40 protein-coding genes and 2 pseudogenes (1 of these 42 running past the window's edge) are annotated in these 50,487 nt (G+C 66.0%); 10 read left to right on the top strand and 32 right to left on the bottom strand.

Annotated elements, in window-relative coordinates:
- Positions 1–114: 114 nt before the first annotated feature.
- From LL964_RS12145 to rlmD, 11 genes and pseudogenes are all read right to left on the bottom strand, one after another.
- A pseudogene (locus LL964_RS12145) lies at positions 115–432 on the bottom strand (SymE family type I addiction module toxin).
- Between the two features lie 76 nt (positions 433–508).
- Entirely contained in the window at positions 509–1,777 is a 1,269-nt protein-coding gene (locus tag LL964_RS12140; protein ID WP_104584159.1) for an FAD-dependent oxidoreductase, read from the bottom strand.
- Positions 1,778–1,873: 96 nt separating this feature from the next.
- Positions 1,874–2,080 carry a cold-shock protein gene (locus LL964_RS12135; RefSeq protein WP_104584161.1) on the bottom strand — a complete coding sequence of 69 codons (207 nt, stop codon included), beginning with the start codon at positions 2,078–2,080 and terminating at the stop codon, positions 1,874–1,876.
- An 88-nt stretch (positions 2,081–2,168) separates the two neighbouring features.
- Positions 2,169–2,921: an S-methyl-5'-thioinosine phosphorylase gene (locus LL964_RS12130; RefSeq protein ID WP_104584162.1), complete on the bottom strand. Its 753-nt coding sequence runs from the start codon at positions 2,919–2,921 to the stop codon at positions 2,169–2,171.
- 231 nt (positions 2,922–3,152) lie between these two features.
- Positions 3,153–3,707, bottom strand: a complete 555-nt coding sequence (locus LL964_RS12125) for a hypoxanthine-guanine phosphoribosyltransferase (protein ID WP_104584164.1) — start codon at positions 3,705–3,707, stop codon at positions 3,153–3,155.
- On the bottom strand, positions 3,707–4,711 hold the full coding sequence (gene nagZ / locus LL964_RS12120; protein ID WP_104584166.1) for a beta-N-acetylhexosaminidase: 1,005 nt from the start codon (positions 4,709–4,711) through the stop codon (positions 3,707–3,709). The genes LL964_RS12125 and nagZ overlap by 1 nt, the downstream gene beginning before the upstream one ends.
- 355 nt (positions 4,712–5,066) lie before the next feature.
- Positions 5,067–6,611, bottom strand: a complete 1,545-nt coding sequence (locus LL964_RS12115) for a cryptochrome/photolyase family protein (protein ID WP_104584168.1) — start codon at positions 6,609–6,611, stop codon at positions 5,067–5,069.
- Between the two features lie 181 nt (positions 6,612–6,792).
- Complete coding sequence (locus LL964_RS12110; RefSeq protein WP_104584170.1) at positions 6,793–7,830, bottom strand: NAD(P)/FAD-dependent oxidoreductase; 1,038 nt, start codon at positions 7,828–7,830, stop codon at positions 6,793–6,795.
- A 15-nt stretch (positions 7,831–7,845) separates the two neighbouring features.
- A complete protein-coding gene (locus tag LL964_RS12105; RefSeq protein WP_104584172.1) occupies positions 7,846–8,529 on the bottom strand; it encodes a DsbA family oxidoreductase in 684 nt (227 codons plus the stop codon).
- Between the two features lie 125 nt (positions 8,530–8,654).
- Entirely contained in the window at positions 8,655–9,164 is a 510-nt protein-coding gene (locus LL964_RS12100) for a CYTH domain-containing protein (protein ID WP_104584174.1), read from the bottom strand.
- 104 nt (positions 9,165–9,268) lie between these two features.
- On the bottom strand, positions 9,269–10,603 hold the full coding sequence (gene rlmD, locus LL964_RS12095; RefSeq protein WP_104584175.1) for a 23S rRNA (uracil(1939)-C(5))-methyltransferase RlmD: 1,335 nt from the start codon (positions 10,601–10,603) through the stop codon (positions 9,269–9,271).
- A 158-nt stretch (positions 10,604–10,761) separates the two neighbouring features.
- Between rlmD and LL964_RS12090 the strand changes: the two genes are divergently transcribed.
- Positions 10,762–11,484 (top strand): Hpt domain-containing response regulator, encoded by a 723-nt coding sequence (locus LL964_RS12090; RefSeq protein ID WP_104584177.1) that lies wholly within the window; start codon positions 10,762–10,764, stop codon positions 11,482–11,484.
- Between the two features lie 104 nt (positions 11,485–11,588).
- Here LL964_RS12090 and recO read toward each other — a convergent pair whose 3' ends face one another.
- The 9 genes from recO to rpoE form a co-directional block, all read right to left on the bottom strand.
- Entirely contained in the window at positions 11,589–12,311 is a 723-nt protein-coding gene (gene recO / locus LL964_RS12085) for a DNA repair protein RecO (RefSeq protein ID WP_104584179.1), read from the bottom strand.
- Between the two features lie 232 nt (positions 12,312–12,543).
- The gene (gene era, locus LL964_RS12080) at positions 12,544–13,440 is read right to left on the bottom strand and encodes a GTPase Era (protein WP_104584181.1); all 897 of its coding nucleotides are present in this window, start codon (positions 13,438–13,440) and stop codon (positions 12,544–12,546) included.
- Positions 13,437–14,117 carry a ribonuclease III gene (gene rnc, locus LL964_RS12075; RefSeq protein ID WP_104585496.1) on the bottom strand — a complete coding sequence of 227 codons (681 nt, stop codon included), beginning with the start codon at positions 14,115–14,117 and terminating at the stop codon, positions 13,437–13,439. The genes era and rnc overlap by 4 nt, the downstream gene beginning before the upstream one ends.
- A complete protein-coding gene (locus tag LL964_RS12070; RefSeq protein WP_104584183.1) occupies positions 14,107–14,514 on the bottom strand; it encodes a DUF4845 domain-containing protein in 408 nt (135 codons plus the stop codon). Before LL964_RS12070 ends, rnc begins: the two co-directional genes overlap by 11 nt.
- Positions 14,515–15,315 (bottom strand): signal peptidase I, encoded by an 801-nt coding sequence (gene lepB / locus LL964_RS12065; RefSeq protein ID WP_104584185.1) that lies wholly within the window; start codon positions 15,313–15,315, stop codon positions 14,515–14,517. It lies immediately after the preceding gene.
- 105 nt (positions 15,316–15,420) lie between these two features.
- A complete protein-coding gene (gene lepA, locus LL964_RS12060; protein WP_167395157.1) occupies positions 15,421–17,211 on the bottom strand; it encodes a translation elongation factor 4 in 1,791 nt (596 codons plus the stop codon).
- A 190-nt stretch (positions 17,212–17,401) separates the two neighbouring features.
- Positions 17,402–18,985, bottom strand: a complete 1,584-nt coding sequence (locus LL964_RS12055) for a DegQ family serine endoprotease (RefSeq protein WP_104584189.1) — start codon at positions 18,983–18,985, stop codon at positions 17,402–17,404.
- 109 nt (positions 18,986–19,094) lie between these two features.
- Positions 19,095–19,970: a sigma-E factor negative regulatory protein gene (locus LL964_RS12050; RefSeq protein ID WP_104584191.1), complete on the bottom strand. Its 876-nt coding sequence runs from the start codon at positions 19,968–19,970 to the stop codon at positions 19,095–19,097.
- Complete coding sequence (gene rpoE / locus LL964_RS12045; protein ID WP_104584193.1) at positions 19,967–20,587, bottom strand: RNA polymerase sigma factor RpoE; 621 nt, start codon at positions 20,585–20,587, stop codon at positions 19,967–19,969. Before rpoE ends, LL964_RS12050 begins: the two co-directional genes overlap by 4 nt.
- Before the next feature lie 236 nt (positions 20,588–20,823).
- Between rpoE and LL964_RS12040 the strand changes: the two genes are divergently transcribed.
- The gene (locus LL964_RS12040; RefSeq protein WP_104584195.1) at positions 20,824–22,905 is read left to right on the top strand and encodes a 3-hydroxyacyl-CoA dehydrogenase NAD-binding domain-containing protein; all 2,082 of its coding nucleotides are present in this window, start codon (positions 20,824–20,826) and stop codon (positions 22,903–22,905) included.
- 327 nt (positions 22,906–23,232) lie between these two features.
- Here LL964_RS12040 and LL964_RS12035 read toward each other — a convergent pair whose 3' ends face one another.
- From LL964_RS12035 to LL964_RS12010, 6 genes are all read right to left on the bottom strand, one after another.
- A complete protein-coding gene (locus tag LL964_RS12035; RefSeq protein WP_104584197.1) occupies positions 23,233–24,198 on the bottom strand; it encodes a cation diffusion facilitator family transporter in 966 nt (321 codons plus the stop codon).
- Between the two features lie 303 nt (positions 24,199–24,501).
- Entirely contained in the window at positions 24,502–25,404 is a 903-nt protein-coding gene (gene mmsB, locus LL964_RS12030; protein ID WP_208621382.1) for a 3-hydroxyisobutyrate dehydrogenase, read from the bottom strand.
- A gap of 114 nt (positions 25,405–25,518) precedes the next feature.
- Positions 25,519–26,712 carry an enoyl-CoA hydratase/isomerase family protein gene (locus tag LL964_RS12025; protein ID WP_208621370.1) on the bottom strand — a complete coding sequence of 398 codons (1,194 nt, stop codon included), beginning with the start codon at positions 26,710–26,712 and terminating at the stop codon, positions 25,519–25,521.
- Positions 26,697–27,494 carry an enoyl-CoA hydratase gene (locus tag LL964_RS12020; RefSeq protein WP_104584201.1) on the bottom strand — a complete coding sequence of 266 codons (798 nt, stop codon included), beginning with the start codon at positions 27,492–27,494 and terminating at the stop codon, positions 26,697–26,699. Before LL964_RS12020 ends, LL964_RS12025 begins: the two co-directional genes overlap by 16 nt.
- The gene (locus tag LL964_RS12015; protein ID WP_104584203.1) at positions 27,491–28,672 is read right to left on the bottom strand and encodes an acyl-CoA dehydrogenase family protein; all 1,182 of its coding nucleotides are present in this window, start codon (positions 28,670–28,672) and stop codon (positions 27,491–27,493) included. Before LL964_RS12015 ends, LL964_RS12020 begins: the two co-directional genes overlap by 4 nt.
- 10 nt (positions 28,673–28,682) lie before the next feature.
- The gene (locus tag LL964_RS12010) at positions 28,683–30,188 is read right to left on the bottom strand and encodes a CoA-acylating methylmalonate-semialdehyde dehydrogenase (RefSeq protein WP_104584205.1); all 1,506 of its coding nucleotides are present in this window, start codon (positions 30,186–30,188) and stop codon (positions 28,683–28,685) included.
- 135 nt (positions 30,189–30,323) lie between these two features.
- Here LL964_RS12010 and LL964_RS12005 point away from each other — a divergent pair, with 135 nt between their 5' ends.
- The 4 genes from LL964_RS12005 to galA all read left to right on the top strand — a co-directional run bounded on the left by LL964_RS12005 (position 30,324) and on the right by galA (position 38,825).
- Positions 30,324–31,709, top strand: coding sequence for a helix-turn-helix domain-containing protein (locus LL964_RS12005; protein WP_104584207.1), 1,386 nt, complete (start codon positions 30,324–30,326; stop codon positions 31,707–31,709).
- A 497-nt stretch (positions 31,710–32,206) separates the two neighbouring features.
- Positions 32,207–34,900 (top strand): TonB-dependent receptor, encoded by a 2,694-nt coding sequence (locus LL964_RS12000; protein WP_104584209.1) that lies wholly within the window; start codon positions 32,207–32,209, stop codon positions 34,898–34,900.
- A gap of 158 nt (positions 34,901–35,058) precedes the next feature.
- The gene (locus tag LL964_RS11995; RefSeq protein ID WP_104584211.1) at positions 35,059–36,261 is read left to right on the top strand and encodes a glycoside hydrolase family 53 protein; all 1,203 of its coding nucleotides are present in this window, start codon (positions 35,059–35,061) and stop codon (positions 36,259–36,261) included.
- Complete coding sequence (gene galA, locus LL964_RS11990) at positions 36,258–38,825, top strand: beta-galactosidase GalA (RefSeq protein ID WP_104584213.1); 2,568 nt, start codon at positions 36,258–36,260, stop codon at positions 38,823–38,825. The genes LL964_RS11995 and galA overlap by 4 nt, the downstream gene beginning before the upstream one ends.
- A 581-nt stretch (positions 38,826–39,406) precedes the next feature.
- Here galA and LL964_RS11985 read toward each other — a convergent pair.
- Positions 39,407–39,577, bottom strand: coding sequence for a hypothetical protein (locus LL964_RS11985; protein WP_167395158.1), 171 nt, complete (start codon positions 39,575–39,577; stop codon positions 39,407–39,409).
- Positions 39,578–40,040: 463 nt separating this feature from the next.
- On the opposite strand from LL964_RS11985, the gene LL964_RS11980 reads away from it, so the two are divergent.
- From LL964_RS11980 to LL964_RS11970, 3 genes and pseudogenes are all read left to right on the top strand, one after another.
- Positions 40,041–41,063 carry a hypothetical protein gene (locus LL964_RS11980; RefSeq protein WP_228329444.1) on the top strand — a complete coding sequence of 341 codons (1,023 nt, stop codon included), beginning with the start codon at positions 40,041–40,043 and terminating at the stop codon, positions 41,061–41,063.
- Positions 41,064–41,359: 296 nt separating this feature from the next.
- A complete protein-coding gene (locus LL964_RS11975) occupies positions 41,360–41,962 on the top strand; it encodes a hypothetical protein (protein WP_146092287.1) in 603 nt (200 codons plus the stop codon).
- Between the two features lie 252 nt (positions 41,963–42,214).
- Positions 42,215–43,162 (top strand): annotated as a pseudogene (locus LL964_RS11970) (IS1595 family transposase).
- 147 nt (positions 43,163–43,309) lie between these two features.
- Here the strand turns inward: LL964_RS11970 and LL964_RS11965 are convergent.
- Both LL964_RS11965 and LL964_RS11960 read right to left on the bottom strand, forming a co-directional pair.
- On the bottom strand, positions 43,310–45,238 hold the full coding sequence (locus LL964_RS11965; RefSeq protein ID WP_104584215.1) for an alpha-L-fucosidase: 1,929 nt from the start codon (positions 45,236–45,238) through the stop codon (positions 43,310–43,312).
- 212 nt (positions 45,239–45,450) lie between these two features.
- Positions 45,451–45,744, bottom strand: a complete 294-nt coding sequence (locus LL964_RS11960) for a hypothetical protein (protein WP_104584217.1) — start codon at positions 45,742–45,744, stop codon at positions 45,451–45,453.
- 299 nt (positions 45,745–46,043) lie between these two features.
- Here LL964_RS11960 and LL964_RS11955 point away from each other — a divergent pair, with 299 nt between their 5' ends.
- Positions 46,044–48,308 carry a methyl-accepting chemotaxis protein gene (locus LL964_RS11955; RefSeq protein WP_104584219.1) on the top strand — a complete coding sequence of 755 codons (2,265 nt, stop codon included), beginning with the start codon at positions 46,044–46,046 and terminating at the stop codon, positions 48,306–48,308.
- 108 nt (positions 48,309–48,416) lie between these two features.
- Here the strand turns inward: LL964_RS11955 and LL964_RS11950 are convergent, their stop codons facing one another.
- The 3 genes in view from LL964_RS11950 to LL964_RS11940 are tightly spaced (at most 11 nt apart) and all read right to left on the bottom strand, a layout consistent with a single transcriptional unit that may run on beyond the window.
- Positions 48,417–49,541: an aminotransferase class I/II-fold pyridoxal phosphate-dependent enzyme gene (locus LL964_RS11950; RefSeq protein ID WP_104584221.1), complete on the bottom strand. Its 1,125-nt coding sequence runs from the start codon at positions 49,539–49,541 to the stop codon at positions 48,417–48,419.
- A gap of 11 nt (positions 49,542–49,552) precedes the next feature.
- Entirely contained in the window at positions 49,553–50,344 is a 792-nt protein-coding gene (locus LL964_RS11945) for an SDR family oxidoreductase (RefSeq protein WP_104584223.1), read from the bottom strand.
- On the bottom strand, positions 50,341–50,487 hold the final stretch of the coding sequence (locus tag LL964_RS11940) for an aminotransferase class V-fold PLP-dependent enzyme (RefSeq protein WP_228329443.1). Its footprint extends 1,017 nt past the window's final position; only the last 147 of its 1,164 coding nucleotides appear in the window; its start codon lies beyond the right edge, outside the window; its stop codon occupies positions 50,341–50,343. The genes LL964_RS11945 and LL964_RS11940 overlap by 4 nt, the downstream gene beginning before the upstream one ends.

Below are 50,487 nucleotides of genomic sequence, written 5' to 3'. Positions count from 1 at the left end.
ATGCCAGCCTCGGACACCAACCTCCCATCTCCAGGATCCACATCACACTGAACAACGTGGTGGGTTTACACAGCTAGCGGCAAACAACATTCATCTGAATGCGGCGGGCGGCGCTCATCGATGCGCCCCAAGTTGTTTTGCAGGCATCTCCGCCAGCGGCAACACCTTCACCAGCAACTGGCCCGCGCTGGCGGTGATGCGCTGATGCCGATGGCAAAGCCCAGTTGTTCCAGCCCTAGGCCGCTGAGGCGAACGTGCGGCACGTGCTGGTCGCCGGTGGTCGTGGGCGCCGGGGTAATGGGTGTAGCTGACGGTGCACTGGCGCGGCGGGGTGCACGTAGCGCGCCGGGGCCTTACGGAGGAGGCGTCCGGGTCGGGCGGCAGCATCGGTGGCAGCTCGGTGCGGTCGGGTTGCACAACGACCCACTGCACCCGCTTGTGCGGCGCGTGGCGCGTACGCGCGCGAGTGGGCCGTGCGCTGGCAGATGCAATGGGTGGGCGTACACAGCTAGCGCACCGCTGCCTCGACGCCTTGGCCGATCGGCTGCGCGCAGGGCTGCGACAGCGCCTCCACGAACTCCGGCGCCAACGCCAATTTGCCGAACCAGCCATGCTGGGTACCGCTGAGCACGCGCAGCATATGCCCGCGCCCGCCCGGCACCCGGCCCAGCGGTCGTAGCAACAGATCGCGGCCATGCGCCCACAGATCGCGCTCGGACTGGAACAACGGCGTCAGCCATCGGCTCCAGCGGTGATAGATCGCCACATGCGCCTGGCGCTCGTGCTGGTAGCGCAGCAGGGCGTCGTCCAGGTCGGCGCCCGCGCGCAACGCATCGCGCAGCGCCAGCGCATCCAGCAGCGCCATGTTCACCCCCTGACCCAGCTGCGGACTCATGGAGTGCGCAGCATCGCCGGCCAGCACCAGGCGGCCACGGTGCCAGCGCGTCATCACCGCATCGCGGTAGCTGGCGCGGGCCAGCGCGGTGTGCAATTGCACCGTCTCCAGGCGGGCGATGGCATCGGGCCACATCTGCGCCACTTCCTCGCGCCAGGCCGCGATACCGCGTTGTTCCCATGCAGCGAAATCGCTGCACGGCAGACTCCAGAAGAAACTCAGGCGCGGTGTGTCGTCGCCCGGCCGCGTGCCGACCGGCAACAGCCCGATCATCTTGCGTGCGCCGATGTAGCGCTGACGCAGCTCGTCCACGAACGGCCAGTCATCGCGTGGCAGCAGGCACCACAATGCGCCCCACGGATACACCCGATCCAGCCGCGTGCCCTGCACCTGCGCGCGCAACGCCGAGGCCGAGCCATCGGCGGCAACGATTAGATCGTAGGGGCCGTGCCACTGCCCACGCTGGTCCTGCACCCGCCTGCCGTCATGGTCGATCGCGGTGATGCGGGTATCGGTCTGCAGCTGCGTACCGTCGGGCCACGCATCGCGCAGCAACGCAAACAAGGCTCCACGCTGCATGCCCACACCCATCAGGCACGGATCCAGATCGCGGTAACGCATGTCCATCACCGCGCGCCCGCAGGGCGTTTCGCCGTACAGGCGTCGCACCGGCGCGCCGTGCGCCAGGGCCTGAGACAACAAGCCCATCTTCCACAGCACCTGCAGGCCGCTAGGCTGCAGCAGAAACCCGGCGCCCACCGGTCCCGGTGCTGCCGCGCGTTCGAAGACATCCAGCTGGTGCCCATCGGCGCCCAGCAGGACCGCCAGGGCCTGACCGGCCGTTCCGTAGCCCACCACCGCAATCCGCAATGCCCGTTGCATCTTCCCCGACCCTGTTCTGCCCTCGCCATGCCCGCAGGGGCCGGCCAAAAAAAACCCCGCCGTAGCGGGGTTCTTCAACCGCACAATCAAGTCAGATTACTCGACCGGCGTAATGTTCGAAGCCTGGGCACCCTTGGGGCCCTGGGTCACGTCATACGTGACGGCCTGGCCTTCCTGCAGGCTGCGGAAGCCCTTGGAGTTGATCGCGGAGAAGTGCGCGAAGACATCGGCGCTGCCGTCCTCCGGTGAGATGAAGCCAAATCCCTTGGCGTCGTTGAACCACTTGACGGTACCGTTCGGCATGGTGATGCGAGACCTTTGCAATAATTAATGGGTGATGTACGGCGATGCGTACGCCGCCGAGTATGCAAAGCTTATGCCTCGATGACAATCACCCGCGCGCAAGTTCGCCGATCAGTTCCGGCAGGCCCGACGAGGCCGCCTCGACGTTGGCCAGGACCTCGGCCATGGTGATCTCCTGCGCATCGCCGCAGCCTGCCGCCCAGTTGGCCACGATCGCCAGACAGGCGTATTCCAGGCCTTTTTCGCGTGCCAGGCCTGCCTCCGGCATGCCGGTCATGCCGACCAGATCGCAGCCGTCTCGGCGCATGCGGGCGATCTCTGCAATCGTTTCCAGGCGCGGCCCCTGGGTTGCGCCATAGCATCCGCCGGCCACCAGCGTGACGCCGGTCACTTTGGCTGCGGCGATCACCTTGCTGCGGAACATCGGCGAATACGGGTGGCCGAAATCCACATGCTGCACCTCGCTGCCCGGCTCTTCGCAGAACGTGGAGATGCGGCCCCAGGTGTAGTCGATCAGCTGGTCCGGGCATGCCAGCACGCGTGGTCCGAACGACTCGGTGATGCCGCCGACGGTATTGAGCGCCAGCACACGCGACGCGCCGATTTGCTGCAGCGCAGCGACGTTTGCGCGGTAATTGACCTTGTGCGGCGGCAGCGAATGCCCCTCGCCATGCCGCGCCAGGAAGGCGACGCGATGGCCGAGCAACATGCCAACACGGATCGGCCCAGAGGGCGCACCGTAGGGCGTCTCGATCTCGTGCGTCTGCACCTCGTCGAGCTGTGCGAGCTTGTAGACACCGGTGCCGCCGATGACGGCCAGGGCGATGGAATGGGAAGACATGGGCAACCTCTGTGACGAACGGATGTGGATGCGCGCAACGCGCGGCGGGTTGCGCGCTGCGCCAGGCCAGCGGCGAATGACACAGACGCGGCTGCCGGCGCCGAGATGCAATGCATTCCTGCAGGGCGCAGGTGCGCGCGGCGCAGGTGCGCGCGGCGCCGGAGCTCACCCGCGCGCTGTCGCGTCCCAAGCGCAGCCGACACGCGCAGCCGCGGCTGCGGCCGGATGGAGTTACTGTTTCATCGCATAGATGGCGGGAATACCGCGCAACTGCTCGTTGACGTCCATACCGAAACCGAACACGTAGCGGTCGTCCACTTCCACGCCCACGTAATCGGCGGTCACGCCGGGCACGCAGCGGTCGTGGCGCTTGACGGTCAATACCGCCACGCGCACATCGGTCGCCCCCTGCTCCAGGCACCACTGGCGCACACCCTGCAGGGTGTACCCCTCGTCGAGGATGTCGTCCACCAGGATCACCCGGCGACCGAACAACGCGGTGGCCGGGCGGTGCTTCCACACCAGCTCGCCGCCGACGGTTTCGCCGCGGTAACGGGTCGCATGCAGGTAATCGAACTGCAGATCCTGACCACGCGTGCCCAGCTCCAGCGCGAGTTGCCCGGAGAACGGCAGCGCGCCGTGCATGATGGTGAGATACACCGGCACTTCGCCGGCATAGTCGCGCGCGATCGCATCGGCGATGGTGGCGACGGCGGCGTCGATGGCCGGACGATCGACCAGCAGATCGGCTTGGGCCAGGGCCTGGGAAATGGTGAGCGTGGACATCAGGCAAGTGTTCCGAAAGGGGCGGAAAGAGGAGAGTTGAAGGAAGCATCGGTGCCGGCCAGGACGCCGTCCCAACCGAGCGCGCCGCGTCCGATCAGACCGATCAGCGCGGCGGTGTTGAGGCTGCGGCCCTGCACGGCCTGCAGCGATTCGGGAACCAGCTCCGGGTGGCAGACCAGCACCACATCGCAGCCGGCATCCAGATGCGCATGCACCCGCGCTGCCACGCCACCGGCACTGAACGAGGCGGCCATGCCGATATCGTCGGAGAACACCACGCCGCGGAACCCCAGTTGCCCGCGCAGGATCTGCTCGATCCAGCGCGGCGAGTAGCCGGCGGGCTCCGGCGCGACCTGCGGGTAGACCACATGCGCCATCATCACCGCATCGGCGCCGGCCTCGATGCCGGCCACGAACGGCACCAGGTCTTCGGCCTGCAGTACCTCCAGCGGACGCGGATCGCTGGCGTGATCCACGTGGGTATCTTCCAGCACCGTGCCGTGGCCGGGGAAATGCTTGAGCGTGGCCGCCATGCCGGCGCCATGCAGGGCCTGCACATAAGTACGGGTGAACGCGGCCACGACCTGCGGATCGTCGCTGAACGCGCGATCGCCGATGGCGCGGTTGCCGCGGCCCAGATCCACCACCGGGGCGAAACTCAGGTCCACGCCGCTGGCGCGGACTTCGCCGGCCATCAACTGCGCATGCGCACGGGCCGCAGCGAGTGCGCCCTGCGGATCCTGCGCGTACTGCGCACCGAAGCTCTGCAACGGCGCCAGCGCGCTGAAGCCGTCGCGAAAGCGCTGCACGCGGCCGCCTTCCTGGTCCACACAGATCAGTACCGGGCGCGGAGCCGCAGCGCGGATGGCGGCGCACAGTTCGGCCACCTGGGTGCGCGAAGCGAAGTTGCGGGTGAACAGCACCACGCCGGCCACGGCGTCGTGCTGCAGCCAGTCGCGTTCCTGTGCGCTGAGGTCGGTACCGGCAACGCCGATCAGAAGCATGTTGGGGAACTCCCGGGCCAGGCGCCACCATGGCGCAGCGCGGCATTGTCGCAGATGCGCGCGGCAGCGTCAGATCGCGCATTCAGGCTGGGCTGGCGTGGGCGAAACGGCGCGCGGCTGGCGAACCCGCGTGCCGCCGGCACGTCGACCCCGGGGTCCGCACGCCCCGGCCCGGGCCGGCGTTGCGCAGACCAGTGTGGTGGCTCCTGTGCGCCGGGCCATCCGGCAATCTGTCCTGGCACATCCACTGCGGTGTTGCCCACCGCGCCACTGCTGGAAGGCGTTGTCCGGCCGCGACGGGAGCGGTGCCTGCGATCGGCCCCTGCCCACCGCAGGCGACCTCCTCCCCGGTGTCTCAAAGCCGCTCCAGATTCGCCCGCCAGTGTGCGGCCTGCACCCGAATCCCTTCCAGCACGTCGGCAGACATTGCGTCGAGCTGCCGATACGGCATTGCCAGGCGTTCGTTGGCGCCCAGCACGGCGCGCTGCCGCTGCAGGAAATCCCAGTACAACGCGTTGTACGGGCAGGCCTGTGCACCGACCCGCGCCTTGTGCTGATAGCGGCACCCACGGCAGTAATCGCTCATGCGATCGATGTAGGCCGCGCCACTGATGTAGGGCTTGCTGCCGAGCAGGCCGCCATCGGCGAACTGGCTCATGCCGACCGTATTGGGCAGCTCCACCCATTCGAAGGCGTCGATGTAGACGCCCAGATACCAGCGGTGCAAGGCCTGCGGATCCAGCCCCGCCAGCAGCGCGAAGTTGCCGATCACCATCAGCCGCTGGATATGGTGGGCGTGCGCATTGGCCAGCGAATTGCCGATCGCATCGGCCAGGCAACGCATGCCGATCTGCCCGTCCCAGAACCAGTGCGGCAGCGGCAGATGCTGATCGAGATGGTTGGACGCGGCGTAACCTGGCATCTGCGACCAGTACACGCCACGCACGTATTCGCGCCAACCCAGGATCTGCCGGATGAAGCCTTCCACCGATGCCAACGGTGCCTGCCCTTGTCGCCATGCCCGCTCGGCACGGCCGATCACTTCGGCCGGGTGCAGCATCTTGAGGTTGAGCGCGAACGACAGCAGCGAATGGAACAACCGCGGGCTGCGCGTGCTCATCGCATCTTCATAGCGGCCGAAGTGCGGCAAGCCGTTCTCGATGAAGGCCTGCAGATGCGCCAGCGCCTCGGCGCGATCCAGCGGCCAGGGCAGCGCATCGGCCATGGGCGCACCGAAGCTGCGCACGCCGGCAGCTTCGATGCTGCGCCACAGCGCACCATGATCGTGCGCGATGCGCCAATCCGCAGGCGCGGCCGGTTCTCCCGGCCACGGCGCGCGATTGTCGTGATCGAAATTCCAGCGCCCCCCTTCCGGCGCGCCGGTGGCATCGAGCAGGACGCGATGGCGTCGGCGCATCTGCCGGTAGAAGACTTCCATGCGCCACTGGCTGCCCGCACCGAAGCATCCCGCCACCTCGTCGCGCGTGGTCAGGAAATGCTCGCTGTCGACCATGCGCACGACAAACGCCTGCCCCGCACCCCACTGCTGCAGGGCCTGGTCCAGCCGCCATTCGTCCGGGGCCTGGTACTGAAGCTGCCGGGCGCGGTAATGCGCCATCAGCGCATCCAGGTTGGCCGGAATCGACTGCCGGTTGCTGGCAGTATCGATCGCCACATAGCGCACGCGGTGGCCGCCTTGTCGCAGCGCTGCCGCGAACGCGCGCATCGCGGCGAAGATCGCCAGGATCTTCTGCGCATGATGAAGCACATAGTCGGTTTCCGCGCGCACCTCCATCAACACGTAGACGACGCCGGGGTCGTGCGTGGCGAACCAGCTGTGCTGCGGATTGAGCTGATCGCCCAGGATCAGCCGCAAGGTATGGGCGGGCGCCTGGGTCATCCTGGCGACCGAAACCGCATCTGCGGCAAGGCACGCTTGCGCCTGTTGGGTGAGCCCATGTGTGCGAGGGTCATGCGTGTGCGAGCGTTGGCGGGCGCCCGCTCCATCGAGCGTCCTGTCGTCACCGCCGAATGCGGCCCGGGGCGCAACGCCGTGTGCGCTCCACCGGCCACGTCCCGCCTCACGACGCAGCGCCCTCCCGCGCAGTGCTGCCGACCGTACGCGCAAGCGCCGTCCCGCTCTGCCAGGCGCCTTCGACCTTGCCGCCTGCCAGCCAGTCGCCGCACAGGCCGAGCCCGAGGCCGGCGTCCCAGACACAACCGATCTGTCGCGGCGGATCGGTGCTGGCCGCCGCCCAGCGCCGTGCATCGCAGGCCTGCGGAAGCGGCAGGCCCAGCACAGCCAGCGCGGGCAGCAGGCTGGCGATCACCTGCGCCGGCGTGGCGTCGGCATGCGCCTGGCTCCAGCTTGCCGTGGCATGCAGCAGCCAGGTCTCGGCTCCCGTGCGCGCGGGCTTGCTGGAGTCGCGCGCCACCCAGCGCAACGGGCCGGCATTGACGAACAGGGCGTCGTAGCCCGGGTCGACAGCGGTTGCGAACCGCAGCACGACGGCCCAGGCTGGATGCATCTGCGCGCTGCGGGCCAGCTGTGCCAGCGCGGGCGCATGATCGGCCAGCAGCGCGGCCGCAACGGGCGCCGGCACCGCCAGCAGCACCGCATCGACCACCTGGGTCGTCGCCGCCGTCGCAGTGCCGATGTTCACCGCCCATCCCGTGCCGCTGCGCTCGAGAGCCTGGACGCCTGCCCGCATGCGGACATCCAGGCTGGCAGCGAGTGCGCGTGCTGGCGCGCTCATCCCGGGCACTCCGACATACCGCGCCAAGGCGCTTTGCGTCGGCCGCAGCGTTGTTCCATCCCAACTGGCCACGCGTGCGGGCCAGCGCGCGGCCAGGCCGGCAGCCATCCAGGCCTCCACCACGGCCGCAAAGTCCGGATTGCGCGCGGTGAAGTACTGCGCCCCATCGTCGCACTGCCAGCCCTGCCCGGCGCAGGTATGCATGCGCCCGCCAACCGCATCGGCACTGTCGTAGACCGTCACCGCCTTGCCCGCCTTCTGCAAGGCATCGGCACAGGCCAACCCGGCCAGGCCGGCGCCGATCACCGCCACCGTCTGCGGGCAATGCGGTTGCGTCACCGGATCAACCCCATGCACCGGCATGCGGCAACCGGCAGCTCACACTGCGCAGCCATCCGGCCCGCAGGCATCGGCGCCGCCCACCGGCACCGAGGCAGCCGCCAGCTGCAACAGCGCCTGAGCGAAACTCTCCGCTGGCTGTGCCCCCTGGATCAGGCTGCGCCCGTCGATCACGAAGCTCGGCACCGCCCCAATGCCCAGTGCGCGGGCCTGCGCCAGCTGCGCCTGCACCTCCACCGTGCCCTCGTCCGAGTCCAGCATCGCCTGCACACGCGCAGCCGCAAGACCACCGGCTTCACCGGCACGCACCAGCGTCTCGGTCGCCGCCACATTGCGGCCTTCGGCGAAGTGGGCATGGAACAGGGCTTCCATGGCCGCACCCACGTCGCCTTCGTGCGTGGCCAGCCACAGCAGCCGATGCGCACGCAGCGTACTGACCTGCACCTGGCCGCGCCCGAAGTCGAACGGCAGGCCTTCTGCACGCGCGGTGGCCTGGGTCTGCGCGAGCATCTGATCCACGCGTGCGGCGTCGCCGAACTTGCGTGCCAGGGCATCGCGCAACGGCACCGGTGCTGCACCGGCATCCGGATCCAGCTCGAAGGCGTGATAGTGAACATCCAGCGCAGGCGCCTTGTCGCCGAGCATGGCGACCGCCTGCTCGAAACGACGCTTGCCGATCCAGCACCAGGGACAGACCACGTCGGACCAGATATCGATGCGCATAAGCGGGATTGGGGATGGGGATGGGGATGGGGATGGGGATTCGCAGAGCATAAGCCCCGACACGCGGATTGGGGATTGGGGATTTGCAACGCATCGCCCAGGGGCGACGCATCACCCTTGCTCTTCTACGAATCCCCAGTCCCGACTCCCTGCCACCGCTTGAACGGATGCGATGCCAGCGCCAGGTTGTAGTAACGCGTGTCGTCGGTGACTTCCGCACCGATCCAGTCGGGCCTGGCAAAGGCCTCCTCCGCGTGGGCGAGCTCGATCTCGGCCACCACCAGGCCGGCATTGTCGCCGAGGAATTCGTCCACTTCCCACACATGCCCCTGGTACTGAACCAGATGCCGGCGCTTGTCGATCAGCCCGCCGACGCACAGGTCCAGCAACGCGCGTGCATCGGTCACGGGAATCGGATAGTCGAATTCCTGCCGGGTATGCCCCACCTCGCGCGACTTCAGATTCAAGAACGCGCTCTCGCCCTGCACGCGCACGCGCACCGACGCGTTCTGCGCCCCGCTGCGCAACGCCGCCTGGTCGTTGATATAGCCCTGTGCCATCGGGATCACCGCATGCGCGGCACTGCGCCACCCGTCGCCGGTGACGAGAAACTTGCGTTCAATTTCTAGGGGCATTGGGATTTTGGGGATTAGAGATTCGGGATTGGTGATTGGTCACAGCGGCTAACTGGCGGGCTTAGGGAATGCGCTCCTGCCAATCCCGAATGCCCAATCCCAAATCACCGCCTCTCGAACACCGCAATGCTTTCCACATGCGCGGTGTGCGGGAACATGTCCATTGCCCCTGCCGATACCAGGGTAAAACCCTGCTCGTTGACCAGATAGCCGGCATCGCGTGCCAGCGAGCCCGGGTGGCAGCTGACATAGACGATGCGCTGGAAGCGCTTCAACGGCAACTGCTGCAGGACTTCCAGCGCGCCGGAGCGCGGCGGGTCCAGCAGCAGCTTGTCGAAGCCCTGCTTCATCCATGGTGCAGTGCGCTGGTCCTGGGTCAGGTCGGCTGCATGGAACTGCGCATTGTCCAGGCCGTTGCGCTGGGCGTTCTCCCTGGCGCGCGCCACCAGCCCGGCATCGCCCTCCACGCCCACCACCTCGCGCACCGTGCGTGCCAGCGGCAGGGTGAAGTTGCCCAGACCGCAGAACAGGTCGAGCACGCGATCCTCGGGGCCGGCGTCGAGCAGCGCCAGCGCATGGGCGATCATCTTCTGGTTGAGCGAGGCATTGACCTGGATGAAGTCCAGCGGCCGGAACGCCAGTTCGACATCCCACTGCGGCAGGCGGAACGCCAGCGGCACCTCGCGCGGCCACAGCGGATGCACGCTGTCCACGCCACCGGGCTGCAGGAAGATCGCAAAGCCGTGCGCTTGCGCGAACTCCACCCAGGCCTGCCGATCGCGCTCGCTGAGCGGCTGCATGTGCCGAATGGTCAGCGCCACCGCCTCGTCGCCGGCAATGAACTCGATCTGCGGGATATCGCGCTTGCCGTCCATGCCTTCGATCAGCGCCGCCAGCAGCGGGATCTTCTCGCCGATCTGCGGGATCACCGTGTAGCAGACCGACAGGTCGGCGACGAAGCGCGGATCCAGTTCGCGAAAACCGACCAGTGTCTTGTCCTTCTTCTCCACCCGCCGCACCGAGAAGCGTCCCTTGCGGCGGTAGCCCCAACTGTCGCCGACCAGCGCCGGCAGGACCGTCTGCGGGGCCACGTGCCCGATACGCTCCAGGTTGTCCATCAGCACACGCTGCTTGGCGACGATCTGCTGCGATTCCTCCAGGTGCTGCAGCACGCAGCCGGCACAGACGCCGAAGTGCGGGCAGCGCGGCGCCACCCGCTGCGGCGAAGCCTCCAGCACTTCCACGGTCCTGGCTTCGTCGAAATGGCGGCTGCGCGCGGTGGGCTCGGCACGCACCAGCTCACCCGGCAAGGCGCCGCTGATGAAGGTGACCTTGCCGCCCTCGCCGTCGCGACGGGCCACGCCGCGGCCGTCGTGGCTGAGGTCGGTGATGGCGGTCTGGAAGGGAGTACGGTCGAGGCGATTGCGGGTTCTGGCCACGTGGCGACAGGCTGCGGGCAAAAAGGGTGCGTATTGTCGCAGATGCGATCGGTGCAGGCCTCCCCGGGAGACGCGCCGATTGTCGCGCCTCGCAAACCCAGGCAAACTTCGCGGGCGCGCGGCGACTCAGGACGCGGCATCGCTGGCAAGGAGGCAGCATGAACATGGCAACCCGTCAGGAACCCCATCCACGCCTGCTGTTGGTGGAAGACGACCCGATCAGTCGAGGCTTCCTGCAGGCTGCGCTCGAAAGCCTTCCGGCCGTGGTGGATTGCGCCGACTCGCTGTCTTCGGCGCTGGACCGTGCCCGCGAACGCCGCCACGACCTATGGCTGATCGATGTGAACCTTCCCGACGGCACCGGCGGCGGCCTGCTGCGCGCGTTGCGCCTGCTGCATCCGGACGTGCCCGCGCTGGCGCATACCGCCGACGGTAACGCGGCCATGCAACATGCCCTGCAGTCCGACGGGTTCCTGGAAATGCTGGTCAAGCCGCTGGGCACCGAGCGCCTGCTGCAGGCGGTGCGCCGCGGGCTGGCACGCGGCCGTTACAGCGTCGCACCGGTCGGCGTATTGGATATCGCCGCCAGCGACTGGGACGAGGCGGCCGCGCTGAGCGCCCTCAATGGGCAGCAGCACCACCTCAAGGCCCTGCGCGAGCTGTTCCTGGCCGAGCTTCCCGGCACCCGCGATGCGGTGGAGTCGGCCTTGAAGATCAGCGACGACCAGGCCTTGCGCGACCAGCTGCACCGGCTGCAGGCCAGCTGCGGTTTCGTCGGTGCCGCACGGCTGGCCGGCGCAGTGCGCCTGCTGCGCGGCGATCCGCAGTCGCGCACCGCACAGACCCAGTTCCATGCAGCGGTGGCCGCGTTACTGCATTGAAGAGGGAGTCGTTGTCGCTTCGCCACGTGCCGATGGCCAGCGAAGGGCCTGTGCACTTCGGGTCACTCATAGGTAGCGCAACACCCTCGCAGCGGCGCTGCCGATCAGCGGTGCCGCGCCAAATCTTCGAGCATTTCCCAGGATTTCAGCGCGCGTCCATTCAAATGATGCAGCAGCACGCGACGCATGCTGCGACGCAGACCGGGCAGATCCTCGGCGCTGGGCATGCGGTCCTCGCCCAACGCGAGCAAGGCCGCGCCGGTGACGGTCTCGCGCCGGTCCTGCGCCATGCGTTCGCTCAATACCCGCATGGCGCCATCCTGCGGATCGAGCCGGTAGCGCGCCGCCGGATCGATCGGTTGCCCATCGCCATCGTGTTGCAGATCGAAACCGAATCCCAGCCCATCCAGGACATCGCGTTCGAAGCGGCGCAGCCCCCAGGCCAGCGGCAGCTCGGAGGCCAGATGCGCGCGCGCCTGCGCATAGCACGCATACAGCTCCGGGACGGCATCGTTGCGTGGCGCCAGGCGCAGCAGCAGCTCGCAGATGTAAAAGCCGGCCAGCATGCGTTCGCCGAACAGGCGCGGCGCAGTGTCCAACGCCTCGGCCTGGCGGAGTTGCGCGAGTTCGCCGCGTTGCACCGCGCTGAACTGGATCAACTGCAGCGGCTGCAGCGCCGCTCGCAAGGCCTGCTTGCGCGGACCTTGCACTCCGCGCGCCAGCACCCCGACCCGCCCATGCTGTTCGGTCAATACCTCCACCAGCAGACTGGTCTCGCGCCAGGCCCGCACGTGCAGGACGAAACCGCGCGCATGTTCGATCAGCATGCGGGGGGGAGCCGGGACCGGGGACCCGGGACCGGGGACCCGGGAAAAGCGCAGGATCGGCCGTCGACCTGCAACGCGGCGCGGCGATCGGGGGCCGAGCCAATGCCGTCAGCGCAGCATGCGAATCTGAAAAATGCGAAAAAACGTCTTCCCGGCAGTATGCCGACCAACTGCCTGACCCAGCTTTTCCCGAGTCCCCGGTCCCGGGTCCCGGGTCCCGGCCCTCCCGGCTTCATTCGTAGCCGAACGCCTTCAGCGCCGCCTCGTCGTCCGACCAGCCCTCGCGTACGCGCACCCAGGTTTCCAGGAACACCTTGGCACCGAACAGCCGCTCCATCTGCAGGCGCGCCTTGCCGCCGATCTCCTTCAGACGGGTGCCGCCCTTGCCGATCACGATCGCCTTCTGGCCTTCGCGCTCGACCCAGATCACCGCACCGATGCGCAGCAGCGCACCGTCCTCGGCAAACCGTTCGATTTCCACCGTGGTCGCATACGGCAGTTCTTCGCCGAGCTGGCGCATCAGCTGCTCGCGCACCAGTTCGCCGGCCAGAAAGCGCTGGCTGCGGTCGGTGATCTCGTCCTCGCCGAACATGGGTTCGGCCTCGGGCATCAGCTTGAGCAGATCGCTCACCAACGCCTCCAGGCCCTTGCGCTTGAGCGCCGAGACCGGATGCACCGCAGCGAACGTGCGTCCCTCGCTGATCTGCGCCAGGAACGGCAACAACGCAGACTTGTCCTTGAGCCGGTCGACCTTGTTGACCACCAGCACCACCGGCACGTCGGCATCGCTGAGCACGCGGAAGGCCAGCGTGTCTTCCTCGTCCCAACGCCCGGCCTCGATCACCAGCACCGCCGCGTCCACGCCTTCGAGCGAGCCGCGCGCCGCACGGTTCATCACCCGGTTCATCGCGCGCTTCTGCTCGCGATGCAGTCCGGGTGTGTCGACCAGCATCAGCTGCCCTTCCGGAAAGGTGGCAATGCCCAGCAACCGGTGGCGTGTGGTCTGCGGCCGGTTGGAGACGATGCTGACCTTGGCGCCCACCAGGGCGTTGGTCAGGGTGGATTTGCCGACGTTCGGCCGGCCGATCACGGCAACGCTGCCGCTACGCTGGGGGGTGGTTTCGCTCACGTATTGACATCCAGTTGTGCGATGACGGTGGCCGCGGCCTGTTGCTCGGCGAGACGGCGCGACGTGCCCTGGCCTTCGGCGCGGGCAAGAGGCTGTTCCAGCATGCAGGCGACATGGAACTGCTTGGCATGTTCGTCGCCGCTTTCGCTGATCAGCGCATAGGTCGGCAGGGGCAGCTGACGCGCCTGCAGCCATTCCTGCAGCCGGGTCTTGGGATCCTTCTCGGCCTTGCCGACCGGCAACGCCGCCAGCGAGGGCTCGAACCACGGCAGCACCACTGCACGACAACGCTCGAAGCCACAGTCGAGATAGATGGCCGCCACGATCGCCTCCACCGCATCGGCCAGGATCGAATCGCGGCGGTGTCCGCCGGATTTGAGTTCGCCCGGACCCAGCGTCAGCCGTTCGCCCAGATTGAGCGTGCGGCCGATCACCGCCAGCGCACCCTCGCGCACCAGTTCGGCGCGCGCGCGGGTGAGCGCGCCCTCGTCGGCCTTGGGCCAGCGCTGGTACAGCGCCTCGGCGATCAACAGGTTGACGATGCCGTCGCCGAGAAACTCCAACCGCTCGTTATGCGGCGTCCCGGCGCTGCGATGGCGCAGCGCCTGGGCGAGCAGACCCGGATCGGCGAACGCATGCCCGATCGGATCGCCACGCTGGAAGGTTCTATTCGACACCACGTCCGATCATGTCCTGCGACGTATCGAACTTGCCGACCACGTCGAGATTGCCGACCAGTTCGCGGCGCACCTCGTAGTTGACCTTCATCCGCCAGCCGCCATCGATGCGCTCGAACTTCACGTCCTCTTTCTTGACGTTTTCCGAGTAGTTGATGTACAGCCGGCGAAAGAACAGATCCTGCAACTTGGACGGATCCATGTTGGCGCTGCCGGCCTCGTTGGCCAGGCCCTTCATCGCCGTGCGGACGGAGTAGTACTCCTGGTACATCGGAAACAGCTTCATCCCGATGTACAGGCCGAACCCCACCACCGCCAGCACCACCACGAACGACGTCAACGTCATACCGCTTTGCTTGCGCTTCATTGTGCTTCCCCCGGCACGCCGTGCGTGCAGTTACTGGATTCCGGTTCCGATCCGCGACGGATCGAAACTCCCCTTGCAGAACCACCCTTCGCAATTGAGCCAGATCAGGAACGCCTTGCCGCGCAGGTTGGCTTCCGGCAGGAAATGCGTCTGGGTCCAGAACCGGCTGTCCTCGCTGTTGTCGCGATTGTCCCCCATCACGAAATAGCTGTCTGCCGGCACCGTCCAGTCGCCCTGGCCGGCCGGCATGTTGCGGTCCACCCACTCCAACACGGTGTGGGTGCGGCCCGGCAGGTCCTCGACCAGCAGCGTGGTGCCGGTCATTTCGGAACCCTTGCCCTTGCCGATGTACTCGCCCTTGACCGTATAGCGCATGGGCTTGTCGTTGATGTACAGCGTATCGCCGTGGAAGCCGATCTTGTCGCCCGGCAGGCCGACCACCCGCTTGATCCAGTTCTGGTCCGGCGCGTGCGGCGGCTTGAACACCACCACGTCGCCGCGCTTGGGCTCGCCGGTGGAAATGAACTTGGTATTGGTGATCGGCAGACGGAAGCCGTAGGCGAACTTGTTGACCAGGATGAAATCGCCGATCAGCAGATTGGGCATCATCGAGCTGGACGGAATCTTGTACGGCTCGGCCACGAAGCTGCGCAGGATCAGCACCACCGCCAGTACCGGGAAGAAGGCGCGCGAGTAGTCGATGATCGCCGGCTCGCTGTCCAGCAGGCCGGCGCGCGCGGCGCGGCGCTTGGCCAGGAACAGCTTGTCCAGCAGCCAGACGAAGCCGGTACCCAGGGTCAGCACAACCAGGACGATTTCAAACCATTTCATTGATGTTCCTTCGGAACGGGATTCGGGATTGGAGATTGGGGATTCGCAATAGCAGGAAGGCGGACGAGCCGTTACCAATCCCGAATGACGAATCCCGAATCCCTGCTACTTATCCATCTGCAGGACCGCCAGGAAGGCTTCCTGCGGAATCTCCACGCGGCCGACCTGCTTCATGCGCTTCTTGCCTTCCTTCTGCTTCTCCAGCAGCTTCTTCTTGCGCGAGACGTCGCCACCATAGCACTTGGCCAGCACGTTCTTGCGCATCGCCTTGACCGTGGAACGCGAGATGATCTGCGATCCGATCGCGGCCTGGATCGCCACATCGAACATCTGCCGCGGGATCAGATCCTTCATCTTTTCGCACAGTTCGCGGCCGCGCCGGTCGGCATGACTGCGGTGCACGATCAGCGACAAGGCATCGACCTTGTCGCCGTTGATCAGCACGTCCACGCGCACGAACGGGCCAGCGTCGAAACGCACGAAGTGGTAATCCAGCGAGGCATAGCCACGGCTGACCGACTTGAGCTTGTCGAAGAAATCCAGCACCACCTCGGCCATCGGCAGCTCGTAGCTGATCTGCACCTGGCTACCCAGGTAGTTGATGCCGATCTGGGTGCCGCGCTTTTCCTCGCACAGCTTGATGATGTTGCCGATGTACTCCTCGGGAGTGAGCACGTTGGCACGGATGATCGGCTCGCGAATCTCGTCCACCAGGTTCAACTGCGGCAGCTTGGCCGGGTTGTCCATGTTGATGACCGAGCCATCGGTCTTGAGCACTTCGTACACCACGGTCGGTGCGGTGCTGATCAGGTCCAGGTTGTACTCGCGCTCCAGGCGCTCCTGCACGATCTCCATGTGCAGCATGCCCAGGAAGCCGCAGCGGAAGCCGAAGCCCATCGCCTCGGAACTTTCCGGCTCGAAGCGCAGCGCCGCATCGTTCAACCGCAGCTTGTCCAGGGCTTCGCGCAGGTCCGGGTAATCCTCGGCATCGACCGGGAACAGGCCGGCGAACACGCGCGGCTGCATCTCCTGGAAGCCGGGCAGCGCATGCGGTGCGGGATCGGCGGCCAGGGTCAGCGTGTCGCCGACCGGCGCACCGTGCACGTCCTTGATCGAGGCGTTGATCCAGCCCACTTCGCCGGCGCCCAGTGCAGCCAGCTCCTTGCGCTTGGGAGTGAACACGCCGACCTTGTCGACTAGGTGGGTGCGCCCGGTGGACATCACCAGGATCTTGCTGCCCGGCTTGATCTCGCCCTGCATCACCCGCACCAGCGAGACCACGCCCAGGTAGTTGTCGAACCAGGAATCGATGATCAGCGCCTGCAGCTTGTCGGTATCGCGCGGGGTCGGTGGCGGGATGCGATGCACGATCGCCTCCAGCACCAGATCGATGTTCAGACCGGTCTTGGCACTGACCGCGACCGCGTCTTCGGCATCGATGCCGATCACCGCTTCGATCTCGGCCTTGGCGCGGTCGACATCGGCGGTGGGCAGGTCGATCTTGTTGAGTACCGGCACCACTTCCAGGCCCTGCTCCACTGCGGTGTAGCAGTTGGCCACCGACTGCGCTTCCACGCCCTGCGCGGCATCGACCACCAGCAACGCGCCTTCGCAGGCGGCCAGCGAGCGGCTGACTTCGTAGGAGAAGTCCACATGCCCGGGGGTGTCGATGAAGTTCAGGTGGTAGGTCTGCCCGTCCTTGGCCGTGTACGGCAGGGACACCGACTGCGCCTTGATGGTGATGCCGCGTTCGCGCTCGATCGGGTTGGAGTCCAGCACCTGGGCCTCCATCTCGCGTGCCTGCAGGCCGCCACACAGCTGGATGATCCGGTCGGCCAGGGTGGATTTACCGTGGTCGACATGGGCGATGATGGAAAAATTGCGGATGTTCCGCATTGAATCAGGGGACATTGAGGTGGGCGCCGGCGCAGCCGTCGTCAGGGTAACGCGGCATTATCGCATGCTTTGGTGCAGGGATTAGGGAGTCGGAATTGGGGATTCGAAACGGCAGAGCAAAGACAGGCACCCGCGAGCGGGAGCCTGCCCTTGCCAATCCCGAATCACCAATGACGAATCCCGGCCTCCCTCACCCGCCGGCCTTCAGGGCCACATAACTGGTGGCCTTGCCGTCGGTGACCAGCAGCATGACCACGTCGCCCTTCTTGTAACTGGACAGCGCGCGGTTGAGTTCGGCGACACTGCCGACCTTGGTCCGGCCGACCCGGGCGATGACCAGGCCCGGCGATAGCGGCGGCTGGGTGCTGCGCGCCGCCGCGCCGGTCACCGCCGCGATGCGCACGCCCTCGCCTGCCTCCAGGCCCAGGCGGCCGCGCTCGGCAGCGGTCAGGTCGGCCACCTGCAGGCCGAGCAAGGCCACGCTGGCCGGGGCCTCCGGCTTGTCGTCGGCGGCGGCACTGCGCGGCGCGGCGCTGTCGCTGCCGTCCTGCAATGGCGCCAGGGTCACGCTGATCTGGCGCGGCTTGCCGTCGCGCAGCACCTCCAGGGCGACCTTGGTCCCCGGCGCCATCAGCCCGATCATCGGCGGCAGATCGCTGGCGACATCGATCGGCTTGCCGTTGACCGAGCGGATCACATCGCCCACCTCGATGCCGGCCTTGGCCGCCGGGCTACCGGCCGGGATATCGTTGACCAGCGCACCGCGGGTGTCCGGCAGGCCCAGGCCCTGCGCCTTGAGCGAATCGATCGGGCCGACCGCCACGCCCAGCATGCCGCGGCTGACCCGGCCGGTGGCCTTGATCTGCTCGGCCGCGCTGAAGGCCAGGTCGATCGGGATCGCAAAACTGATCCCCATGTAGCCACCGGAGGCGGAGAAGATCTGCGAATTGATGCCGACCACCTCGCCACGGGTGTTGAGCAGCGGGCCGCCCGAGTTGCCCTGATTGATCGCCACGTCGGTCTGGATGAAGGGCACGTAGCGCTGATCGGCATACGGGTTGCTGCGGCCGGTGGCGCTGACGATGCCGGCGGTCACCGAGTGATCCAGGCCGAACGGCGAGCCGATCGCCACCACCCATTGGCCCGGTTTGAGCGTATTGGAATCGCCCAGACGCACGGTGGGCAGGCCCTTGGCCTCGATCTTCAGCAGCGCCACGTCGAACTGTTCGTCGCTGCCCACCACCTTGGCCTTGAACTCGCGGCGGTCGGTCAGCTTGACGGTGACCTCGCTGGCGCCATCGACCACGTGATGATTGGTCAGCACATAGCCATCGGCAGAAATGATGAAGCCCGAGCCCATCGACTTGCCGGCGATGCCGCCATCGTCATCGCCGCCGCCCGGCCCCTGACGCGGGCCGCCGGGCATCTGGAAATCCGGGCCAAAGAAGCGCCTGAAGAACTCCGGCATCTGCTCGTCGTCGGGCATCGCACCGCCGCCACGGCCACCCGGGCCACTGCGCTGCTGCCGCGCCATCGCGTCCTTGCGGGTGATGGTGGTTTCGATATTGACCACGCCCGGGCCCACCTGCTCGACCAGATTGGTGAAATCCGGCAAGCCCGCCACCAGCTGCGGCGCCGGGGTGGTGCTGCGGTTGGCGGCGATCGGCGCGCTGGCCTTGGACGCGGGCGCCGGCGCGGTTTGCTGGGCGCAAGCGGCCAGCGGCAGGGTCATGGCGAGCAGGCCGAACATCTGGGTACGGATGCGGTGATTCATCGAGTTGCCTCCGATGGCAGGGCGACAGGAACCGGAACCCGTGCAACCGCACGGGTCCGACAAGGTAACGGGAGGGAGGGCGCCGAGTGGATGAAGATCGGCCGCCGGATCAGCGTTGCGGGCCCTGCGCCGGCGATGGCTGGCTCGGTGCTGGAGCCCGGACCGCCTGCGGCGCTGGTTCGAACGGATAGAACGCCGGGCCCTGACGACTCTGGCTGAAGCTGGCATTGAGCGGGCTGTCGGCAGCGCCGGACAGCGCCGCGCGTGGCCAGGGTCGCGCCTGCAGGGTGGTATCCGGGTGCGTGAACGGGTTGGACGACGCCACCGGGCTGGCCGCCGGCGCCGTCGCGGCGGCGGACGCCACCATCACGGCCGGCGCCTGCTGCTGGCGCGCTGCCGCACTGCGTGCCGCCTGCTGATTGCGGGTCGCGGCGCCGCGGCGCGTGGACGCCAACGCAGCGGCCGGCACCGCAGCGACCAGCGCACCGCCGTCGCCGGGATTGGCGGGAGCGGGCGCTGCAGGCGTCTTCGGCGCGATGGACGGCTGGGCTGCTGCAGGCATCTGTGCAGCGGTGGCGTACACCGGCACCTCGGTCACCGATGGAGCCGGGTCGGGCAGGCGTTCGCGCGCCATGAACATCGCGATCGCCGCGACCGAGGCAGCGATCGCCGCGCCGCCGCCCCAGCGCCAGCGTGCGGCCGCGCGCGGCGCCGGCTGTGGCTGCGGTGCAGGCTCGTCGGCAATCGCGCTGCGTACACGCGCCGCGAAATCCAGCGGCGCCGGCGCACTGGCGGCGCCGCGCAGCACGTCGCCGCACAGTTGCCAGCGCTCCTGGCAGCCGGCCAGTTCCTCGTCGTGGGCCAGCCTGCGCAGCAGGAAGCGCGATTCGTCGGCACTCAATTCGCCGTCGACCAACGCAGACAGCTGCTGGCGATAGTGAAGCTCGAACTTGTCAGTGGTGGACATGTCGGCGTTATGGCTCATACACGGTGTCGCTCACGGGTAGCGCTTTCGGTCTCCAGCAGAGGCCGCAGCTCGTTGTCGATGGCCTCGCGCGCCCGGAAGATGCGCGAACGCACCGTTCCGATCGGGCAATCCATCTTTCGCGCGATGTCCTCGTAGCTCAGGCCGTCCACCTCGCGCAGGGTGATGGCCGCCCGAAGTTCTTCCGGCAGGGCTTGGACCGCACGCATCACCGTTTGTTCCAGCTCCTGTCGCATCAATTCGCGCTCCGGGGTATCGGTATCGCGCAACCGCGTCGCCCCATCGAACTGCTCGGCATCGCCGATCTCGATATCGTCGGTGGGCGGCCGGCGGTTGTGCGCGACCAGATGGTTCTTGGCAGTGTTGACGGCAATGCGGTGCAGCCATGTATAGAACTGGGCGTCGCCGCGGAAACTGTTGATCGCGCGATACGCGCGCACAAAGGTGTCCTGGGCCACGTCCTGGCATTCGCTCCAGTCGGCGATGTAGCGCCCGATCAGGGCGACGATGCGATGCTGGTACTTGCGCACCAGCACATCGAACGCCGCGCTCTCGCCGCGCTGCACGCGCCGGACCAGTTCCAGATCCAGCTCCTGAGGTGTATCGACTTCGGCCATGCTGGGCCGCACTCCTGTCAGCCCACCGAAGTCGGGCAATGAGACCGCCGTTGAAGAGGAAAGTTCATACCGATCCGTACGATCGTCACGCATCAGGGTAGCGATGCCGATGCGCCGCTGGCGACGCCTCGCCGAAGCGCGCGCCGCCCCTGTCGACAGGTATGGGTATTTGACGTGAAGGAAACAACCTCTGGATGATAACGACCTTTCCTTACTATCGCCGGACGGCCAGACGCATGCTTCCAGGTTTCGACGGGCTCCGATTCAGCCACTGGCAGGCCGACCTGCGCGAGGACGGCGTGCTCGTGCTCAGCCTCGATCGCCAGGGTGCCGCAGTCAACGCATTTTCGCAGGACGTGCTGCTCGAGCTGGGCGCGCTGGTCGAGCGCTTGGCGCTGGATCCGCCCAAGGGCGTGGTGCTGCGCTCGGGCAAGGCCAATGGCTTCATCGCCGGCGCGGACCTGAAGGAATTCCAGGAATTCGACCGCAGGGGTACCGTCAACGACGCCATCCACCGCGGCCAGCAGGTGTTCCAGAAGCTGGCAGAACTGCCCTGCCCCACGGTCGCCGCCATCCATGGCTTCTGCATGGGCGGCGGTACCGAGATCGCGCTGGCGTGCCGCTACCGGGTGGCCTCCGACGACGGCAGCACCCGCATCGGCCTGCCAGAGACCAAGCTCGGCATCTTTCCCGGCTGGGGTGGCAGCGCCCGCTTGCCGCGCCTGATCGGCGCACCGGCGGCGATGGACCTGATGCTGACCGGCCGCAGCGTGTCGGCCAAGGCCGCACGTGCGATGGGCCTGGTGGACAGGGTCGCCGCCCCCGCCGTGCTGGTGGACGTGGCCGCCGCGCTGGCGCTGGCCGGGACCGCCCGCCCGCTCAAGCAACGCGCCACCGCCTGGGCCACCAATACCCTGCTCGCGCGCAAGCTGCTGGCACCGCAGATGCGCAAGCAGGTCGCACGCAAGGCGCGCAAGGAGCATTACCCAGCGCCGTATGCCCTGATCAACGTGTGGGAACGCGCGGGAGGCAGTGGTATCCACGCGCGCCTGGCCGCCGAACGCAAGGCGGTGGTCAAGCTCGCCAGCACCCCGGCCGCGCGCAACCTGATCCGCATTTTCTTCCTCACCGAGCGGCTGAAGGCGCTGGGCGGCAAGGACGCTGGCGGCGGCGCGGCGACGCCGATCCGTCATGTGCATGTGATCGGTGCCGGCGTGATGGGCGGCGATATCGCGGCATGGGCCGCCTACAAGGGCTTCGAGGTCACCTTGCAGGATCGCGAGCAGCGCTTCATCGACACCGCACTGACGCGTGGCGGCGAGCTGTTCGCCAAGCGGGTCAAGGACGAGGCCAAGCGCCCGGCGGTGGCCGCTCGCCTGCGCGGTGACCTGGCCGGTGCAGGCGTGGCGCAGGCGGATCTGGTGATCGAGGCGATCATCGAGAACCCGCAGGCCAAGCGCGAGCTGTACCAGTCGATCGAGCCGCAGCTCAAGCCGGACGCCGTACTGACCACCAATACCTCGTCGATCCCGCTGACCGAGCTGCGCGGCCATCTGCTGCGCCCGGCGCAGTTCGCCGGCCTGCACTATTTCAACCCGGTGGCGATGATGCCGTTGGTGGAAATCGTGCAGCACGACGGGCTGGATCCGGCCAACGTGGCGCGCCTGGCGGCCTTCTGCAAGGCGCTGGACAAGTTTCCGGTGCCGGTGGCGGGCACGCCGGGCTTCCTGGTCAACCGCGTGCTGTTTCCGTACCTGCTGGAAGCGGCCACCGCCTACGCCGAAGGCATTCCCGGCCCGGTGCTGGACAGGACCGCGGTCAAGTTCGGCATGCCGATGGGGCCGATGGAACTGATCGACACCGTGGGCCTGGACGTGTCCGCAGGTGTCGGCGCGGAGCTGGCGCCGTTCCTGCACCTGCCGATTCCGGCGGCGCTGGCGACGGTGGAAGCGGGCAAACGTGGCAAGAAGGATGGCCAGGGGCTGTACAAGTGGGAGAACGGGCGTGCGGTCAAGCCCGAGGTTCCCAGCGGCTACGCCGTGCCGGCCGATCTGGAGGACCGCCTGATCCTGCCGCTGCTCAACGAAGCGGTCGCCTGCCTGCACGACGGCGTGGTGGCCGATGCGGACCTGCTCGACGCCGGCGTCATCTTCGGTACCGGCTTTGCGCCGTTCCGCGGCGGCCCGATCCAGTACATCCGCAGTGCCGGCGCCGATGCGCTGCTGGCGCGCCTGCAGGCGCTGCACGCGCGCTACGGCGAGCGCTTCGCGCCGCGCCCGGGCTGGGACTCGGCAGTGCTGCGCGAGCCGGTGGCGTGAATCCGGACCCGATCCTATTTTGTGACTGATCGAATGCAGCGAGGCCGCCGACTGGCGGCCTTGCTGCTTCTGAGCAGCCCGTTCAGAGCGGCCAACAGCACGGAGCGCGTCGTCGCTGGGCGAGTGTGGACGGTGCGGAGGAATCGCAATGTGCGAGCGATGTGTGCCGATTCCGGGCACCGGCCGCGCCCGCCTGACGGTGAGCGCAGTCGTTCTGTCAGCCGCTCTCGGCGGCGCTTGGCACGGGGCGTTGTCGCAGCCGCGGTGGCGTGGATGGATCGACACCCGCCGGGCGGTCGGTGCCGACACCGGAAACGCATCGGTGCATCAATGCCGGTGACGATGCCCCGTGTGCCCATGATCGTGGTGGGCGTGATGCGCGGCCGCCTGCACGGACGCCGGGCTCCCGCAAGGATGCGTACCGCAGTCGCCGCTTTCCACCTGCAGGGTCACGTGGTCGATGTCGAAGCGTTCGTGCAGCAGCGCGGCGAGCGCATCGCGCAGCTGGTCGCGGTCGACGGACTCGCCCACCACCACGTGCGCGGTGAGAGCAGGCGTACTGGACGCCAGTGCCCAGACATGCAGGTCGTGCACGTCGTCGACCCCCGGGTAGCCGGCCAGTGCCTGCCGTACCTGCGCCAGATCGATGCCCTTGGGGACGCCCTCGAGCAGCACATTGATCGCCTCGCGCAGCAGCACCCAGGTACGCGGCAGCACCCATAGGCCGATCAGCACCGCAAGCACCGGGTCGATCCAGTGCCAGCCGGTCCAGCGGATCAGCAGGGCGCCGATGATCACCGCCACCGAGCCGAGCATGTCGCTCCACACTTCCAGGTAGGCGCCCTTGACGTTGAGGCTTTCGCCGCTGCCGGCATGCAACAGCTTCATCGCGATCAGGTTGATCACCAGGCCCAGCCCGGCGATCAGCAGCATGCCGTTGGAGGAGATGTCCTGCGGTGCGCGGAAGCGTTGCGCGGCCTCCCACAGAATGTAAGCGCCGACCGCGAACAGCAAGGCGCCATTGGCCAGCGCGCCCAGCGCTTCCAGCCGCACATAGCCGTAGGTGCGGCGCGCGTCCGCGGGGCGCCGGCTCAGCCGCACCGCGAGCAGCGCGATCATCAACCCGAGCGTATCCGTCGCCATGTGCGCCGCGTCGGACAGCAGCGCCAGGCTGTTGCTGACGAACGCACCGATCACTTCGGCCACCAGGAACGTCGCCGTCAGGCCTAGCGCCCACCATAGCGGTGTTTCGTGGCGAATCTCGCTGGGGGCGTGGTTGTGGTCGTGTCCCATGCTGTGCGGCCTCGTGCAATGCGCGCACCTTAAGCACGCGCGTCTGCGGAGACTATTACACGCAAGCGTAATGAGATCACATCACCCGGCACGTCGAGCGCGCGCCGAACCCTGCGCGGCGGCCACCGTTCGCACACCACGACCACGTGCATGCTTCGACGCGCCGGGTGTACCGCATCCGCGTGCAGCAGGCGGGGCACCGGCAGATTCAAGGCTGCCGCCGCCAGGTCGGCGGTACCCGCACCGATGTTGCAGCGTCGGCCGCAGCGCCTGTCTGCAGACAGACGCGCTTTGTGCCCTGCCCTACACCTTGGCCACGAGCTTGACCACGCTGGAAAAATCCAGCGCACCGTTGCCGGCCTGACTGTTCATCGCATACAGGTTGCGCGCCAGCTCACCCAGCGGAATCGAGACTCCGGCCTGCACTGCCGATTCGGCCACCAAGCCCAGATCCTTGAGCATCAGATCGTTGCCGAAGCCGCCGCTGTAGCCGCGCGAGGCCGGCGCATTGGGCAGTACGCCCGGCCACGGATTGCACACCTCGGTGGCCCAGCTACGGCCGGTGCTGACCGCCATCATCTGCGACAGCACCGCCGGATCCAGACCCTGCGCCACGCCCAGCGCCAATGCTTCGCCGGTGGCGGCCATGATCACGCCCAGCGCCATGTTGTTGCACAGCTTGGCCACCTGGCCGGCACCGTTGGCGCCGACGTGGAAGATGTTTTTGCCCATCGCCTGCAGCACCGGGCGTGCACGCTCCAGCGCGTCGGCCGCGCCACCGACGATGAAGGTCAGCGTACCGGCGGCGGCGCCCGCAGTGCCGCCGGAGACCGGTGCATCCAGCATTGCCAGCCCACGCGCACCTGCGGCCTCGGCCACCCTGCGCGCCGACACTGGCGCGATGGTGCTGCAATCGATGACCAGCGCGCCGGCGGGAATCTGCGCCAGGATGCCGCCATCGCCCAGGTACAGGCCTTCCACATGGCGGCTGGCCGGCAGCATCGAGATGACGATCTCGGCATCGGCCAGGGTGTCGTGCGCCGAGCTGGCGGCATGCGCGCCAGCGGCCGCGGCGGCGTCCAGCGCGGCGGGCACCAGATCGAAGACCCGCAACTGGTGTCCGGCCTTGCCCAGGTTCGCGGCCATCGGGCCACCCATGTTGCCCAGGCCGATAAAGGCGATCTTGCTCATCGTGTCGATCTCCAGGTTGGAGCATTCATCGGAAGAAAAGTGGATCCCGTCGCGGCAAGCAGTGACTACCTGGACACACGCGCGCATCCCGGATCGTGCCGACCCGAGCGGTGCCGTATGTCGCCATGCCTAGCGCGCGCCCAGCTCGGCCAGCGGATGCCGATCCGCAGGCCAGGGAGCCTCGAAGAACCCTGCTGCCCACGCCGCGTCGGCCTCCGCCAGCGATGCCGGCTGCCAGTGCGGCTGACGGTCCTTGTCGATCAGCAAGGCGCGGATGCCTTCGGCGAAATCGCCGTGCGCGGCAGCGTGCAGCGCCACCACGTATTCGGTACGGAACGTCTCGGCCAGCGAGGTCGTGCCGGGATGACGTTGCAGTTCCCAGGCCAGACGTGCCGAGCCTGGCGCACCCGCGGCCAGGGTGGTGCGCGCGGCCTGCAACCAGGCATCTCCGCTTTGCAAGGCATCGATGGCGGCGACGACCTGTTCCACGGTGTCGCCAGCGACCAGTTGCGCGATCAATGCCGCATGCAGCTGCAGCGGACCCGGTTCCAACGGCTGTGCGATCCCCTGCAGGAACATGCTCAGCTGTGCGCGGTCTTCTTGCGCATCGCCGCTCCATGCATGCGCGCTCAATGCGTCCAGCACGGCCGGGTACTGCGCGTGTTCCAGCTGTACATCGGCCAGCCCGGCATGGATGGCATCGCTGGCGTTGAGCGGCGCGCCGGTCAATGCCAGGAACAGCCCGGCGCCGTGCGGCACGCGACGCAGCAGCCAGCTGCCGCCCACGTCCGGGAACAGGCCGACCGTGATCTCGGGCATGGCCAGACGCGAGCGCTCGGTGACCACACGATGGCTGGCGCCGGACATCAGGCCGATGCCGCCGCCCATCACGATGCCGTGGCCCCAGCACAGCACCGGTTTGGGGTAGGTATGGATGCGGTAATCCAGCCGATACTCTTCTTCGAAGAACGCGGCGGCATGCGCATTGTCCTGCGGTCTGGCGCGGCGCTGCGCGGCGTCGGGCACCGCGTCGCGATGCGCACGCATGCTTTGGTAAAGCCCATGCAGATCGCCACCGGCGCACAAGGCCTTTTCGCCGGCGCCGCGCAATACCACGCAGGCCACCTGCGCATCGTCGGCCCATGCCCGCAGCTGTGCGTCCAGCAGCCGCGTCATTTCCAGCGACAATCCGTTGAGAGTTCTGGGTGCATTCAAGGTGGCGATGCCGATGCGGTGCCCATCGGCGCAGTCGCGCAGCTCGAACAGCACCGGCGCAGCATCGTCGGCTGCAGTGGCCGCCCCAACCATCAGCGGCTGCTCCACTGCGGTGCGCGCTTGCCCAGGAAGGCGGCCACGCCTTCGGCCTGGTCGGCCTGCTCGAACAGGTCCACGAACGCCTCGCGCTCGGCAACCAGGGCCGCGGCATGCGTGCCACTGCGGGTGGCCTGCACCAGGCGCTTGCACGCGGCCACACTGATCGGACTCTGCTTGCCGGCACGGTGCGCCCAGGCGATCGCCAGCGCGCGCGCTTCGCCCTGGCCTACCACCTCTTCCACCAATCCGATGCGCTGCGCGGTGGCGGCGTCGATCCGCTCGCCAAGCAGGATCATGCGCTTGGTCCAGCCCTCTCCGACCAGCCGCGGCAGGTTCTGGGTGCCGCCGGCACAGGGCAGCAGTCCGACGCTGGCTTCCGGCAAGGCCAGCTGTGCGTGCTGCTCGGCAATACGCAGATCGCAGGCCAGCGCGCATTCCAGGCCGCCGCCCATTGCGTAGCCGTTGATCGCGGCGATCGACACCCCGCGAAAGGCGCTCAAGGCCTCGAATGCCTCGCCGAAGCGACGCGCGGCCTCGCGTGCATTGGCCTTGTCGCCATCGGCGAACTGTTTGAGGTCGGCGCCGGCACTGAAGAACTTCTCGCCTTCGCCGGTGATCACCAGCGCGTAGACGCTGCGGTCGGCATCCAGTGCGCGCACCAGCTCGCGCAAGGCGGCCAGGCTGTGCACGGTCCAGGTATTAGCGGGTGGATTGCTCAGGGTGACGATGGCCACATGACCATCGCGCTCGACCTGCAGGCCGGTGTGGACGCGTCCTTCCCAATCGCTCATCGCAGTTGCTCCTCACTATTGAGCAGATGGCGCGCCACGATCATGCGCATCACCTCGTTGGTGCCTTCCAGGATGCGATGCACGCGGCTGTCGCGCAGCAATCGCTCGATCGGATACTCGCGGATATAGCCGTAGCCGCCGTGGATCTGCAACGCCTCGTCGCAGATCGCGAAGCCGGCGTCGGTGGCGAAACGCTTGGCCATCGCGCACCACACGGTGGCATCGTGGCTGCCGGCATCGAGCTTGCGCGCGGCGGTGTGCACCATCTGCCGCGCTGCGACCAGCTGCGTGGCCATGTCGGCCAGCTTGAACTGCAGCGCCTGGAAATCGGCCAGCTTCCTGCCGAACTGGCGGCGCTCGCCCATGTAGCGGCGCGCGGCATCCAGCGCGCCCTGCGCCGCGCCCAGCGAGCAGGCGGCGATATTGATACGGCCGCCGTCCAGTGCCTTCATCGCCAGTTTGAAGCCTTCGCCCTCCTTGCCGAGCAGGTTGCCGGCCGGGATGCGCACATCGGCGAAGGTCACGCCGCGCGTGGGCTGGCTGTTCCAGCCCATCTTCTCTTCCTTGCGGCCATAGCTGATGCCCAGCGCATCGGCCGGCACCACGAATGCACTGATGCCGCGTGCGCCGTCCTCGCCGGTACGCGCCATCACCACCAGCACATCGGTGGCGCCCGCACCGGAAATGAAGGCCTTGCTGCCATTGAGCACATAGCTGTCGCCGTCGCGCTGCGCGCGCGTCTTCAGCGACGCTGCGTCCGAGCCGCTGCCCGGTTCGGTCAGGCAGTACGAGCCCAACCTGGCGCCGCTGGTCATCGCCTCGCCCCACTGCGCGCGTACCGCCTCGCTGCCGTAGCTGGCAATCAGCCAGGTGGCCATGTTGTGGATGCTGATGAAGGCCGAGGTGGACGGATCGACCGTAGCGAGTTCTTCGAACACCACTGCCGCATCGAGCCGGCGCATGCCCAGGCCGCCGACGCCTTCGTCGGTGTACATGCCACAGAACCCCAGCTCGGCGGCCTTGGCGATGGCCTCGCGCGGGAAGTGGCCTTCCGCGTCCCATTGCGCCGCATGCGGAGCCAGTTCCTTGTCGGCGAAGTCGCGCGCCGCGGCACGAAACGCTTCCTGCTCGTCGTTCAGATCGGCTGCGTTGGGATGTAACTGGATGGCTGCATTCATGGCGATCGGGTCACTTGAGGGAGATGGTGGTGTTGACGCCATGACTCAGCGTCTGATCGTCGAACCAGCGTGCGGTCACGGTCTTGGTCTGGGTGTAGAACATCACCACCTGCTTGCCGTAGGGGCCGAGGTCGCCGAGCTTGGACGCGCGCGAGCCGGTGAACGAGAACAGCGGCACCGGCACCGGAATCGGCACGTTGATGCCGACCTGTCCCACATCGATGTCTTCCTGGAAGCGCCGCGCGGCCGCACCGGATTGGGTGAACAGCGCGGTGCCGTTGCCATTGGGATTGGCGTTGACCAGCGCGATCGCCTCATCCAGCGTGGCGACGTCGAGTATCACCAGGACCGGCCCGAAGATTTCCTCGTCGTAGATGCGCATGCCGGGTTTGACCCCGGAAAAGATCGTCGGGCCGACGAAATTGCCCTGCTCGAAACCAGGCACCTGTGGGCCGCGCCCGTCCAGTTCCAGGGTGGCGCCCTGCTCCACACCCGAGGCGATCAGCCCTTCCACGCGTTCGCGCGCGGCGCAGGAAATCAACGGGCCGACCTCGGTGCCTGGCGCATTGCCCGCACCGATCTTCAGGCTCCTGGCCTTGGCCACCAGCTCCGGAATCCATTCGCGCGCTTCACCGACCAGTACCAGCGTGGAGGCGGCCATGCAACGCTGGCCGGCCGCACCGAAGGCCGCACCGACCATCGCATTGAGGGTCTGTTCGCGGTTCGCGTCCGGCAGCACCACCGCGTGGTTCTTGGCACCCATCATGCATTGCACCCGCTTGCCGGCCAGCGACGCGCGCCGGTACACATGCGTGCCCACCTTGGTGGAGCCGACGAACGACAGGGCCTTGATGTCCGGGTGATCGCACAGCGCGTTGACCACCTCTTCGCCGCCGTGCACGACGTTGAGTACGCCCTTGGGAATTCCGGCTTGCTGCGCCAGTTCCACCAGCCGCATGGTCACCATCGGGTCCTGCTCGGAGGGCTTGAGCACGAAGGTGTTGCCAGTCGCAATCGCCATCGGGAACATCCACAGCGGAATCATCGCCGGGAAGTTGAACGGGGTGATGCCGGCGCACACGCCCAAGGGCTGCAACAGACTGTAGGTATCCACGCCGGTGGCGACGTTGTTGGCCAGCTCGCCCAGTTGCAGGTTGCCGATCGCCGCAGCGTGCTCCACCACCTCCAGCCCACGGAACACATCGCCTTCCGCATCGGCTAGGGTCTTGCCCTGCTCGGCGCTCAGCAGCGCGGCCAGTTCGGGCAGGTGTTCGCGGATCAACTGTTGATACTTGAGGAAGATGCGGGCACGGGTGCCGATCGGGGTCTTGCGCCAGCTGACGAAGGCACGGCTGGCCGCGGCCACCGCCGCATCGACTTCGGCGCCGGTGGCGAAGGGCACCTGCGCCAGCACCGACTGGTCGGCCGGGTTGACCACGTCCTGCCAGCGGTCGCTGGCCGAGACCATCAGTTCGCCATCGATCAACAGGCAGACGCGGGGAATGGATTCGCTCATCACAGGGTTCGCTCACGGGGGACGTCGGGCCATCGCGGCCCACCGCTTCGCATTGTTCGCACCCAAAACCGGCTTTCCCAGCCCTGGATTGCTTAATCGCGCTAAGCTTCCAGCAGAATTTTGCGAATTTTGCGAATGCCACACTCGCTCCCCTCCCTGCGTCACCAGCTCGGCCTGCGCCTACAGCGGCTGCGCCAGCGCCACGGCCTGACTCAGGCCGAGCTGGCGCGCCGGCTCGGCCTGTCGCCGAGCTATCTCAACCAGATCGAGCGCAACCAGCGTCCGCTGACCCTGGCCATCCAGCAGCGGCTCAAGATCACGCTGGGCGATCTGGACGGGCTACTGGATCCGGACCATCCGGCCGCGCTGGTCGAGCCGCTGGACCAATCGCTGCGCAGCCTGGGCCATACGCTGTCGCCAGCCGAGCTGCGTGCGCTCACCGGCAACCTGCCGCAGGTGGCGCAGGCCCTGCTGGACCTGCATCGCGCGCATCAGCACGTGCTCGAACGCAATGCCGCGCTGCAACTGCAGATCGGCGTGGAGCATGCGGCGATGCCGTCGCTGTCGCCCGGCGAGCAGGTGCGCGACTACTTCAACCGCGCACACAACTACCTGCCCGAACTCGACGAGCGCGCCGAAGCGCTGCACGCCGAACTCGGTGCGACCAGCGACAGCCTGCCGCTGCGGTTGCGCCAACGCCTGGCCGACCGGCACGGCCTGCTGGTGCAGGAGGCCAGCGAACTGCAAGGCGACAAACGCAGCGTGGATGCGCAGGCGCGCGTGCTGTGGCTGCCCGCGCATCTGCGCCCCGGGCAGCAGGCCTTCCAGATGGCGGCGCAACTGGCCCTGCTGGAGTGCGCACCGCTGCTGGACGCGCGCATCGCCGACGCCGGTTTCGCCGATGCCGAGCGCATCGCCTTGTCGCGGATCGGGCTGTCGAACTATTTCGCCGGCGCGCTGGTGATGCCCTACGGCGAGTTCCTGCACAGTGCGCAGGCCTCGCGCTACGACATCGAGTGGCTGGCAGACCGCTTCGGCGTGGGGTTCGAGGCGGTCTGCCATCGCTTGAGCACCCTGCAGCGACGCGGTGCGGCCGGGCTGCCGATCTTCTTCATGCGGGTGGACCGCGCCGGCAATGTGTCCAAACGGCATTCGGCCACCGACTTCCATTTCTCGCACGTGGGCGGCGCCTGCCCGTTATGGATCGTGTACGAGGCCTTCAACCAGCCCGACCGCATCCTGACCCAGATCGCGCGCATGCCCGATGGACGCCGCTATTTCTGGCTGGCGCGCCAGGTCAGCAGCGGCCCTCCCGGCTATGGCCGCCCGCGCAAGACCTTCGCACTGGCGATGGGCTGCGATCTGCGGCATGCGGAGCAACTGGTGTATGCACGCGGCTGGGATCTGGCGGCGGTGGACGATGCGGTGCCGATCGGGCCGGGCTGCCTGACCTGCGAACGCGACGATTGCGTGCAGCGCGCGTTTCCGGCGCTGCCGCGCCTGGGGCCGAACCCGCGCTGACGCGCCCGCTCCGGCGGCTGCTCCAGCGGCCGCCGGCCGCATACGGCCACCGCCGGACTGCTGCCCCCATGGCACCGAACACGTCCGATTCACCCGGATCGCTTCACCCGCAGCGTCCGGACACGGAGCAGGATCGGCGTCGGCCCGCTATCCCAGACCGGATCGCCGACACTCCGCGATGGAGCGCACAGCACCGCCGTGATCAAGCAGACGCTAGCGCTGCACTGCAGCATTCCAAGCCGGGATAGCTCCCGCAAAATGCTTCATTGGAATGGAATGACTCACGCTTCTACCCTGAAGCGGACACGTGCAGGACAGGGGAGGCGTCACGCGATCCAACCGATTGCAAAAACGCCGCACAAACGAATACGCAACGCGAGTAACGCAGTACCACACCAACCACCATGCCTCGCGACAGCGCCCGCCCCACGCCGGCGCCGCGGGACGGCCACCGCCACACCACACTTCGGTCACATCATCCTGGGAGGGATCATCCGATGCCTGTTCACCATACCGGTCGCCCGGACAGCCGGCGCCTGCGCCGCACGCCGGTCCGCGACATCCTCTGCACCACCATCGCCTGCGTGCTGGCCACCGCGTTCGCCGCCCAGGCGCAGCAGGCGCCGGCCCCTGCACCGCCGGCCGCCAGTACCGACACCGCCGCCAGCAGCGGCCAGGCGCCGGTCACCCTGGACAACATCACCGTGATCGGCCAGCGCGCCAGCCTGAATCAGGCGGTGCAGGCCAAACAGATGTCCGATCACGTCGTGGAAGTCATCTCCGCCGACAACATGGGGCAGATGCCGAACGTCACCGTGGCCGAAGCGCTGGTGCGCCTGCCCGGCGTGAACGGTACCCGCGACCGTGGCAACGAGAGCCTGGCCACCGTGCGCGGCCTCGGGCCGCGCATGACCATGGGCACCGTGAACGGCCGCGAGATCGCCTCCTCCGAACCTAACCGGGCGGTGCGCTGGGAAGTGTTCCCCACCGAGGTGGTGTCCACCGTCAAGGTCTACAAGACCCAATCGGCCGACCTGGTGGCGGGCGGCCTTGCCGCCACCGTGGACATCTCCACCATCAGCCCGCTGGACTACAACGGCCCCGGCTTCGTCGGCACCGCCGCCCCGGTGTTCTACGACCATGCCAAGGACGTTCCCGGATACAGCCCCTGGGGGAGCCGCTTCGGCGCCAGCTGGGTGCACAAGATCAACGACAACCTCGCCGTTGCGCTGGGCGCCACCTACCAGAAGCAGAAGAATGCCGGCTCCTCGATCGGCAGCTGGGGCTATACCGATGCCAGCAGCGCGCGCGACATCAACGGCGACGGCACCCCGGATCCCACGCCATGGGGCGCCGCCGACCAGCTCAAGCTGATCGACCAGACCCGCACCGGCGCGATGGGCACCGTGCAATGGCGTTCGGGCAACCTGGATGTGAAGCTGGACGGCCTGTACTCGCGCATCGCGATCGAAGAAGACCAGCTGCAGAACTGGTTCAACGGCCTGGCCTACAGCGTGTTCTCCAGCGGCGCCAATCCGTACACTGCGCCGGGCTCGTCCTACACCATCGTCGGCGGCGACGTGGTGGCCGCCACCCTGGCCAACTCGAACCTGCAGGTCGACCATGTGGTCAGCCACTACAACGAGGTCAAGACGCTCGCTGCCGGCGGCCTGAATGCCAAGTGGAGCGGCGATGTGTGGACGCTGGCCGGCGACCTGTCGTTCTCGCAGGCCAAGCGCGACAACGAGTGGCAGGCGGTGCGCTTCGGCAGCAATCCGGACACGATCTCCTTCGACTTCCGTCGCACCATCAAGCCCACCATCAGCACCAGCTCGGACACGCCCGAGTACGGCATCAACGGCCAGACCAACCCGCAGGGATTGCGCGACAAGATCGCCGCGCTGGCGCTCAACGCCAGCCGCTCGGTCGATGCGGGCCCCTTCACCTCGCTTGAGTTCGGCGCGCGCGCGGCCCAACGGGAAAAGCAGAATCGCGCCTTCGTCAGCAATCAGTCCAATTTCGACCAACCCATCTCGGCGTACCAGGACCTGATCTATCCGGTCACGATGCCGGGCCTGCGCGTGCCCACGCTCACCGGCGGCAACATGCGCGAGATCGCCCGGATCGGCTTCGGCGGCTTCGACCCGAACGCGATCACCGAGCAGATGCTCGATCATTGGGCCGTCAAGGAAGACGTGCGCGAAGCCTTCGCCAAGGCGGTGTTCAGCTCGCAGCTGTTCGGTACCGATGTCACCGGCAATATCGGCGTGCGTCTGGTCAACACCAGGACCGACAGCGACGGCTTCGATTCGGTGGGCAGCACCATCCGGCCCAGCAGCGACAGCAAGGAGTACACCGATGTACTGCCCAGCGCCACGCTCAACTTCCTGATCGACGAGCAGCGCATCCTGCGCTTTGCGGTGGCCAAGGTCATCGCACGCCCGCCGCTGGACGAACTGCGCACCGGCCGCCGCCTGGACGACCCCAACGTCACCGTCGGCCAGCTCACCGGCAGCGGCGGCAATCCGCAACTGGACCCGTTCAAGGCCACCCAGCTCGACGTTTCCTACGAGTGGTACTTCCACAAGGAAGCGCTGGCGGCATTGGCGGTATACCGCAAGGAAGTGGATTCGAGCATCGGTTACCGCACCGATCGCGAAGTGATCAACGGCCTGGATTACCTGGTCAGCGCGCCATTCAATGGTGGCGGCGGCCACATCAACGGCGTGGAGCTCACCTTCCAGACCCCGTTCTTCTTCATTCCGCACCTGGAGAATTTCGGCGTCTACTCGAACTTCTCGCTGGTGGATTCCAACCTCAAGGAATTCTCGCCGCAGGACAACCCGTTGCCGCTGAGCGGGCTGGCGCGCAGGACCGGCACCTTCGACCTGTGGTACAGCAACGGCACCTTCGAAGCGCGCGTGGGCTACAAGTACCACAGCCCCTACACCGTGGTGTACGGGTGGAATGCCGCGCGTCTGGCCAGGCTGCAGAGCGAAGGCACGGTGGATCTGAGCTTGAACTGGCAGTACAGCAAGCAGCTCGGCTTCCGTTTCCAGGCCAGCAACCTCACCGACGAACCGCTGCGCGCGTACACCGACAATCGGCCAGACCGCCTGGCCAACCAGGACGACGGCGGCTACCAGTTGTTCGGCCGCCGCTATCAGCTGGAGGCGACCTACCGGTTCTGATCCATCGTTCACCGCCTGGCGCGTTCGGCGCCGGGCGGGCACGGCCCACGCGCGGCCGCGCACCCGCTCCGGGTGGCGCCCGCCGTGCACCGGCCGCGCAAAGGCGGCCGCACGCTCCGCGCGGCCGGCCGCTCCACTTTGCTTCGTCGAGGAATCGCATGCGCCCTACCCGCCGCTTCTGGACGCCAACGCTGCTGGCATTGGCCCTGTCCGTCTCCGCACACGCCGCCCCGGCCCCTGCCACGCTATATCTGGGCGCGGACCTGTCCTACGTCAACGAGATGGAGGAATGCGGTGTGCAATACCGCGAGAACGGCGCGGTCACCGATCCATTCGAACTGTTCCATGCGCACGGCGCCAATCTGGTGCGGGTGCGACTGTGGAACGATGCACGCTGGACCAAGTACAGCGACCTGTCCGACGTCAAGAAGACCATCGCCCGCGCACGCGCGCAAGGCATGCAGGTGCTGCTGGACCTGCACTACTCCGACGACTGGGCCGACGGCGACAAACAGCTGATCCCCAAGTCCTGGGTCGGCATCACCGATACCGACGAACTGGCCCGCATCCTCTACGGCTTCACCTACGACACCCTCAGCGCGCTCGATCGCGCGGGCTTGATGCCGGAACTGGTGCAGGTCGGCAACGAAAGCAATTCCGACCTGATGGCCAGCCAGCCCTGGGACAAGAAACGCCCGATCGACTGGCAGCGCAATGCCAAACTGTTCAACGCCGGCATCAAGGCGGTGCGCGACATCGGCGCGCGCGCAACCATCAAACCGCGGGTGATGCTGCATATCGCCCAGCCGGAAAATGTGGAGCCATGGTTCGCTGCCGCCGCCAAGGCCGGCGTCACCGACTTCGACCTGATCGGCATCAGCTACTACCGCAAGTGGTCCACCCAATCGATGGCAGAACTGGGCAAGACCATCAAGCGCCTGCGCGGGCGTTACGATGCCGACGTGGTGGTGGTGGAAACCGCCTATCCCTGGACCCTGGAATCCGGGGACACCTCGCCCAACCTGCTCGGCGAAGACTCGCTGATCGCCGGCTATCCCGCCACCCCGCAGGGGCAGGCACGCTACATGATCGACCTCACCCAGTTGGTGATCGACACCGGTGGCGCCGGCGTCGTGTATTGGGAGCCGGCATGGACCAGCAGCGGCTGCAAGACGCGCTGGGGCACCGGCTCGTCGTGGGAGAACGCCAGCTTCTTCGATTTCCGGCATGGCAACGAGGTGCTGCCGGCGATCGACTTCATGCGCCACCCGTACACCGGGGCGCCTGCATCGTACCGGCCGGCACCCGCTGCGCCGCGATCGGACAGGCCGGCCAACCCCAACAAGGAGACCCAGCCATGACCGGCATCAACCGCCGCGAACTCTTGCGCGGCATGCTTGCCAGCGGCGTGAGCGCCGCCCTGCCGGTGGGCGCCGTCGGTGCCATGACGCCGGCCATTGCCGGCGCCGCTGCGGCGAGCGCCGGCAACACCGCCGCGGCCGGCGCGCTGGGTGATGTCGCACTGGCACCGCGCGAACGCCTGCTGTTCGATTTCGGCTGGCGCTTCCATCTGGGCCACGCCAGCGACGCATCGCGCGACTTCGACTTCGGCACTTTCCAGCGCAGCTTCGCCAAGGCTGGCCAGCACACCGCCACCGCCGCGCAACTGGAGTTCGACGACAGCGCCTGGCAGCAGGTGGATCTGCCGCACGATTGGGCGGTCAGCCTGCCGTTCCGGCCGGAGCCGATCTCGGCGACGATGACCGAGGACGACCCGGCGGCCTCGCACGGCTACAAGGCGCTGGGAACCAGTTTTCCGGAAAACAGCGTGGGCTGGTACCGGCGCACGCTGCAGATTCCGGCCAGTGATCTGGGCAAGCGCATCTGCCTGGTATTCGATGGCGTGTTCCGCGATTGCATCGTGTTCTGCAATGGGCATGTGGTCGGCCGCAATGCCAGCGGGTATTGCGGCTTCGAGGTCGATCTCAGCGAAGTACTCGACTATGGCAAGCCCAACCTCATCGCCGTGCGCGTGGATGCCACCCTGGGCGAAGGCTGGTTCTACGAAGGCGCCGGCATCTACCGCCACCTGTGGTTGCAGAAGACCGACCCGCTGCATGTGCCACAGCACGGCGTAGTCGTGCGCAGCATCATCGAGTCCGGCAACGCGACCGCGCAGGTCTCCACCGAAGTGCGCAACGACGGCACCGCGCCGCGCCAGTGCGTGGTGCAGACGCGCATCACCGCGCCCGATGGCCGCGTGGTCGCGCAGTCGGCAAGCACACCGATCACGCTGGCACCAGGACAGCTGCAGCAGATCGAACAGACCCTGCCACTGGGGCAGGCCAAGCTGTGGTCGATCGATACCCCGCAGCTCTACAGCGCCACGACCAGCATCCACAGCGACGGCCACGCCACCGATGCGGTGGTCAGCCCGTTCGGCGTGCGCAGCATCGCCTTCGACGCGCAGCGCGGATTCCTGTTGAACGGGTCGCCGCTCAAGCTGCACGGCACCAACAACCACCAGGATCATGCCGGCGTCGGCACCGCCATCCCGGACGCGCTGCACGAATGGCGCCTGCGTCAGCTCAAGTCGATGGGCTGCAACGCGTATCGCAGCTCGCACAATCCGGCCACGCCCGAACTGCTGGCCCTGTGCGACCGGTTGGGCATGTTCGTCATCGAAGAGACCCGGCGCATGTCCACCGATCCGGAGGCCATGGGCGAACTGGAAACCATGGTGCGGCGTGGCCGCAATCATCCCAGCGTGATCCTGTGGTCGCTCGGCAACGAGGAGCCGCAGCAGGTCACCGAGCGCGGCGCACGCATCGTCTCGCGCATGCAGCAGCGCGTTCGTCAGCTCGACCCCACCCGCCCCACCACCTTCGCCATGGACAAGGGCTTCGGCGATGGCGTCGGCCAGGTGGTGGATGTGGTCGGCTTCAACTACCGCACCAGCCAGATGGATGGCTTCCACGCGCGCTACCCGGACATTCCGATCTACGGCAGCGAGACCGCCAGCACGGTGTCGGTGCGCGGCAACTACGTCCGCGACGACGCCCGCGGCTATACGCGCGCCTACGACCTGGATCATCCCTGGTGGGCGAGCACCGCCGAAGCCTGGTGGAGCTATGTCGCGCAACGCCCGTACATCGCCGGCGGTTTCATCTGGACAGGGTTCGACTACCGTGGCGAACCCACCCCCTACAACCGCTGGCCGAATGTGGCATCGCAATTCGGCGTGCTGGACAGCTGCGGATTTCCCAAGGACAACTACTGGTACTACCGCGCGCAGTGGACCAGCGAACCGGTGCTGCACCTGTTCCCGCACTGGAACTGGGAGGGTCTGCTGCAGCCGGACGACAATGGCCACGTCGCGGTCTGGTGCCATAGCAACCTCGAGGCAGTGGAACTGCTGGTCAACGGCGTCAGCCAGGGCCTGCAGCAGGTGCCGGCCTACGGCCATGTGGAATGGCGCGTGGCCTATGCGCCCGGCGCGATCGAGGCGCGCGGCTATCGCGGCGGCAAGTTGGTGCTGAGCGAGCGCCGCGAAACCGCAGGCAAGCCGGCCGCCATCCGCCTGAGTTGCGATCGCAATGCCTTGCGTGCCGATGCCGAAGACGTGGCCGTGGTCAAGGTGGAAATCGTCGATGCACAAGGGCGCATGGTGCCGACCGCCAACAACCTGGTGCGCTTCGAGCTGCGTGGCCCCGGCAAGCTGATCGGTGTGGGCAACGGCGATCCCACCAGTCACGAGGACGACAAGGCGCCGCAGCGCAAGGCGTTCAACGGACTGTGTGCGGCGCTTTTGCAGACCACGCGCAACAGCGGTCAGATCCTGCTGACGACCACCGCACCAGGCCTGACCCCGGCGACTCTGCGTCTGAAGAGCAGCGCATCCGCACGACGGGCGGCGGTGGCCTGAAGCAGGAGTGCCGATGGTGGAGGGGGCTCGCCATCGGCACCTGGGCAACCAGGCGGGCGTCGCGTCCACCGATTGCTGCGATCGCCGGTAATGGCATCTGCCGCCTGTTCGGCATCGCGTTGGCAAGACGCAATGCGTCGCGCATGGCCGCAGACGGCTGGCACGCGCCGATGTGGCATCAATGATGTTGGCGCAACGTGACCGTGCAGCGGCACTGCATGCGTGCACCCCTGCGCGGTAGCTTTCGGACATCGCTGCGGCACGGATTGCAGGTTCGAATCTGCAGCATGCCTGCCGTCGATGGACCGCAATCGATGCGCTACGTGCAGATGTGCCGCAAGCGGAATTTCTCTTCCAGGCCTGGAGCCGTTCGAGCGTATCGAACGCTCTACCTAGGCCGTCATCTTGTGCTGTGCCGTCACCGCGATCCGCTGGGACGCCGTTTCATCTCGGACCTCCTTCCGTGTGATTAATCAGGACAAGAGACCAGGCACGGCTCTCACAGCATGGGTTGTGCGCCGCGTGCGGACGGCAGACCGGTGAGCGCTTCGGCAACTGTCTGCATCCAGTCCTGGCTTCAGTTACGCATGTGTTGATGCCGTGCCGGTAAAGCAGGCAATGCCAGCACGAATCCCGGCTATGGGGGTGGCCTGGCCAGATTTCTTCATGACGACCTCCGAACCAAGCCTAATAGCCACCCAATCCATCGCGAAGGGATCACCAACTTCGCATTCAACAATAAATCCGTCCATACACGGACATCCAATCGATTCGAGATTAAGACTATTAAGCGAACCACTCCCCCATCGAAAATAATTCAACTACAAAAATTATTTAATGTCACACACACGGCATTTCGCATTCTTTCTCAACGCATGTCACACGACGACATTTATATTGACTTCATTGTGCGTACCCTACGCGAACACAGTGGAGACTTCAGAGAAAGCAAGCAACATGCGCATGAGGACGTCAGAACCACATCCTCCAAACATATATGCAAATCCTTCACTCGAAGACTCCAAGATCGCAGCCACGCCCGAATCTTCCATTGTGAATTTTACCGCGTCAAAACTTCCAGATAAAATGTAGATTATTGATTGCACCCGTGAATATCAATTCCGGACAGGTGCCGTGCACCGAGGATCCTCGACAGAAATTCCACATGACCTGCCGGCACACGGATCAGCCAAACCATCTGGACTTATTCAGCCGATGAATGACCATAACCCAAGAACACAAAAGTACATCCCAATCCTCATTGGCGGAGGCTTACTTTTCAGCGCAGCCCTGTACTTCTATCAACCCGCCGCTTCGGTGAATGCCCACTCACCAGTCAGGAGCGAAAGAGACGCGAGCATCGCCAACTCGACGAGGCCGACCAGCCAACGGTCCGCGAACCAACCGAGCGATCATCGCCTACCTTGGGATGACAGCGACTTCATAGCACCGCAAGGCGACAAGCCCTTTGCCGCCTCGGAGGTTCAATACCACCTGAAATCCTTTTACGCACGCTTCTACGCCGACCCGCCAATGTCCCGCGCAGAACGCGATGTCTTCGCACAAAGGCTGGCCATCGCCATCGATGCCGACCCGAACACAAAGAGGGCTGTTGCTGATTTCTACGGCCAGATGCCTGCCAACAATCAAATGGATCGCGATGTGATGCGAAACATGCTTGCAATCAGCCCGGAAGGAAGGTCCATCCTGCTCGACGAGGCAAACAGGATATGGAACAGTAAAGATAAGAGTCTGTACTCGCACATGTATGAAACGTATTCGAACCTTCCCGGACAAGCCTCACGAAATGTTCTCGCAAATGCCCTGTCGAGCCTCAGCGACCAAAGCATGGACACTCGCACCGCAGTTGCCGCGCTAAACTTCATTGGAACGATAGAAAAGGATGATTCTGCAGATGCCGGAAAGTTAAGGACCAATGCAATCTCTCAACTGAACTCGGTTGTATCCAGCCAAGCCGAAGAGGTCGTTCGTGGCTTGGCGGCTCAGAAGATCTACAGACTTTCTTCACCCGAAAGCGCCGCTGATGCAGCAGTCGAATTTATCAGGCGCGATGCAAACAGTTCATTGGTCATGCAAACGCTAGATTCCATCAATAGCGGCGACGTCGAGTTGACCCCGCCGCTTCGCGCCACGCTTGCAAGCGCAGTCGCGCGAGCGTCGGCAACAACCGAAGAACGCGATAGATTCAGACAGGTTATCCCGTCCGGACATAGCTAAGATCGATCCTTTACGGAAGCCGATGTTGAGCGGGCAAACTGAAACATCCGACGCATGAATCATGCGAAACGTCGACTTCCGGACTGCTGCAGCAGGGACCATGCTGACACATCAACCTTGCTTCATCGGCTACGACGGTGCCGTAGCGATTTTGAAACGCGGAAATTGCATCAACGTCCAGCAGCACCCAAAAATCCATAGAAAGACCATTCTTCATATTTAATCAATTTTCCGCTTGTCACGCTTCATCCTCCGCACCACCCATCCAGCAACCTTTACCACCCCGAGGGTTCAAAATGAATTTCTTGAAGAATAAAATTGCGCCGTTCTTTCTTGCAGCAGCCGCGACCGTCGGCGTTGCCGATGCAGCACAACTGAACACGTCTTTTCAAGGATGGTTGGGCAAGAATCAAAAATCAGAATTCCTCGACCCTTCACGATGGGCCTCGTGTTACAACGACCATGGGGGGGAATGCACTGTAGTTTCACTGACGTCCGGAACAGGCCAATGCCATGAGGAGTCGTTTGATCTTGGTGCAAGTTTCGAGCTGCCCGCCCCTGCTGGCTGGGGTCCGTTTTCCTTGAGCGGCAGCAAAGGCTCCAGCTGGAGCGCATGCCACGAACGAAGCGAAACGACGCAGTGCCAGCCTAAGCCGGGCTTCAGGGGCAGAGCTGTGATCCTCATGGGCGAACGCTTCGGCAAGCTCCATGTGAATGGTGGAACACCCAGTTCTTACTCTATCCCGGCATACCAGGGTTGCGAGAACAAATGGAACGGCACAGTACGGCTTTCGGGACGCAGTCTTGAGCGTGTATGTACCTACGCCGGCGGCACTTATGACCATCAAGGATATCTACCCGAGTTTGAAAATCTGACCTGTGACTATCAAAAGATTTGACTAGGAATCGTGTCTTCGTGCAAACCTGACATCTGGTCATCTTGATTCTACGGTGTCAACAAGAATCCCGGGCTCGCGGCATTCCGTGGGCCCGGGACTTGGCATTCAAGATCAGAAACGTTGCATTTGAAGGTTGAGTCTGCCGGCGATACAAGTCTGGACCTGATTAGCCCCGACTCTCAGCCAGTAGTCGCAGGATCTGCGCCAGCCCGGGGTGATGCTATTGCCAGCTGAAGCTAACGAAGTGACGCGATGAGCATCAATGCCGTGCAGTTCCAGGCTGGATTGTCGATGCCGGAGTTCTTCGCTGCCTACGGTACCGAGGCCAAGTGCTACCGCACTTTGTATAGATGGCGGTGGCCGCAGGGATTTCGCTGCCCTTCCTGCGCTGGACGGGCACGCTCGCGCTTCAAGCGTGGTGGCGCCATCTACTATCAATGCAGCGCGTGCCGGCATCAGACCAGCCTGATCGCAGGCACGATGTTCCAGGGCACCAAGCTGCCACTGCGCACCTGGATGCTGGCCTTGCACCTGTTGACCTCGACCAAGACCAACATGGCCGCGCTGGAGCTGACGCGTCATCTGGGCATCAACTACAAGAGTGCTTGGCGGATGAAGCAAAAGATCATGCAGGTCATGGCCGAGCGAGAAGCCACGCGTCGACTGTCCGGGTTCGTACAGACCTCGGCGGTGAGCGCAATGGTGGCAAGGCTGGGCGCGGATCGGAGAACAAGCAGCCGTTCCTGATTGCAGTGCAGACCGATGCCACTTTCACCGCGCCGAGCTTTGTGGTGATCGAGCCGGTGCGCAGCTTCGACAATGCCTCGCTCACGGACTGGACTGCGCGTCGCCTGGCGCCCGAATGCGAGGTCTATATCGATGGGCTGGCCTGCTTCCGCCGCCTGGAAGACGCCGGCCACGCGCACACCACGTTGGACACCGGCGGCGGACGCGCAGCCACAGAGGCCGCGGGTGCGCGCTGGGTCAATGTAGTGCTTGGCAATCTCAAACGCGCCATCAGCGGCGTCTATCACGCAATCGCGCAAGGCAATACGCAAGACGCTATCTGGCCGAAGCCGCCTATCGCTTCAATCGCAGATTCCGCCTGCCCGAAATGCTGCCACGGCTCGCCACGGCGATGATGCGTTGCAAGCCCTGTCCGGAGCCTTCTCTCGCATGCCGAGCAATTTTCATGGCTGAGAGACAGGGCTAATCAGGAGTCTGGATGGAAGGGCCACTGGTCCAACACCTTCTTCACCGCTTTCGCTCATTTCACGCTGGTGAAACTACGTCGTCTTCAACGATAACACTCCCGCGCGGCACAGGGCTGCGCGGAAACGCAAGCGCTTATCGCAAGCGCGAAAACGCACCGATACCCGCGATCGCCAGCCGCTCGGCAGGTACTGCCGTTTCGGCGAACGATAGCCGCAGATAGCGGATCTGACGGACCTCAGGGAAATTCAGGCGTTGGGTCGAGAGCGCGTAGGCGATATTGGACAGCTCGCCGGCGCCGGCCGGCTGCCACTGCTGGCCATCTTCGCTGGTTTCGGCGCGATAGCCCTTCGGCGGCGCCGCGCCGTTCATCACCGTGCGCGAGGGCGTGAGGCTGAAACCGGCCACCTGACGCAGCGCGCCCAGGTCGATGGTCGCCTGCGCGGGATGGCCCGGCGTGGGAGCGGGCATGATCCAGATCGTGCTGGCATCGTCGTCGAGCAACTTTTCCGCCCCTGGCGCGCTCGCCTCGACGATGCGCCAGCCAGCGCTGGACAGCACATCCGGCGCATTCGCGGTCGGCCGCGCGACCGGCACTGGCGCAACGGCACGGAACAACGCGAATTCGCTGATCGCCGGGCACACCGGCGCCTCCAGCACGACCAGGCGCACCCGGCGCGCGGCGATCGGGCGCTCCAGACGCAGGATCCGCTGCGCACCGATGCATTGCGCTTCGGCCAATCGCCGCCATTGCCCATCGACCTCGGCCTCGACCGCAAAGCGGGTCACGCGCACGCCCAGCGGCAGGTATTCGCGCAGCCGGATCAGATCGAAGCTGTGCACCGCCGACAGCTCCAGCGTCAGCGTCGGCGTGGTGTCGCCGTCCGGCGTGGACCAGTAGCTGTCCGGCTGCCGATCGAGCACGCGCGACGGCTCGAACCCTGGTCCGCGCGATGCGCTGGCGCTGGCCTTGGCGCCCTTGGCCAGATCGATGGCGAAGCTGGCGCGGATCGCGTCGCCGAAACTCTGCAGCACTGCCACATCGTGGTCGGCGATGCGGCCGCGTCGGTCGGGTGGAAGATTGAGGTTCATATTGGTGCCGCGCGCGACGGAGGTGTCGAAATAGCGCACCAGGTTCTCCGGGCTGCGTACCTTGCCGTCTTCATCGGCGTGGTAGAACCAGCCCGGGCGGATCGAGGTATTGGTTTCGGCCGGCCACCACAGCGCCCCACCGCGCACGCCCGAATTGCCGTTTTCCTGCGTGTAAGGGGCGTTGGGCATGGTCGGCCAGGATGGATCGCCGGCGATACCGTCCTCGTTGCCGCCCCATCGGATATCGGCGCCCAGCGGATCGAAGGTGCAGGCCATCGGCTGGTGCCGATGCACCAGCTCGATCATCCGTGGCCAGTTGTAGTACGCGGGCGCATCGATCTTGCGCGCTTCGCGCGCTCCACCGTAATAGCCGTCGCCCCCATTGGCGCCATCGAACCAGAACTCGAACAGCTCGCCATAGCCCGTGCAGAGCTCGACGATCTGCTTGCGGAAATAGTCGAGATAGCCAGGGCGCCCATACTCGGCGTGGTTGCGATCCCAGGGAGAGAGATAAATGCCGAACGCCAGGCCGGCGCGTCGACACGCTGCGGCCATCTCACCGACGATGTCGCCTTTGCCGTTCTTGTATGGCGAATTCCGGATGCAATGCTCGGTCAGGCGCGTCGGCCACAGGCAGAAGCCATCGTGATGCTTGGCCGTGAAAATGAGCCCTTTCAGATTGCCGGCCTTGGCAGCGGCGACGATCTGGTCGGGTGAGAAATCGCTGGGATCGAACTTGCGCGGATCCTCGTCGCCGTAGCCCCATTCCTTGTCGGTGAAGGTGTTCATCGCAAAATGCACGAAGGCGTATTGCTCCCACCGATGCCACCGCAGCTGGCGCTTGCTGGGCACCGCACCCCATGGTGCCGGTCCGTTGGCGCGGGGACCCGGCACGATCCCGGCAGCCGATGCCCCAACGCTGGCGGCAGCAGCCGCCACACCCGTGGCAAGAAAGGTACGACGATCGATCATTGGCGCCTCCGACTGTGCACGACGTTCGATCTTAGCTTCTCCAAAGGCCAAAGAGTCCTAATCCCCGAGCAACAACGGCGCCAACGAACATCCAGGATCTGGCCGCTGGTGCAGCGCCTGCATCGTGGCGGCATGCAGGCAGGCCTTAAAGAAGCACCCCGGCCTGCCTGTTGCTCCAGGTTCCGCAACGGCAGCAAGGCATGATCGCGCGCTTACCGCGGACCCACATCGCGCGGAAAATACCGGCGGAACTTTTCTTCCCAGGCCTGAAATTGCTCCAGTGTGTAGCCATCCATTGGCCGCTCCGATTGCGTCGCCGCCTTGTTCTGCGCCACGTAGGCAATCCGTTGGGACGACAGTTCGTCCCAGGCCTTTCGGAGCGCAACAGGATCCGGGTGCGAGACCAGCATGGCTTCCAGCAAGGTGGCCTGCGCGACGCGCGCGGCCAATAGATCGCTGAGGGCATCGGTGACGGCCTGCATCCAGTCGTGGTGCTGTTGATCCATGCGCGCGTTTCGGGCTTTGGAGAAGCCAGGACTCTAGCGCCATCGCCGGCACGAGCGCGTGCAGTACAGCTGAGCTCGCCGCGCCATCAGTCTTCACCTCAATCGCCTGCGTCTCCGCCTGCCCGTCGGGTATTTCCCGACCTTTCGACAACGATAGCTGCGCTGCTAAATCCGTTGGAGTTCGGCCGATCAAGTTTTCAATCGGCGCGTCGCTATCCACGGTGCCGACCCGATCCTCATGCGTTCTTCACACGACTGGTCTGACCGGCGCCTTCCAACCTCGGACCTGAGACTGCCGCATGACTGCCTTACTGCAACGTTATTCCGTCGGCCGCCGTCTCGGCGCCGCATTCGCCCTGCTGATCCTGCTGTCGGGCCTGCTGGTCGCGATCGGCTTGAACTCGATGGCCACCGCCAAGCGACAGCTGGACTTCATCGTGCTCGACCGCATGGCCAAGATCCAGATCGGCAACGGCATGCTGGACGCCAACTCGTCGATCATGATCGCGCTGGGCACGTACGCGATGTCCACCAACGCCGAACTCGACCAGGAGGCACTGGCCGCGATCACGCAACAGCGCGCACGCTACAAGGAGCTGCGCGCCAAACTCGACACGCTGTCCAGCTCCGAAGAGGGCCGGAAAATCCGTGCTGCGATGGACGCGCAGCGCACCGTCTCCGGCAAGATCAACGACCAGGTCATCGCGCTCGCTGCCGCCGAAGACAACACGCCTGCACAAGCACTGCTCAGCGAAAAGGCGCGCCCGGCCCTGATCGCCTGGCAGGACCTGATCCGCCAGCTGGTGACCCGCCAGGAGACGCAGAGCCAGCAGGCCTACGCCGAAACGCTGACCTCGATGCATCGCGCCAAAGTGTTGCTGTTGATCGGCGGCGCTGCCGTGGTGACGATCAGCGCCCTGCTCGCCTGGCTCATCACCCGCAGCCTGACCCACCCGCTGGGGCGCGCCACCAAGGCCGCCGAGGCGATCGCCAACGGGAAGCTGGATAACGACGTGCAAAGCCAGGCCCAGGACGAAACCGGGCGCCTGCTGCGCGCGATGAGCGGCATGCAAACGCAGCTGCAATCGTTGCTGCGCGCACAGACCGACATGGCCAGGCAGCACGACCAAGGCCAGACCAGTTTCCGTATCGACGCCGCCGCCTTTCCCGGCGACTACGGCAGGATGGCGCAGGACACCAACGCACTGGTCGCCTCGCATCTGGCGGTGCAGACCAATCTCGCGCGCATCATGGGCCGTTATGCCGTGGGCGATCTCAGCGAAACCATGGAACGCCTACCGGGCGAGAAGGCCGTTCTCACGCAGACCATGGACGAGGTCAAGGCCAACCTGTCGGCGATGAATGCCGAGATCAAGCAACTGGCGCAGGCAGCCGCAAATGGCGACTTCAGCGCGCGCGGCGATGCCGAACGCTTCCAGTACGATTTCCGCGTCATGGTCGACAGCCTCAATCAGTTGATGGCCACCGCCGACGGCAACCTGCAATCGCTGTCGGCGCTGTTGCAATCCATCGCCGCCGGCGACCTGACCGCACGCATGACCGGCGACTTCAGTGGCGTATTCGCGCAGATGCGCGACGACGCCAATGCCACTGCCACGCAGCTGGCCGAGATCGTCGGGCGCATCCAGCACTCGGCGGTGTCGATCAATTCGGCCGCCAGCGAGATCGCCGCCGGCAACCAGGATCTGTCGCAGCGCACCGAACAGCAGGCCGCCAACCTGGAGGAAACCGCTGCCTCGATGGAGGAACTCACTTCCACCGTGCGTCAGAATGCCGAACACGCGCGTCAGGCCAACCAGTTGGCGATCGGTGCGGCCAGCGTCGCTTCGCAGGGCGGCGATATCGTCGGCAAGGTGGTGGGCACCATGGCCGGCATCGAGACCTCTTCGCGCAAGATCGCCGACATCATCAGCGTCATCGACGGCATCTCGTTCCAGACCAATATCCTTGCGCTCAATGCGGCAGTGGAAGCCGCACGCGCCGGCGAGCAGGGCCGCGGGTTTGCGGTGGTGGCCAGCGAAGTGCGCACCTTGGCCCAGCGCTCTACCGCAGCGGCCAAAGAGATCAAGGGCCTGATCGACGACTCGGTGCAACGCGTGGCCGAAGGCTCCACCCTGGTGCATACCGCCGGCACCACCATGGCCGAGATCGTCGCCAGCGTGCAGCGCGTGACCGACATCATGGGCGAAATCTCCGCCGCCTCGCAGGAGCAGTCCACCGGCATCGAGCAGGTCAATCAGACCGTCACCCAGATGGACGAAACCACCCAGCAGAACGCCGCGCTGGTGGAAGAAGCCACGGCCGCGGCCCGTTCGATGGAAGAACAGGCCGTGCAACTCAGGGAGGCGGTGGCGGTGTTCAAGATCGATGCCGAACGCCCGTCGATTGCGCGCTCCGCCGCATCGACCGCACTGCATGCCAAGAAGCCGGCCGGCGTTGCCGCACGGAAGACACAGGTTGCCGCGACACCGGTCAAGCGCCCGGTCAGTCAGGCCGTTGTCGCCAGCGCGTCGAGCGCGGGCGCAGATTGGCAAGAGTTCTAAGCAGTCGTTGCCAGCAACGGATGGCGCACTACGAAGGCCTGCTGCGTGAGCAGCCGGCCTTCTGCATTGTGCCCGATCACGTCTCAATCGATGACGCCCAAACAGCGATCAGCCCCACTTGGCCAGCAATTGCGCCATCCGCGCAAGACCCAGCTCAAGCTCCTCATGCGATACCCCACCCGCCCCAAGGCGCAGGTGCTGCGGGCATGCATACGCACCACCGGACATCACGAACGTCTTGTAAGGCGGCGCCAGCAGCCGGCTGCTGAAGGCATCGGCATCGATCGGCAGGTTCAGATTCGCCAGACCGAGCAGACCTGCCTGCGGCCGCCGCCATGTCAGTGCCGGCTGCTCGGCCACGAAGCGATCCAGCAGCTCGATCCGCGCATGCCCCATCGCCCGCGAGTGCGCGACCGCAGCATCGAAATGCTCCGGCCGCAGCGCGACCTCGGCGATGCGCTCCCCCAGCACGTTCATGATTTCGCTGGTGTTCTCGCGCAGCACCATTGCGGCATTGAGCAGGGCCTGATCGCGCGTCACCATCCAGCCGGTACGCAGCCCCTGCAGACCGAGCAGCTTTGATACGCTGCCGGTGCTCACTCCGCGGTCGTAAAGAGTCGCGATGCGCGGCGCTTCCTGCCCGTCCCACTCCAGGCCGCGATACACCTCGTCAGAAAGGATGTAGGCCCCCACGCGCTCTGCCGCCGCCACAATGCGCTGCAGCGTGGCCAGATTCTCCACCCGCCCAGTGGGATTGTTCGGATTGCACAGGAAGATGAGTTTGGTCTTCGGGGTCACCAGCGATTCGAGCTGGGCGATGTCCAGCGCCCATCCAGATGCTTCCGTCCGCTGCACCCGCTTGGCAATCGCGCCGATCTGCTCGGCAAGGACGAGTGGCTGCTGCCAGCCCGGTGCATCGATGACGAATTCATCACCCGCGCTCAACAGCTGCGTCAGCACCAGGTAATTGGCCTCCTGTGCTCCGGCGGTGATCAGCACATCGTCCACACCGCAACTCGGGCGATAGCCGTACTGCTCAAGCACCCGCTCGCGCAAGCTGGGCAAGCCCTGGTAGTCCTCGCCGGTCCAGTCCAGCGACGACGCAGGATCCAGTTGCGACAGGAACTGCTGCAACGGCGGAGAGGGCGACAACGAGTAGGTCACACATGCGTCGGGCTTTGCCCGATGCGCGATGAGCCACTGCTCCCAGAAACTGTTCGACGGTACAGGCATGCGTGCGACCCTTATCCCATGACGGCCGGGGCGACGCCCAGGCCCAGCGATGCATCGATGACGGCGCCGCGCAGGATGCGCGCCTCGTCGCGACAGAGGTAGAAGCAGAGGTCGGCGATCTCGCGTGGATGGATCAACCGCCCCCCCGGCAGCGAGGCTTCGAGCGCCTGCCTCTGCTCGGACGACAGCGTGTTCAAGGTACTGGCCTGGAACATCGGCGTATCGGTCGCGCCCGGACAGATGGTGAAGACATCGATGCCGGTACACGCGTACGTGGCAGCCAGTTGACGGCCCAGGAACGCCACCGCCGCCTTGCTCATGCCGTCGGCGGCACGGAAGCGTGGGAAATGCGTGATACCGCCGTCCACCGAGCTCATGAACACGATCTTGCCCTGCCCGCGCGCCTGCATGCCAGGGATCAGATCTTCGCTCAACCACAACGGCCCGATCGTATTGACGCGGAAGAACGCCTCGTCCTGTTCCTTATGGCTTGACGCTGCGCGCTCCACTGTCTTGGTGCCGACACCTGCGTTATGGATGACGATGTCGACAGGCTCGGTCAGGGCCTGCATGAAATGGGCGTGGCTGTCGCGATCCCCAACATCCAGAACCCGTGCAACCACCCGATCGGCACCGATCGCCTCTACCAGCGCGCATGCGCGCGAGCGACTGTCTTCGCCCGGCCGGTAGGTGAAGGTCACCTTGCACCCGGCATGCGCAAAGACCTTGATCAGCTCGATGCCAATCCCGCCTGCGCCACCGGTGATCACCACATGCTTGTTCTCGAAGCCGGGAACGCTCATGCCAGCATTCCTTGCGTATCGGCCTCGCTTGGTGTCGCGAGGCATTGGGACAACGCCTCACCCAGCCGGGCATAGTCGTCCAGCGTGTTGTAGACCTGCGCCGATAGCCGGACCAACTGCCCTGAAGGTGTTGCCCAGGCGGC

The sequence above is a fragment of the Xanthomonas melonis genome (assembly GCF_020783655.1).
GTDB lineage: Bacteria > Pseudomonadota > Gammaproteobacteria > Xanthomonadales > Xanthomonadaceae > Xanthomonas > Xanthomonas melonis.
This window is presented reverse-complemented; position numbering and strand designations above follow the sequence as displayed.

Coding starts and splice junctions, on each gene's coding strand:
- LL964_RS12035 (WP_104584197.1), bottom strand. CDS start 24,198: ATGGGACACGACCACAACCACGCCCCCAGCGAGATTCGCCACGAAACA.
- LL964_RS12100 (WP_104584174.1), bottom strand. CDS start 9,164: ATGCCCCTAGAAATTGAACGCAAGTTTCTCGTCACCGGCGACGGGTGG.
- LL964_RS12005 (WP_104584207.1), top strand. CDS start 30,324: ATGCCACACTCGCTCCCCTCCCTGCGTCACCAGCTCGGCCTGCGCCTA.
- LL964_RS12020 (WP_104584201.1), bottom strand. CDS start 27,494: ATGAGCGATTGGGAAGGACGCGTCCACACCGGCCTGCAGGTCGAGCGC.
- LL964_RS11980 (WP_228329444.1), top strand. CDS start 40,041: ATGAATGACCATAACCCAAGAACACAAAAGTACATCCCAATCCTCATT.
- LL964_RS11975 (WP_146092287.1), top strand. CDS start 41,360: ATGAATTTCTTGAAGAATAAAATTGCGCCGTTCTTTCTTGCAGCAGCC.
- LL964_RS12140 (WP_104584159.1), bottom strand. CDS start 1,777: ATGCAACGGGCATTGCGGATTGCGGTGGTGGGCTACGGAACGGCCGGT.
- LL964_RS12015 (WP_104584203.1), bottom strand. CDS start 28,672: ATGAATGCAGCCATCCAGTTACATCCCAACGCAGCCGATCTGAACGAC.
- LL964_RS11995 (WP_104584211.1), top strand. CDS start 35,059: ATGCGCCCTACCCGCCGCTTCTGGACGCCAACGCTGCTGGCATTGGCC.
- LL964_RS12125 (WP_104584164.1), bottom strand. CDS start 3,707: ATGTCCACGCTCACCATTTCCCAGGCCCTGGCCCAAGCCGATCTGCTG.
- recO (WP_104584179.1), bottom strand. CDS start 12,311: ATGCTGATCGAACATGCGCGCGGTTTCGTCCTGCACGTGCGGGCCTGG.
- LL964_RS12135 (WP_104584161.1), bottom strand. CDS start 2,080: ATGCCGAACGGTACCGTCAAGTGGTTCAACGACGCCAAGGGATTTGGC.
- LL964_RS12040 (WP_104584195.1), top strand. CDS start 20,824: ATGCTTCCAGGTTTCGACGGGCTCCGATTCAGCCACTGGCAGGCCGAC.
- LL964_RS11945 (WP_104584223.1), bottom strand. CDS start 50,344: ATGAGCGTTCCCGGCTTCGAGAACAAGCATGTGGTGATCACCGGTGGC.
- LL964_RS12090 (WP_104584177.1), top strand. CDS start 10,762: ATGAACATGGCAACCCGTCAGGAACCCCATCCACGCCTGCTGTTGGTG.
- LL964_RS12000 (WP_104584209.1), top strand. CDS start 32,207: ATGCCTGTTCACCATACCGGTCGCCCGGACAGCCGGCGCCTGCGCCGC.
- LL964_RS12130 (WP_104584162.1), bottom strand. CDS start 2,921: ATGTCTTCCCATTCCATCGCCCTGGCCGTCATCGGCGGCACCGGTGTC.
- lepA (WP_167395157.1), bottom strand. CDS start 17,211: ATGCGGAACATCCGCAATTTTTCCATCATCGCCCATGTCGACCACGGT.
- LL964_RS11955 (WP_104584219.1), top strand. CDS start 46,044: ATGACTGCCTTACTGCAACGTTATTCCGTCGGCCGCCGTCTCGGCGCC.
- LL964_RS11965 (WP_104584215.1), bottom strand. CDS start 45,238: ATGATCGATCGTCGTACCTTTCTTGCCACGGGTGTGGCGGCTGCTGCC.
- galA (WP_104584213.1), top strand. CDS start 36,258: ATGACCGGCATCAACCGCCGCGAACTCTTGCGCGGCATGCTTGCCAGC.
- LL964_RS12050 (WP_104584191.1), bottom strand. CDS start 19,970: ATGAGCCATAACGCCGACATGTCCACCACTGACAAGTTCGAGCTTCAC.
- nagZ (WP_104584166.1), bottom strand. CDS start 4,711: ATGCTTCTGATCGGCGTTGCCGGTACCGACCTCAGCGCACAGGAACGC.
- LL964_RS11985 (WP_167395158.1), bottom strand. CDS start 39,577: ATGGACGGATTTATTGTTGAATGCGAAGTTGGTGATCCCTTCGCGATG.
- LL964_RS11960 (WP_104584217.1), bottom strand. CDS start 45,744: ATGGATCAACAGCACCACGACTGGATGCAGGCCGTCACCGATGCCCTC.
- rpoE (WP_104584193.1), bottom strand. CDS start 20,587: ATGGCCGAAGTCGATACACCTCAGGAGCTGGATCTGGAACTGGTCCGG.
- LL964_RS11950 (WP_104584221.1), bottom strand. CDS start 49,541: ATGCCTGTACCGTCGAACAGTTTCTGGGAGCAGTGGCTCATCGCGCAT.
- LL964_RS12110 (WP_104584170.1), bottom strand. CDS start 7,830: ATGCCGGTGCATGGGGTTGATCCGGTGACGCAACCGCATTGCCCGCAG.
- lepB (WP_104584185.1), bottom strand. CDS start 15,315: ATGAAATGGTTTGAAATCGTCCTGGTTGTGCTGACCCTGGGTACCGGC.
- LL964_RS12010 (WP_104584205.1), bottom strand. CDS start 30,188: ATGAGCGAATCCATTCCCCGCGTCTGCCTGTTGATCGATGGCGAACTG.
- LL964_RS12105 (WP_104584172.1), bottom strand. CDS start 8,529: ATGCGCATCGATATCTGGTCCGACGTGGTCTGTCCCTGGTGCTGGATC.
- LL964_RS12115 (WP_104584168.1), bottom strand. CDS start 6,611: ATGACCCAGGCGCCCGCCCATACCTTGCGGCTGATCCTGGGCGATCAG.
- LL964_RS12055 (WP_104584189.1), bottom strand. CDS start 18,985: ATGAATCACCGCATCCGTACCCAGATGTTCGGCCTGCTCGCCATGACC.